Here is a 54,595-nt window from a genome sequence, read left to right as displayed (position 1 = left end):
GCCACCACCCTGTCCGGCGGCGAGGCCCAGCGGGTCAAGCTGGCCAAGGAACTGGCCCGCCGCGCCACCGGGCGGACCCTCTACATCCTCGACGAACCGACCACCGGGCTGCATTTCGAGGATGTCCGCAAGCTGCTCGAAGTGCTCCAGGCCCTGGTCGAGGCCGGCAACACCATCGTCGTGATCGAGCATAATCTGGAGGTGATCAAGACCGCCGACTGGATCGTCGATCTCGGCCCCGAAGGCGGCGACGGCGGCGGCCGCATCGTCGCCGAAGGCACCCCGGAACAGGTCGCCGAGAATCCCGAGTCCCATACCGGGCGCTATCTCGGCCCGGTCCTGGCCCGGCATCACCCGAAGAAGTAAAAAGACGCGGGCTCTGCCCGCACCCGCCAAGGGCCGCAAGGCCCTTGGATCCCTTTCCTTGCCCTTCGCGCGGCAAACATCCGCGCCCAAGCTGAAAGGCCGGTCCGCGCCCGACCACCAATGGGTTCCAAGGGCCTTGCGGCCCTTGGCGGGTGTGGGCGGAGCCCACATCACATCGCCCCGGGGCGCGCGGGCACCTCCCTGCCCTTCTCCACCTCCGCGCGTCATAAATCTACCACATGCGTAGACTTATCCTATTGACACCGACTCGGTTTGGTGTGAAATTCCCGCCATCCCCTTTGCGGAGCAAGGAGCCCGAGGCAGATGTCCGTCAAAAGCAGCAATCCGGAAACCATCGTCCTGCATGCCGGCTATCGTGCCGACCCCACCACCGGCTCCGTCGCGGTCCCGATTCATCAGACCACCTCGTACCAGTTCCACAATGCCGAGCACGCCGCCAATCTGTTCGGGCTGAAGGAGCTGGGCAACATCTACACCCGCATCATGAACCCGACCACCGACGTGCTGGAGCAGCGTCTGGCCGCGCTGGAAGGCGGCGTGGCGGCGTTGGCGGTGTCGTCGGGTCAGGCGGCCAGCACCTTCTCGATCCTCAACGTCGCCCAGGCCGGAGACAATTTCGTCACCTCGACCGATCTGTATGGCGGCACCTGGAACCTGTTCGCCAACACCTTCAAGCAGTTCGGCATCGAGGCCCGCTTCGTCGATCCGACCGACCCCGAGGCCTTCGCCCGCGCCACCGACTCGAAGACCCGGGCGTGGTATGCCGAGACCCTGCCCAACCCCAAGCTCAACGTGTTCCCGATCGCCGAGGTCGCGGCGCTGGGTGACAAGCTGGGGGTGCCGCTGATCGTTGACAACACCGCCGCCCCGGTGATCGCCAAGCCGTTCGAGCAGGGCGCCCACATCGTGGTCTATTCGACCACCAAGTATATCGGCGGCCACGGCACCACCATCGGCGGCGCGATCATCGACAGCGGCAAGTTCGATTGGGAGAAGCACGCCGACCGCTTCCCGCTGCTGAACCAGCCCGATCCGTCCTATCATGGCGCGGTGTGGACCCAGGCGGTCAAGCCGCTCGGCCCGATCGCCTACATCCTGCGCGCCCGCGTCATCCTGCTGCGCGACATCGGCGCGGCGGTGACTCCGCTGGCGGCGTTCCAGACCATCCAGGGGCTGGAGACCCTGCCGCTGCGGATCCGCGAGCACAGCCGCAACGCCACCGCCGTTGCCCAGTATCTCGCCTCGCATCCCAAGGTCAGCCGGGTGATCCATCCCAGCCTCCAGACCGGCGAGCCCCGCCGCCGCGCCGACGCGGTGCTGAAGGGCGGCTTCTATGGCGGCCTGCTCGGCTTCGAGCTGAAGGACGGTGTGCTGGCCGGCCGCAACTTCATCGACAATCTGAAGCTGTTCTATCACGTCGCCAACATCGGCGACGCCCGTTCGCTGGCGATCCATCCCGCCAGCACCACCCATTCCCAGCTTTCGGGGGATGAGCAATTGGCGACTGGTGTGACGCCGGGCTATGTGAGATTGTCGATCGGTATCGAACATATCGACGACATCCTCGCCGATCTGAAGCAGGCTTTGGAGGCCATCTGAACCCGTGTCCACCATCCTTCCTCATGTCGAATTTCCTCTGACGCGACTGCGCCGCAACCGCCGGGACGATTGGTCCCGGCGGCTCTGTTCCGAACACAAGCTGTCGGTCGATGACCTGATTCTGCCGGTGTTCGTGGTCGAGGGCAGCAACGTCCGCCAGGAAATCCCCTCGATGCCGGGCGTCGCCCGGTTCTCGATCGACCTGCTGGTCGAGGAATGCCGTCGCATCGCCGATCTCGGCATCCCGGCGATCGCCCTGTTCCCCTCGGTCGATGATTCGCTCAAGACCGAGGACGCGCGCGAAGCCTACAACCCCAACAATCTGGTCTGCCGCACCGTCCGCGCGATCAAGCAGGCGCTGCCGAATCTCGGCGTGATCTGCGACGTCGCGCTCGATCCGTTCAACAGCAACGGTCAGGACGGGCTGGTGGTCGATGGCTATGTCATCAACGACCCGACCGTCGATGCCCTGCGCAAGATGGCGGTGGTCCAGGCCCAGGCCGGCTGTGACGCCGTCGCGCCGTCCGACATGATGGACGGCCGCATCCGCGCCATCCGCGAGGCGCTGGATGAGAAGGGGCTGATCGACACCCGCATCATCTCCTACGCCGCCAAGTACGCCTCGGCCTTCTACGGTCCGTTCCGCGACGCGGTCGGCTCGGGCGGGGCGCTGAAGGGCGACAAGAAGACCTATCAGATGGACCCCGCCAACTCGAACGAGGCGCTGCGCGAAATCGCCGCCGACCTGTCCGAGGGCGCCGACATGGTGATGGTCAAGCCCGGCCAGCCCTATCTCGACATCATCCGCCGGGTCAAGGACGCCTTTGGCGTGCCGACCCTGGCCTATCAGGTGTCGGGCGAGTACGCCATGCTGAAGGCCGCCGCCCTCAATGGCTGGCTCGACTGGGACAAGGTGGTGCTGGAAAGCCTGATCGGCTTCAAGCGCGCCGGGGCCGACGCGATCCTGACCTACACCGCGCCCGACGCCGCCCGCCTGCTCGCCCGCGGCCATCACTGAGCCGTAACGGCACGCGCCGCGACACGAGGCCGCCGCTCCCCGACCGGGGGGCGGCGGCCTTTCGTTTGCACGCGATAATTTGGTATCGCTCCACCCTCGAACCCGGCCGGGGCGAACCCTCGACCCAATTTTGTTTTTAAAACGAGGCGGGAATGGCGCCCCGTCTTTTGGGCTGTGCTATTCTGAAGGGAAGAACAGGCCGACAGCGCACGCCGGGGCGAGATGACGACACGGAAACACCTGCCACCTCCCACCAAATTCGGGCCCCACGGCGCGGCCCAGCCCAAAACCACCGGCCCCACCCTGGCCTACCATCGGCCGCCGCCGACCAAATTCGGCGCGGCCCCCCTCGCCGCCCTCCAGACCAGAACGGCCGCCGCACCGCCGCCCCCGCCGCCGCACCGGTTTCATGCCCCGGCGGCGGTAGCCCCCGCTTCCGCCGTCAGGCCTGGGCTGACGGTTCCGTCGGCGACGATCCAACGGATGGCCGTGGCCGACGATACGGAGGAACGGCTGGAAGACAAGGTGGTCAGGATCCTCGGGCGGCGGGGCATCCAGGTCAGCGCGGAGGAAGCGACTTTCTATGCGTTGGAGCTGACCAGAAATTCGGAAAACACCCTCATTCCGGTGCGGGGGCGCCACCGGGCCCTCAAGCTGAACCGTCTCGGAATTCTGTCGAGCGTCGCCTGGCGGCCCCCGTCGGATGCGTCACGGATGCGGGTATCGCCGTTCTTCGGGCCGGTCACCGAATCCGCCAGTTCCATGCTGACCGAAGGGCCCCGGCCGCTGACCGGCCTGATTACCCAGCAAGAAGCGACGATCGATTCGCGAACGCTGATGGATATCCCGCCCCGGCCCGGTCTGGCGGGGGTGATGGGCGGCAGCGCCGCGCTGTTGAGCGGCATCGCGAATTCCGAATGGCTGCATCTGGTTGCTCATTCCCTGGGGGGCGGCGATGTTCCGGCCAATCTGATGGCGGGGCCGCATTCGCTCAACACCGCCATGATCCCGTTCGAGCGGCTGGTCAGAACCGCCGTGCGGAAGGGATTGGCGCTCCGATATACCGTCACCTTCTTTTCCGACACTTTCGGCACGGTGTCCTATGTCCACCATGTCGAGATCAGCATCACCTTCCCAGACCACAGAACCGGCACCTGGACCCTGGAGGTCGATCAGGCGCATCCCGATGCCTTCATCAATGGGGGTGTCCTGGCCGAAATCGAGGCGGTCGCGGCACGGTTCTCGGCCTGACCTCCCCCACTCCCTCCCCCCGCCAGCGCCTCCGTCCATGAACCCGACCACACAGGCCCACCCCGATGGCGAATACACTCCATGCGTCGGTCCAGCTTGAAAGCGGCGCCGCCCTCCCCCATCTTCCTGCGCAGTGATTTAGGGCTTTAGTTATAGGGTTATTACCTTAGATTAAAACCCCTATGGGATCAATCCGGCGCGGGAGAGGTGGGGGATGATGATCAACAACCTGAAAATTCCGGCCAAGATCGGCCTCGCCTTCGCGCTGGTGCTGGTGGTGGTGCTGCTCAACAGCCTGATCAATCTGGCCGAGATGCGAGACATGAACCGGGCCGGCCGGGCCATCGCCCAGGATTGGCTGCCGAGCGTCCGCAGCCTGTCGCGGCTGGAAACGCTGCTGGTCGAGCATCGCCTCCGCGAACTGGCCCACATCACCGCCCAGACCCCGGAGGCGATGGCCGAGCAGGACGGCAAGGTCCGCGCCCAGCGCGAACAGATCGACACCGCGATCAAGACCTACCAGCCGTTGATCTCCTCGCCGGCCGAGCGCGAGGCGTTCGAGCGTTTCCTCAAGGACTGGACCGCCTACCTCGGTGCCAGCGATCAGGTGCTGGCGCTGTCGCGCCAGGACCGCAAGGCCGAGGCCCGCACCCTCCAGCTCGGCGACGGCCTCCGCTTCTATTATGACGCGCGCAAGGCGCTGACCCAGGGCATCGCCCTCAACGACCAGGGCGCGGCCCAGGCCAGCGAACGGATCGACGGCACCTATGCCGAGGCCCGCGCGGTGACCTTTGCCGCCCTGGCGGTGATCATGCTGCTGATCGTGGTGCTGGGGCTGGGGCTGCGCCAGCAGATCGCCAAACCGATCACCGCGATGACCGCGGCGATGCGCCGGCTGGCCGAGGGCGATCACGCCACCGCGATCCCGGCGCGCGACCGTGGCGACGAGATCGGGATGATGGCCGGCGCGGTCGAGGTGTTCCGCGACAACGGCCTGCGCGCCGAGCGGCTCGCCCGCGAACAGGCGGCCGAGCAGCAGGCGCGCGAGGCGCGCGGCCGCCAGATCGAGACGCTGGCCGGGTCGTTCGACCGCTCCATCGGCGGCATGCTCAAGGAACTGGCCAACGCCGCCGGGATGATGGAAACCACCGCCCAGGCGATGACCGCCAACGCCGACCGTTCCAACCAGCAGGCCGCGACCGTCGCCGCCGCCACCGAGGAGGCCTCGGCCAGCGTCGAGACCGTCGCCAGCGCCGCCGAGGAGCTGTCCGCCTCGATCGCCGAGATCGGCCGGCAGGTCGCGCAGTCGAACGCGGTGTCGCGCACCGCCCGCGAGGAGGCCGCCCGCACCAACACCACCGTCCAGGGGCTGGCGGAAAGCTCGGCCCGGATCGGCGCGGTGATCAGCCTGATCAACGACATCGCCAGCCAGACCAACCTGTTGGCCTTGAACGCCACCATCGAGGCGGCGCGGGCCGGCGACGCCGGCAAGGGCTTCGCCGTGGTCGCCAACGAGGTCAAGGGGCTGGCCAACCAGACCGCCCGCGCCACCGAGGAGATCACCGGCCAGATCGGCGCGGTGCAGACCGCCACCCAGGCCGCCGTCGCCGCGATCGGCGCGATCGTCACCCGCATCGAGGAAATCAACGAGATCGCCGGAGCGATTTCGGCCGCGATCGAGGAGCAGGCCGCCGCCACCGCCGAGATCGCCCGCAACGTCCAGCGCGCCGCCCAGGGCACCAACGAGGTCGCCGCCAATATCGGCGGGGTGTCGCAGGCGGCGGCGGAAACCGGCGAGGCCGCCGCCCAGGTGCTGCTGTCGGCCCGGACTCTGTCGCAGGATGCGGGGACGATGAAGGGGGTGATCGAACGCTTCCTCGGCGACGTCCGCGCCGCCTGATCCGCCCCCCCTTTCCCGCCGCCGGACCCAGGGCCGGCCCACCCCGAACGGGTGGGTCGGCCCTGTCTTTACGGGTGGCGGACGATCTTGTGCTGGACTTCCCCGAAGGGGGGGCGGAAGAATGGGGGCAAGGAAAAAAAGGGTTGGCTAACCCTACCCCCCACGTCAGGAAAGCAGCGGATCATGACCCACGCCTCCCCCGATTCGCCGGACTGGCTCGACGCCGCCCGGTTGCAGGATGCCCTCGACCGTCACCGGCGCGAGGATGCCGGCCGGATCGCCGAGATCCTGGCCAAGGCCCGCGAGCTGAAGGGGCTCGACGGCGACGAGGTGGCGGCGCTGGCGGCGCTCGACCGCCCCGACCTGCTGGCCGAGCTGTTCGCCACCGCCCGCGCGGTCAAGGAGGCGATCTACGGCCGCCGGATGGTGTTCTTCGCCCCGCTCTACATCAGCAATCTGTGCGGCAACGAGTGCCTCTACTGCGCCTTCCGCGCCAGCAACAACAGCGTGATCCGCCACACCCTCAATCAGGAGGAAATCGCCCGCGAGGTCGAGATCCTGATCGAGCAGGGCCACAAGCGGGTGCTGATGGTGGCGGGCGAATCCTATCGCGGCGGGTTCGAGTACGTGCTCGATTCGATCGCCACCATCTATTCGGTCAAGCGGGCCAACGGCGCGATCCGCCGGGTCAACGCCAACCTCGCCCCGCTGACCGTCGATCAGTTCCGCGCCCTGCACGGCGCCGGGATCGGCACCTACCAATTGTTCCAGGAAACCTATCACCGCGAGACCTACGCCGCCTGTCACCCGCGCGGTCAGAAGGCCGATTTCAACTGGCGGGTCACCGCCTTCGACCGGGCGATGGAGGCCGGGATCGACGATGTCGGCATGGGGGTGCTGTTCGGGCTGGCCGACTGGCGGTTCGAGGTGCTGGCCCTGATGAGCCACATCGCCCACCTGGAGGAGCGGTTCGGGGTCGGCTGTCACACCATCAGCGTGCCGAGGCTGGAGCCGGCGATCGGCTCGGCGATGGCCACCCACCCGCCGGTGCCGGTGTCCGACGCCGATTTCAAGAAGCTGGTGGCGATCCTCCGCCTTGCCGTGCCCTATACCGGCCTGATCATGTCCACCCGCGAAAGCGCGGCGATGCGGCGCGAGACCTATGCCCTTGGCGTGTCGCAGATCTCGGCCGGCTCGCGCACCAATCCGGGCGGCTATGCCGCCGCCGAGCAGTTCGAATCCAGCCAGTTCCAGTTGGGCGACCATCGCAGCCTGGAGGAAGTGGTGCAGGACATCGCCGCGATGGGATATATCCCATCGTTCTGCACCGCCTGTTACCGGGTCGGCCGCACCGGCGGCGATTTCATGGACCTCGCCAAGACCGGCGACATCAAGGCGAAATGCGCCCCCAACGCGGTCGGCACCTTCCTCGAATACCTGCTCGACTATGCCGGGCCCGACACCCTGGCCGAGGGCGAGCGGCGGATCGCCGCCGAGATCGCGGCGATGGCGCCGGAGGAGCAGCGGGTGGCGCGACGGCTGGCCGACATGGTCCGCGCCGGCAAGCGCGACGTGTTCTGCTGACCATGCCGTCACGGCTTGAGCGCGACCTACTCGGCGCGCGGGAGGTCCCCGCCGACGCGCTGTGGGGGATCCATACCCTGCGCGCGGTCGAGAACTTCCCGCTGTCGGGCCGCCCCCCCGCCCCTGCCCTGATCCGGGCGATGGCCCAGGTCAAGGCGGCGGCGGCGGCGACCAACCACGAACTCGGCTTCCTCGACCAGCGGCGGGCCGGGGCGATCCTCGCCGCCTGCGCCGAGATGGAGGGCGGCGACCTCGACCACGCCATCGTGGTCGATGCCCTCCAGGGCGGGGCCGGCACCTCGCTCAACATGAACGTCAACGAGGTGCTGGCCAACCGCGCCGAGGAAATCCTGGGCGGAAGGCGCGGCACCTATGCCGAGATCGACCCGCACGACCACCTCAACCTGCACCAATCGACCAACGACGTGTTCCCCACCGCGCTGCGGGTGGCGGCGATCACCCTGCTGAAGCGGCTGGAGCCGGCGATCGCCGAGCTTCAGACCGCGTTCCAGCGGCGCGAGGGGGCCTGGGCCGAGGTGGTCCGGCTCGGCCGCACCCAATTGCAGGACGCGGCGCCGATGACCCTGGCCGCCGCCGCCTCGGCCTGGGCCGAGGCGCTGTCGCGCGACCGCTGGCGGGTGTTCAAATGCGAGGAACGGCTGCGCGTCGTCAATCTCGGCGGCACCGCGATCGGCACCGGCCTGACCGCGCCGCGCGATTACATCTTCCGCGTGGTCGAGCGGCTGCGCGAGCGCACCGGCCTGCCGCTGGCCCGGGCCGAGAATCTGGTCGATGCCACCCAGAACGCCGACCCGCTGGTCGAGGTGTCGGGGATCCTCAAGGCCCACGCCGTCAGCCTGTTCAAGATCTCGTCCGACCTGCGCCTGCTCGCCTCCGGCCCGGCCGGCGGCATCGGCGAACTGATCCTGCCGCCGGTCCAGGCCGGCTCCAGCCTGATGCCGGGCAAGATCAACCCGGTGATCGCCGAGGCGGTCGGCCAGACCGCGCTGGCGGTGATCGGCCAGGACGCGATGGTCACGACCGCCGCGATGGCGGGCCAGCTCGAACTCAACGCCTTCCTGCCGCTGCTGGCCGACGCCCTGCTGACCAGCCTGTCGCTGCTGACCGCCGCCGACACCCTGTTCGCCCAACGCTGCGTCGAGGGAATCGAGCCCGACCGCGCCGCCTGCGCAGCCCACCTCGCCGCCTCGTGGGCGCCGGTCACCGCCCTGGTGCCGCGCCTCGGCCACGATCGCGCCGCCGCCCTCGCCGCCGAGGCCCGCGCCAGCGGCCGCCCGGTGATCGACCTCGCCGTCGAACAGGGCCTGATCGACCGCGCCGAGGCCGAACGCCTGCTCTCCCCCGCCGCCCTCGCCGCTCTCGGCTATCGTGGTTAAAAGGGGAAAACGCGCGGGCTCTGCCCGCACCCGCCAAGGGCCGCAAGGCCCTTGGAACCCATTGATTTCGCCAACCGTTTCCCGACAATTGATGGGATCCAAGGGCCTTGCGGCCCTTGGCGGGTGTGGGCGGAGCCCACGAAAAGGATAGACCCTCATGCAAGAGACCCCGCGTGGCCTGCGTCTGCATATCGGCCTGTTCGGCCGGCGCAATGTCGGCAAATCGAGTTTGATCAACGCCCTGACCGGGCAGGCGGTGTCGATCGTCTCCGACCAGCCCGGCACCACCACCGATCCGGTCGAGAAGCCGCTGGAGCTGGCGCCGATCGGGCCGGTGCTGTTCGTCGATACCGCCGGGATCGACGATGACGGCGCGCTGGGGCAGGCCCGGGTCCGCCGCACCGAGGCGGTGCTGGAGCGGGTCGATCTCGCTTTGCTGGTGCTGGGGCCGGAGGGAGTCAGCCGGTTCGAGACCGACCTCGCCGCCACCCTGCGCGATCGCGGCACGCCGATGCTGGTGGTCCGCAACAAGGCCGATCTGGCGGCGCCGCAGGCGGCGGCCGGGCTGGGGGCCGAGGCGCTGGCGGTGTCGGCGCTGACCGGGGCCGGAATAGACGAATTGCGGCAGGCGATCACCCGGCTTGCCCCGGCGGCGCGGCTGGAGGAGCCCCGCCTCGCCGGCGATCTGGTGCCGGCCGGCGAGCTGGCGGTGCTGGTGGTGCCGATCGACCTCGGCGCGCCCAAGGGGCGGCTGATCCTGCCCCAGGTCCAGGTGATCCGCGAGATGCTCGACAGCGACGCCCTGACCCTGGTGGTCAAGGAACGCGAGCTGAGCGGGGCGCTGGAGCGGCTGAAGACCCCGCCCCGGCTGGTGATCTGCGATTCCCAGGTGGTGCTGAAGGCCTGCGCCGACACCCCGCCCACGATCCCGCTGACCACCTTCTCGATCCTGATGGCCCGCTTCAAGGCCGACCTCGACCGCCTCGCCGCCGGGGCGGCGGCGATCCCCCGCCTCAAGCCCGGCGACCGGGTGCTGATCGGCGAGACCTGCGGCCATCATCCCCTCGCCGACGATATCGGCCGGGTCAAGATCCCGCGCTGGCTCAACCAATATGTCGGCGGCGGGATCAAGATCGAGGTGGCGGCGGGCAAGGATTTCCCCGACGACCTCAGCCCCTATGCGCTGATCATCCAGTGCGGCGGCTGCACCGTCACCCGCCGCGCCATGCTGGCCCGGCTCGACCGCGCCGGCCGCCAGGGGGTGCCGATGACCAATTACGGGGTGGCGATCTCGCTGCTGCAAGGGGTGCTGCCGCGCGCGCTGGGCTGCTTCCCCTCCGCCCTGGCCGCGTTCGAACGGGCCGCCGCGTCGTGACCGCGCTGCTGTCCCACCCCGAACGGGTCCGGCTGCTCGGCCTGACCGATCCCGCCGCGATCGAGGAGCTGCGCCGCGCCTCCTTCGACCGCACCACCGCCACGGTCGGCGACACCGTCCATTACCGGGGGCTGATCGAGCTGTCGAACCGCTGCGCGCTCGACTGCCTCTATTGCGGCATCCGTCGCTCCAACCGCGAACTGGTCCGCTACGGGCTCGACCGGGCCGAGGCGATCGAGGCGGCTTTGTTCTGCGCCGAGGCCGGCTATGGCTCCTGCGTGCTCCAGGCCGGCGAGCGGCGCGACGAGGCCTTCATCGCCTTCGTCGCCGATCTGGTCGCCGAGATCCGCGACCGCTCGCGCTCGGACCGCCTGCCCGACGGGCTCGGCATCACTTTGTCGCTGGGCGAGCAGAGCCTCGCCACCTATCGGCGCTGGCGCGCGGCCGGGGCCCATCGCTACCTGCTCAGGATCGAGACCAGCAATCCGGCGCTGTTCGCGACGATCCATCCGCCCGAACAGAGCTTCGCCAGCCGGCTCCAGGCGCTCGACGACCTGCGCGCGGCCGGGTTCCAGGTCGGCACCGGGGTGATGATCGGCCTGCCCGGCCAGACGCTGGACGACCTCGCCGCCGATATCGGCTTCTATGCCGAGCGCGACATCGACATGATCGGGATGGGGCCATACCTCCATTCCGCCGGCGGCGCCTTGCCGGAACAGGCGATGATGGCGCGCGACGCGCTGCTGACCCTGGCGCTCAACATGATCGCGGTGACGCGGCTGAGCCTGCCCGACCTCAACATCGCCGCCACCACCGCGTTGCAGGCGCTGGTCGAGGACGGACGCGAACGCGGCATCCGCTTCGGCGCCAACGTCACCATGCCCAACGCCACCCCGCGCCGGGTGCGGCCGCAATATCAGTTGTATGATGGCAAGCCCTGCCTGGACGAAGGCAGCCTGGAATGCCGCGGCTGCCTCGAACGCCGCGTCACCACCGCCGGCCGGCGGGTGGGATGGGACCAATGGGGCGATTCACCGCACGCCCGGCGGCGGCGGGGGTAAGGCCGGGCTGCCGCCCCCGCCACCCTGCCTGGAGAGCACGCGCCCAACACCCCTTATCCTTTTCCCGCCAGAGCCAGGGCCTCGGCGGCAAGGGCGGTGGTCAGCGCCGACGAGCCCCAGAAATTCAGCGCGCCGAACGCCCCGATCGCCGGCCACGCCCCGTCCGCGCCCTGCCCGGCCAGCAGCCGTTCCACCAGATCCGCGCGCGCGGGTCCACCCAGTCGCCGCAGGGCGGCCAGTTGGAACGCCTGATCGAGCGCGGTGGCGCCCGGCCGCGATCGGCTCAGGCCCGCCACCGCCCGCGGATTGGCCGCCACCACCGACCGGCGGGCGGCGGGGGGCAGGCGGGCGAGGAAATAGGGAAAGGTGAAGGGGGATTCGTAATGCAGGGTCGCGGCGTCCTCCCGCCACAGCCCCCAGGCGATCCGCAGCACCCCCAGATCGGGGCGCCGGCCGCAGCGGCACAGATAATTGACCACGTTGGCCTGGACGCAGGGGTCGAATTCGTTTTGTGCCGAAGCGGGCCGCACCCACACCGGGTACCGGCCGTCCGCTCCGACCAGGCCCTCCAGCAGCGCGGCCACCGCCGCCGGGTCGAACGAAGCCGGCCGGTGGCGCAGCAGGACCGTGTGCAGCAGGGCGATGTCGTCCAGGTCGGGGTCGATGCCGTGCCGGAAGAAGCGGAACAGGCCGTCGGCCGGGCGCCAGGACAGAATGTTGCCCACGGCGCCGGCGATGACACCGGCGATGGCGGGCGTCTCGGCGTGGACCTCCAGCGCGCCGGCCACCATGCCGGTCACAAAGGGCGATTCCACCGGCTGGGGCGCGGTCATGGCCGGGCTGTAGGACCAACCCGTCGGGAACGAGCCGTCGGCGGCCTGCGCCCGCCCCAGAAAAGCGAGAGCCGCGTCAACGGCTTGCCGCAGGGCGCCGGTCATCGCGGGACCGTGAATCGTTCGCAGTGATCGACCATCGATTTCAGCTTGGCGCAGCAGGCCAGCCGCAGCGGCTCGGGCTGGTCCAGGCACAGCCGGGCCAGGGCGTCGAAGGCGGCCAACAGCTTGTCCGCATCCTCGCGGTGCAGCCCCTCCCCTCCCCGCGCGCGCCCATCCAGCAGGAACCAGTTGACCTGGCCGGTCCGCCGGTCCGCGTCGAGGTCGGCGGCGTCGTTGAGGATCTGTCCCAGCACCGAGGCGGTGCGGTAGACCTGCTCGACCCGCCGGCGGGTGTCGTCCTCGACCAGCCCGGCCAGGGATTGCAGCAGGATGGTGTTGTGGGCGGTGGTCTTCAGGTCGATCAGGCGCAGATAGCCCTCTTCCGACAGGGCGGCGCCCGATTCCATCTCGATCAGGGCGCCACGGCAGGCATCGGTGCAATGGGCGGTCAGCCGCGCCAGTTCGGCCACCGCGACGGTCTCGCCGAACGAGGCGGCGAAATCGGTGACGCCGCGCAGAATCAGCACGATGGCCGCCAGGGTGGTCTGGCTGCGCGCCCGCCGCTCGCCGCCGCTCGACAGACGGCCATACATGGTCGGAGCCAGCCCCTTGTAGTCGGCATGGCCGTCGATGGCGTCGTCCAGCATCCGGCCCGACTGGTAGATCAGGTGGCAGCAGACCACCCGCCGGGCGAACCGGTCGGGCGGCAGCGACAGGGCGGTCCCCAGCACGGCCAGATCCTCGACACTCCACAGCAGCCAGCCCAGGTAATCGCCGACCGCCGCCAACATCGTCCCGATCGCCTCGCCGCCACCGATGCCGTCGGCGGTCAGGGAGCGGGTGAGATCCTCCAGCACCGCGGCCAGCCGGTGCCGCATCGCCTCGCGCTGTTCGTGCAGCCGCTCGCCCGAGCCGCCCAGGAAGGTCTCGGCGCGGGCGCAGACACCCCGCACGGCGGCACGCTCCAGCAGGGCGCTTTTCAACATGGTCATCGCCGCCGCCTTATCGCCCGCCGCCGGCCGCCGCCAGGGCGGGGGAACCCGGCAGCAGCGACGACAGCACCGCGGCCGCCAGGGCCACCGGATCGTTCAGCTCGGCCAGCCGCGCCGGCCAGGGATTGTCCCCCGCCGTGCCCAGCCAGCCCGACACCAGCGCCGCCAGCGGCTCGATCGCCTCGGCCCGTCCGTCGGTCAGCCTGAGGTAGGGCTGCAAATGCTCGGGCAGCAACTCGGGCGGAACCCCGCCCGGCCGTTGCAGGCAGAGCATATGGGCGCCCGCCCCCACCGCCTCGACCATCTGCTGGAAGCCGTTCTTGCCGACGACGACGCGCGCGCGGTTGAGTTCGGCGACGTAGGCCGTCTCGCCCGGGCTGACCACCACCCGCATCCCGGCCGGCGCCCCGCCCGCGAGTTCCATCCCGAAACTGCCGGTCATCAGCACGGTCTCGGGCGGGGGGGACGGCAGGCGACGGTGCAGATCGTGGGCGAAACGGGCGACCTCGGGGTCGTAGCCGAACAGCAGCAAGGTCCCGGCCGGTGCCGGCAAACGGCGGCCCAGGCCGGGAACCAGCGGCGGGGCGACGAAGATGTCGTCCTCGATCCAGCCGAAACCACCCAGTTCGGGCAGGCCGACCAGCAGCCACGTCCCCACGCCCGGCCACATCCGGCGGAAATAGCGCGCGCTCAACCTTGAGTGGTAATTGTCGATGCAGGCGGTCCGCAGCCCCAACTGGAGCGATTCGCGAAAGGCGGTCCGCATCGAGCCGCTGATCGGGCATTCGCCCAGCACCACCAGGGCCGGGGCGGTCCGTTCCAGCCAGGCGTTGACCGGGCGGGGCCTGCTGTCGGCGATGTCGGGGGTGTGCCAGTCATAGCGGGCCCGGGCCTCGGCCACCATGCCGTCGTGGGGCAGGTCGCCGAAATGCAGCATCTGGATGCGGTGGCCCTCGGCATGCAGCCGATCGGCCAGACGCAGGCAGCGCTTGAGGACACCGATCATGCTGACCGGGCGCGCCGTGGCATAGGTAACGAAGACGATCGGCTGGCTCACGACGGGCGCGCCCTCCTCACTCGACGGGATGGGGCAGGCTGCCGAACAGCCGGCAGATCCGCCCGAAATAGCTTTCGCCGACGGCCTGCACCAGCCATTGGCGCCGCTCGGGTTCCTGTCCGGGCCAGGACAGCGCCCGCGCCGCCTGCGGCCAGCACAGGCCGCCGTCCAGCCGCTGGGAAATGCGGCGAACCTTGCCGGAAATGCCGTTCCACGCCGCCTGTCCGGCCTCGATCACGCGGGCCCCGCCGTCGTCGTCACCGTCCCGCGCCGCGATCAGGGCGCGGCGGAAGCGCCCGCAGGCGGCCAGACCACGCCGCAGGCCGGCGGGCACGCCGTGACGCTTCATTTCGGCATGGTCGAGCAACAGGGTGAACAGGTCCGAGACGTCGTCGAGGCCGGCGCGCATCTCGACCCACAGACTGCCCTCCTCGCTCCACCAGAACGGCTCGTTGCGGTCGTAGCACAGCGACAGGCACGGCGTGCCCACCAGGGCGGCCAGATGCGAACTGAAGGTGTCGATCCCGATCACCAGATCGCTGCCGCGCATGGCGTCGAGCACGCCGTGAAAGGCGGCGTCCTTGTCGCGCTCGGCCAGGGCGAGCAGCCGCACCGAGACGGAGCGGGGCGCCCGGCCGCGCATGGCCTGGGCCACCAGACCGGCATAATGCAGCGACTCGGCGGTCATGCCGGCATGGACGACGATCTCGACCGGGCCGATGGCGGCGCGATGCGACAGGGGGGGCAGCACCAAATGGGCCCAGTCACCCTCGCCCAGGATGATGTTCTTCGAGGTCAGCGGATTGACCAGAATGGTCAACGGGCGGTCCCCGTCCTTGGGCGCGGGCGGCAGGGCCAGCGCGGGGCGCGACGGGCCGGGGGCGCCGCCGAGCAGGCGGGCGGCCAGGGTCGCCAGGCTGCTCCGGTTGTTGGGCCGCAGCGGGTCGAGGGCGACCCCGGTCTGGATCGGCGCATCCGGACCCGCCATGAACCAGAGCTGGCCTCGGCCGATGGCGACCTCGAGCACGCCGCAGCGATGGTTGCCGCCGGTATAGCCCAGATGCATGTCGAGGCCGGTGAAATTGACGAACACGATCAGGCCGCGCCGGCCACCGCTCACCACGCCATCGACGCGGGCAATGGCGTTCAGCGGATTGCCGTTGGTCTCGACCGCCTCGGCCACCCACGGGATCAGCCGCCACAGCGCGGGATGGGCGCTGTAGACCTCGAAGCGGGCATGCGGGAAGGCCTGGGCGAGATGGGTGGCGAAATCGACCGAGGCGATCTCGTCGCCGAATCCCAGGGCGGGGCCGAACACCAACAGCACGGTTTCGTAATCCTCGCCCAGCAGCCGCGTCGGCCCCCAGGGGATCCGGGTGGCGGATTGGTGCCAGAAGCGTTGATAGCCGGTCTGGTCGCAGCGGTGGACGAGATAGGCGAAGAACGCCTTGTCGCGGGTTTCGTCCGCCAGGTCGAGATCGCCCAGGATGGCGTCCAACGCGGCGCCCCAGGCGGGTGAGGCGCCGGCCCGCAGCGACGTGACCACGCCACGCAGGACGCGCAGATCCGCGACGCGGTCGCGCAGATAGGTCAGGTTGCCAAGGCTGATCGGGCGAAAGGCGATCGCGGCGGCATGCTCGCGGACCAGATGGACCGCGCGCAGCACATCCCGGGGGGGACGGACCTCGAGCCCGTGGCGGCCATCGGACACCAATTGGCCGATACTGAGGCGCGAACCCGACGAGTCGGCGGCAAGAGGCACTGCGATCGGCTCCTTTTCCATCCGGGCGGTCGCGGCATGGTACCGGCCGCCCTTTGAAATGATCCGTTCGGCGGCCGGCCGGCCCGCGCGGCGCCTGAGCGTCACCGTCTCGGCCTGAACTGACCCGACGGGTCAGTTCATTGGCCGGGCGGTATGGGACGGTGGCGCCCCGCCGCCGGGCGGCGGCGGGACGGGGGACGGCCTACTTGAACAGGGACAGGATCACATTGGTCGGCACCAGCAGCGGCGCGTAGATCACGGAATAGCCGGGCAGCGCCTGGGGTTGGGCCTGGGGTTGCGCCTGGGGCTGCTCCGCGGCGGCCGGCTGCGATTCGGGAACGGCCACGTTTTCGGCCAGCGCCTCGAGGGGGAGGCCGCCGCCGCCCGAGAAATACGGGGCCGCGGTCCGGAAGTAGCTGGCCGCCTCGAAATAGGGCGCGGCCAGATTCGCCGCCGCGAAATAGCCCCCTCCGGGGGCACCGGCCAGATCCGACGCGGCGAAATAGCCTCCCCCCGCGGCGCCGGCCAGGATGCTGGGCGGCAATTCGGCCGGAGCGGCGCGCTGCGGTTCGGGCGCCGTCACGCCGAGATAATCCACCCCCCAGGCGTCGTTCCTGCGGACGAAGCCGACATGCAGGGTGAACTCGAAGCTGTGCTCCTCCCAGCTTTCGCCCGACGAGTAGATCAGCTGGGCGCGGGCGTTCAACTGGGCCTTGTCGGCCTCGTAGACCGTATCCTTGATTTCAAGGATGGTGACCTCGATGTCGCGGGCGCCCCCCAGGCCGGCCTCAAGGCTGGCGATGGCGTTGGCGAGGGGCACCGGGCGGGTGGCCACCCAGACGGGAAGATCGGGCAGCAAGGCCTTGAGGCCAGGCCAGTTCTTGGCCTCGATCGCCCCCTTGACCTGGGCGACGACGTCAAGAATGCGGTCGGTGTCGTTCTGAGTCGGTCCGTTCTTTTTTGCCATCGTGTTCACCATCTGGCTGGGCGTTGAGGTGGCGGAAGGAAACGGTCAGGGGACGGCGACGCCGATCAGGGCATAGCCGTTGTACTGCCCCCACACCCGCAACGTGACGTCTCCCGGGCGCTGCCTGACCCAGCGGCGCACGGCGTCACGAACGGTTGGAATCGACTTGAAATCATGGGTGATCATCAGGCGCGCCCCCCCCGGCCTCAGGCAGCGCGCGCCGTATTCCAGATCCCAATAGGCGCCGGGAAAGGTATGGTCGCCGTCAACCACCACCAGATCGGCCGACCGGGGCACCGCCAGCTGTTCCAGCACCCCCTCCGGCGCGTTCACCAGGTCGATGCGCCCGGCATCCCACGCCCGCACCGAATAGCCACGGTGAAAACGGATGCGATGGTGATGGCCGGACTGACGGGCGACCTGGCGGGCGATTTCGACCGGGCGCGTCACCGCACCGTCGCCATAGGCCTGGGGCTCGGGATCGATCGTGTCGATGGTGCCGTCGATGCCGCCATCCTCGAGCCCCAGCGCCATCGCGATGGCGGAATGGCCGCAACAGGTGCCGGTCTGGATGATGGAATGCGGGGCCCGGAACCGGGTGGCGAGGTAGAGAAAGGTGAGAAAATAGGATTGGTCGTTCCAGTCGATGCCGAAATCCCGGTTGTAGGCGCGGTAGATGGCTTCGATGCGCTCCCCCACGGCGGGTCGCTGTCGCTCGATCTCCTGGTCGATGTGGCGGCACAGCGCGTCGATTTCCTCAAAGCCCATCTGGCCTCCTCGGTCTCGCACCGGATTTTACCTTTTTGGTTGTGTTGTTTTTCGCAATTAACCTCAGAGTGTCTAGATACCAACTACCACAACCAGGCATTCACGCAACCATTTTAGATGCCCTTACGGTGGCAATAATACTTTTTTGGTTGTGACGATACAGCTTAGGGTGGTGATGGGCGAAATATCCGGTTCCCGGACGGGCGAGGTGTCGCCGACCGCTTGCGGCCGCCCCGCGCGCCAACGGCGCGACACGGATCGAATCAGCCCCCGAGGCCCGTTGCCCCGTATATCAAGAATACCAAGGGGGTCCGGGGCATCGCCCCGGCCGGGCCCGCGGGCGGGAGCCCGCGCAACCTATGGTGTCGCGCGCGGGTGGGAGCCCGCCGTTACTCGACGGTGACGCTGTTGGCGAGGTTGCGGGGCTGATCGACGCCGGTGCCCTTGGCGACAGCGACGTGATCGGCCTGCGACGGGACCGAAATGGCATAGACCCGCGGCGCCGCCACCACGTCCTCTACGTTCAAGGCGGTCTTGCCGTCCAGCCCGTCGCTCAGGGGACAGGATCCGCCCGCTTGTCACACGCTTATCGATAATGATAATCACAATCACATCCGGTCGCCATCGCGGCCAAAAAGACATTCAGAACACTAGCTTTATAGACTAAAATAACTATCATGCCGCCATGCGCCCCGCTCGCCGTCTGATCGCCCGGCTGATCCTCGCCCTGATCCTGGTCCAGGTCGCGGCCGGGCTCGCCCTGCCCGGGCAATCGGCGGCGGCGCGCGGCCAGCCGGCCGGGGTGTGCTCCTCCCGTCCGACGGGAACCGACGCCGATCATCGCCCGGCCGCGCCGGAAAGCACGGCCGGGCCGCATTGCCTGTTCTGCCTGCCGCTGTTCCAGGGCCATCTGCTGCTGCCGGCGGCCCAGACCGCGCCGGACCGCGCCGAGGTCGGCAGCGATCTCCGCCTGCCGGTGGCGCGTTTCCGGTTTCCCCCTGATCCGACCCGGTGCTGGGCACCACCGCGCGCGCCGCCGCTCCCGCTACGCCCGCCCCGAACCTGACCGCTTCCGCCGCCGCACGAGGATCATCCGGCCGGGAGCCGGTCGCGTCGTGCCCGCGCCGCCGCCGCCGGGCGTAACCCGCCGGAGTCCGCCTCCGGTCGTTGCGAGAGAGTATCCCGATGAACCGCCACCGTTCCGCTTCCCCGGGGCGGGCGCTGCGCCGCTCCTGCGCCGCCTGCGCCCTGCTGGCCGCGCCCGCCCCGGGGCTGGCCCAGACCGCCACCGCCCTGCCGCCGATCCCGGTCGAGACCGCGCCGGTCGAAACCGAGACTCCGTCCACCGCCACCACCGAAACGGTCCCGGCCGAGGCGGTGCGGGCCAAGGCCGCCACCACCGACGACACCGCCCGTCTGCTCGGCGACCTGCCGGGGGTCAGCCTTTACACCGGCGGCGGCCTGTCGAGCCTGCCGGTGATCCGCGGTCTGGGCGACGACCGGATCAAGACCCTGGTCGACGGGGTGCCGATCGGGTCGAGTTGCCCCAACCACATGAATCCGGCGCTGTCCTATCTCGCCCCCAGCGCGGTCGGCCGGGCCGAGCTGATCGCCGGGATCACCCCGGTCAGCGCCGGCGGCGACAGCATCGCCGGCACGATCCGGGTCGATCCCAAGGCGCCGGTGTTCGCCGCCACCGGCGAAGGGATCCATCTCGGGGGGCAGGTCTCGACCGTCTTCCGCAGCAACGCCAGCGCCCTCACCAATGCCGGCGAGGCCAGCGTCGCCACCGAGGATGTCAGCCTGGGGGTCAGCCTGAACCGCGCCGAGGCCGGCAATTACCAGGACGGCAACGGCAGGGTGATCCAGGCCAGCAAATACAAGAGCTATGGCGGCGACGCCACCCTGGCCTTTCGCGGCGACGGCGATCAACTGGTGCTGCGGGCCGGCGGGACCTACACCCCCTATGAGGGGTTCCCCAATCAGGCGATGGACCTGACCTACAACCGGAGCACTCATGCCAGCGCCCGCTATCAGGGCGATTTCGCCTGGGGCAGTCTTGACGGCCAGGTCTACGGGCTCGACATCCGCCACAAGATGAATTTCCTGTTCGGCCGCAGCAACGCGGCGGTCGGGGCGGGCATGCCGATGCTGAGCCAGGCCCGGCAGTTCGGCTACGCGGTCAAGGCCGAGATCCCGCTCGGCCTCGACGACACCCTGCGGGTCGGCAACGAGTTCGACCGCTTCACCCTCGACGAATGGTGGCCGGCGACGATGACGATGACCAGCGCGATGGGGCCCGGCACCTTCCAGAACATCGCCGGTGGCGAACGCAACCGGATCGGCACCTACGGCGAATGGGAGCGGGCCTGGACCCCGCGCTGGACCACCCTGTTCGGCCTGCGCAATGACACGGTGGTGACGGATAGCGGCCCGGTGCAGGGCTACAATTGGGCCAGCGGCACCAGCTACCATTACCGCGAGGACGCCGCCGCCTTCAACGCCCGGGACCGCACCCGGGTCGATCTCAATCTCGACCTGACCGCGCTGGCCCGCTATCAGCTTTCCGACACCGCCACCGGCGAGGCCGGCTACGCCCGCAAGACCCGCTCGCCCAATCTCTACGAGCGTTATGCCTGGTCCACCGGGTCGATGGCCTCGTCGATGATCGGCTGGTTCGGCGACTATAACGGCTATGTCGGCAACGTCGATCTCAAGCCGGAGGTCGCCAACACCCTCAGCGCCACCGCCGACTGGCACGACCCGGGCGCCAAGGTCTGGCAGGTCAAGCTGACCCCCTATTACACCTATATCGAGGATTATATCGGCGCCGACCGGATCACCAGCCTCAACGGCCACGCCGTCACCGGCACCGTGCTGCGCTTCGCCAACCACGACGCCCAGATGTTCGGCGTCGATCTGTCCGGCCGCACCCTGCTGGCCCGCGACACCGGCCTCGGCGATTTCGGTCTCGGCGGCAAGATCGGCTGGGTGCGCGGCTGGCAGGTCAATGACGGCCGCAATCTCTACCACCTGATGCCGGTCAACGGCCAGCTCACCCTCGACCAGCGCCTCGGCGGCTGGAGCAGCGCGCTGGAGATCCGGGCGGTCGCCGGCAAGACCCAGCTCGACACCACCCGCAACGAGCCGACGACGCCGGGTTACGCCCTGGTCAACCTCCGCGCCGCCTATGATTGGGAGGCGGTCACCCTCAGCTTCGGGATCGAAAACCTGTTCAACAAGCAATATTACGAGCCGCTGGGCGGCGTCGATTACAAGGACGCCCGCTATGCCGGCCAGACGATGACGACACCGTATCCCGCGCTGGCCGGGATGGGGCGTTCGTTCGATGCCGGGGTGACGATCAAATTCTGACCGGTCGCGCCCCCCGCCCGCCGGACGGAGCAGGCAGCGCCGTATCGCGGCGCGGCCTGCTCCGGCTCGGGATTCCCGCCTCGCTCGGGCTGCATGCGGCGGTGGCGGCCGGCCTCGGCCTGCTGGCCGGCCCGGCGGTCCGGCCCGATCCGCCGGCGCTGGTGGCGGAGTTGATGATCCGGTCCGCCCCCGACCCGGCCCCAGCCCCGTCGCCACCGTCGCCCCCCTCACCCGCCCCCCCGGCCTCACCCGTCCCCCCACCCAGGCCGGCGCCGGCCGCGATCCGGCCGCCGCCGCGCGCGACGACGCCCCCGCCCCGTCCGGTCGCGCTCCCGGCTCCGGCCGCCCCGGCCGCGATCGACGCCGCCCCGCCGGTGGAGACACCCTCGCCCCCTCCGGCTCCGGCGACCGCCGCCGCCGAGTCCGACGCCGCAGCCCAGGCCTATGCCCGTCTGGTGTGGGAACGGGTGCTGGCCCACCGCCCGGCCACCCGGCGACTGGTCGGCACCACCCTGGTGGCGTTCCGGCTTGATTCCGCCGGAGAGCTGGTATCGTCCGAGATCGCCCGTTCGAGCGGCAGCGGTCTGCATGACCGCGCCGCCCTGGCCGCGCTGCGCGCCGCCGCGCCGTTCCCGCCGCCGCCGGCGACGATCGCCCCCGACCGCCTGAACTTCACCCTGCCCTTCGCCTTCCACTGAGGCGGAAAGCGGGGCGCCATGGTGTATCATCGGCGTGAATCACGCCTCCCCCCACCCGCCAGGAAGCCGCAATGATCGATCTCTATTACTGGCCCACCCCCAACGGCCACAAGATCACCCTGTTGCTTGAAGAAGCCGGGCTCGAATACCGGATCGTCCCGGTCGATATCACCAAAGGCGACCAGTTCAAGCCAGAGTTCCTGGCCTTTTCGCCCAACAACCGGATGCCGGCGATCATCGACCCGGCCCCCGCCGATGGCGGCGCGGCGGTGACGGTGTTCGAATCCGGCGCGATCCTGCTTTATCTCGCCGAGAAAACCGGGCGCTTCCTCCCCAGCGACCTGCGCGGCCGCAAGACGGTGATGGAATGGCTGTTCTGGCAGGTCGGCGGCCTCGGCCCGATGGCCGGGCAGAACCACCATTTCAACCTCTACGCCCCGGAACGGATCCCCTACGCGATCGAGCGTTATGTCAACGAGACCCGGCGGCTTTACGGTGTGCTCGACCGCCGGCTGGCGGGGCGCCCCTTCATCGCCGGCGACGACTACACCATCGCCGACATGGCCTGTTATCCCTGGATCGTGCCGTGGCAACGCCAGCAGCAGACTTTGGAGGATTACCCCGACCTCAAACGCTGGTTCGAGGCGATCGCCGCCCGCCCGGCGACCCAACGCGCCTATGCCCGGGGCGACGCCCGGCAAAACTGAGCCGGTTTTCGGGTGATGTGTGCGCTCCGCCCACGCCCGCCAAGGGCCGCAAGGCCCTTGGAACCCTTTCCTTGCCCTTTGCGCGGCAGGCGCCCGCGCCCAAGCTGACAGGCCGCTCCGCGCCCGACCACACCAATGGGTTCCAAGGGCCTTGCGGCCCTTGGCGGGTGCGGGCAGAGCCCGCGTAACGGCGTCGGGGTTACTCGACGGTAACGCTCTTGGCGAGGTTGCGGGGCTGATCGACGTCGGTGCCCTTGGCGACGGCGACGTGGTAGGCCAGCAACTGGACCGGAATGGCGTAGACCAGCGGCGCCACCAGCGGCTCGGCGTCGGGCAGTTCGATCCGCGCCGCCACCTTGGCCGACAGCCGGGCCAAACCGGCGCGGTCGGACAGGAAGATCACCTTGCCGCCGCGCGCCACCACTTCCTCGACGTTCGAGGCGGTCTTGTCGTACAGCGCGTCGCTCGGGCAGATCACGATCACCGGCACCGATTCGTCGATCAGGGCGATCGGGCCGTGCTTCAGTTCACCCGCCGCATAGCCTTCGGCGTGGATGTAGCTGATTTCCTTCAGCTTCAGCGCGCCTTCCAGCGCGATCGGGTAATTGCTGCCGCGCCCGAGATAGAGCACGTCGCGGGCCTCGGCCACCAGCGGCGCCACGGCGCGGATCGAATCCTCGCGGCGCAGCACGTCGGCGACCCGGGCCGGGACCTCGGCCAGGGCATGGCAGACTTCGGCCTCGGCGGCGCGGTCGAGCGCACCCCGGGCCCGGCCCAGCGCCACCGCGAGGCAGGCCAGCACCGTCAGCTGGGTGGTGAAGGCCTTGGTCGAGGCGACGCCGATCTCCGGCCCGGCCAGGGTCAGCAGCACCCCTTCCGCCTCGCGGGCGATGGTGCTTTCCGGCACGTTGACCAGGGCCAGGGTATGCTGGCCCTCGGCCTGGCAATGGCGCAAGGCGGCCAGGGTGTCGGCGGTCTCGCCCGATTGCGAGATGAACACCGCCAGCCCGCCCGGCTCCAGCGGCGGGGCGCGGTAGCGGAATTCCGAGGCGATATCGACCTCGACCGGAACGCGGGCCATCCGCTCGATCCAGTATTTGGCGGTCATCGCGGCGTAATAGGAGGTGCCGCAGCCGATGATCCGCACCCGGGCGATGGTGGCGAGGTCGAACGGCAGCTGCGGCAGGGTCAGGGTCCGCTCGGCCGGATTCAGCATCGTCTTCAGGGTGTTGCCGATCACTTCCGGCTGCTCGAAGATTTCCTTCAGCATGAAGTGGCGGTGCTGGCCCTTGCCGATCAGGGCGCCGGACAGGTGGGTTTCCCGCACCGCCCGCTCGACCAAATGGCCGGCGCGGTCGCGGATCTCGACGCTGTTCGCGGTGATCACCGCGCGGTCGCCGTCGTCGAGATAGGAGATCCGCCGGGTCAAGGGCGCCAGCGCCAGCGCGTCGGAGCCGAGATACATTTCCCCGTCGCCATGGCCGATCGCCAGCGGCGAGCCCTGGCGGGCGGCGATCATCATCTCGGGATGGCCGGCGAAGACGATGCCGAGGGCGAAGGCGCCCTGCAACCGGGTCAAGGCGCGGTCGGTGGCGGCGACCGGGTCGAGCCCCTGGGCCAGCAGATGATCAATCAACTGGGCCACCGCCTCGGTGTCGGTGTCGCTCTGGAACTTCTGCCCGGCGGCGGTCAGCTCCTGCTTCAGTTCCTGGAAGTTCTCGATGATGCCGTTATGCACCACCGCCACCCGGGCGGTGGCGTGGGGATGGGCGTTGCGCTCGCTCGGCACGCCGTGGGTGGCCCAGCGGGTATGGCCGATCCCGGTGCTGCCGCCGAGCGGATGGGTTTCCAGCAAGGCGGCGAGATGGAGCAGCTTGCCCTCGGCGCGGCGGGTCTCGATCCGGCCCTCGACCAGGGTGGCGATCCCGGCCGAATCATAGCCGCGATATTCGAGCCGGCGCAGCCCTTCGAGCAGCAGCGGCGCCGCGTCGCGCCGGCCGACGATTCCGACGATTCCACACATGATGCGCTGTCCTTATTCCTTGCCGCCGCGTTGCCGGGCGCGGAAGCGGTCGGCCCAGCCCGGCAGCGCGATCTGCGCGCCGCGCGCCACCGCCAGGGCGCCGGCCGGCACTTCCTTGGTGATCACCGAACCGGCGCCGACCACCGCGCCGTCGCCGATCTTGACCGGGGCGACCAGCGCGCTGTTCGAGCCGATGAAGGCCCCGGCGCCGATGTCGGTGAACGACTTGTTGAAGCCGTCGTAATTGCAGGTGATGGTGCCGGCGCCGACATTGGCCCCGGCCCCGACCCGGGCGTCGCCGATATAGGTCAGGTGGTTGACCTTGGCCTTCGGCTCGACCACCGCGGCCTTGACCTCGACGAAATTGCCGATATGGGCGGATTCGCCGATCCGCGCCCCCGGCCGCAGCCGGGCATAGGGCCCGAGCAGCGCGCCATCGGCGACGGTGCAGCCCTCGAAATGACAGAAGCCGCGAATCTCGACCCGGTCGCCGATGCTGACCCCGGGGCCGAACACCACCTGCGGCCAGACGGTGACGTCCTGGCCCAGCCGGGTGTCCCACGAGAACCACACCGTGGCCGGATCGATCAGGGTGACGCCGTTGTCCATCGCCGCGTTGCGCAGCCGGGCCTGCACCACCGCCTCGGCGGCGGCCAGCTCGCGGCGGGAATTGACCCCGAGCAGCTCGACCGGCTCGCCCTCGACATAGGAGCAGTTCCAGCCATGCTCGCGGGCGTGGTAGACCACGTCGGTCAGGTAATATTCGCCCTTGCTGTTGCTGGCCGGGTCGATCTGGTCGATCAGGGTCCAGATCCGCGCCGCGTCGAACGCCATCACCCCGGAATTGCACAGCGGGTTCTCGCGCTGGGACGGGGTGGCGTCGCGATATTCGACGATCGCCTTCAGCCCCTCGGCCCCGACCACCAGCCGGCCATATTCGTTGGCGTGCTCGGGCTTGAAGCCCAGCACCACCACCGCCGGATCGTCGGCATTGGCGCGTTCGTCGAGCAGCCGGCGCAGGGTGTCGGCCGAAATCAGCGGGGTGTCGGCATACAGCACCAGCACGTCGCCGTCGAAGCCGTCGAGCGCGGCGCGGGCCTGGGCCACGGCATGGCCGGTGCCGAGCCGTTCGGTCTGCACCACCGTCGGCACCGGGGCGACGGCGGCGGCGACCGAATCCATCCCGGGGCCGACCACCACCACCACCCGGTCGGGCGACAGCGTCGCCACCGTGGCCATCAGGTGCTGGACCATCGGACGGCCGGCGAGGGGGTGGAGGACCTTGGGGAGAGCGGATTTCATCCGGGTGCCCATGCCGGCGGCAAGGACAATGACGGCAAGCGAACGGGAAGCCATGATGGTGGCGCCGACCCAATCTGTTGCGGCAAGCTGGCGCACCGTGCCACAAACCTCGGCCCAGGGCCAAATCAATCTTTGTTGCGGAAGGTTTCGATGTCCCCGCTCCCCTCCCCCCGCCATTTTCCCGCCGCCCCGCGCGCGGTGCTGTTCGACCTCGACGGCACCCTGATCGATTCGCTGCCCGACCTGACCGACGCGGTCAACCGGATGCTGGCGGCGTGGCACCGCCCGCCGCTGCCGGCCCCGGCGGTGATGCGGATGGTCGGCGACGGCGCCATCACCCTGGTCGAGCGCGCCTTCGCCGCCACCGGCGGCGCGGTGGCGGCGTCGTGGGACGATCTGCTGGCCGCCTTCCTGGCCGATTACGAGCCGCGCGCGGCCGAGACCACCCGCCCCTGGCCGGGGGTGACTTATGCCCTGGCCCGGCTGCGCGGCGCCGGGCTGCCGCTGGCGATCTGCACCAACAAGCCGGCCGGGGCCACCCGCGAGGTGCTCGACAAGCTCAATCTCGCCGGCTGGTTCGATCTGGTGGTCAGTTCCGACGACGCCCCGGCGCTGAAGCCCGATCCGGCCCATGTCCGGGTCTGCCTCGACCGGCTGGGGGTCGGCGCCGAGGCGGCGGTGATGGTGGGGGATTCCGAGAACGATTTCGCCGCCGCCCACGCCGCCGGGGTGGCGACGGTGGCGGTGTCGTTCGGCTATGCCCGCGCCCCGCTGGCCAGCCTGGAGCCCGACCGGGTGATCGACCATTTCCACGCCTTGCCGGCGGTGCTGGGGATCGACCCGGTCCCGCCCGAACTGGCCGGGCTGGCCCCCGCCTTCGCCACCGAGATGGCGCGCGACCGCCAGCATCTCGCCGCCCTGTGCGCCGCCGCCGGGGAGGATGCCGGCGCGGCGCTGGCCGAGCAGCTGCACGCCACCCGGGGCAAATGCGCGATGTTCGGTCAGGCCGCCCTGGCCGAGGCGCTGCACCGGCTGGAGCAGGAGCGCGGACAGGCCGGGAGGGAACGCTTCGCCGCCACGCTCGACGCGCTGCTGGCCGGGGCGGCGGTTCATCCCGCCCTGACGCTAACCAAGAGTTGAGGGTTTCCGCGCTATTTTACCGCCGGCCACCCGCCTCCGCGCCCCGCCGTCACGGGACGGCGGGGGGGCAAGCCGGTTTGCAAGCGGCGGCGTTTCTTTTATAGTTCAAATGGATATTCCGCCGTGATGAGGGGACGGGTGCCTTGAGCCAGCGTAACGCAGCCGAAACATTCGATATTCTGCTGGTCGAGGACAATCCCGGCGACGCCCGTCTGGCGCAGGAGGCGCTGAAGGAAGGACGGATGACCAGCCGCCTCAAGGTGGTGGTCGATGGGGTCGAGGCGATGAGCTATCTGCGCCGCGAGGGCGGCTATGCCGACGTGCCCCGCCCCAATCTGGTGCTGCTCGATCTCAACCTGCCGCGCAAGGACGGCCGCCAGGTCCTGGCCGAAATGAAGGCCGACCCCGAGCTGCGGCGGATCCCGGTGGTGGTGCTGACCACCTCGCAGGCCGGGCAGGACATCCTGCGCAGCTACGATCTGCACGCCAATTGCTACATCACCAAGCCGGTGGACCTCGACCGTTTCATCTCGGTGATCCGCTCGATCGAGGAATATTGGTGCTCGGTGGTGACGCTGCCGCCACGCTGACCGGCCCGGCCGCGATGGCGCCGCCCCCGCCCGCTCCCGACCCGCTCGCGGTCCTGGTCGTCGAGGACAATCCCGGCGACGCCCGGCTGGTCCAGATCTATCTCGAGGGCGACAGCGCCGCCGCCTTCACCGTCACCATCGCCGAGCGGCTGGCGGTGGCGCTGGAGCGGCTGGCCGGTCAGGTCTTCGATGTCGTCCTGCTCGATCTGTCGCTGCCGGATTCGTTCGGGCTCGACGGGCTGGCCCGGCTGCGCGCCGCCGCCCCGCTGCTGCCGGTGGTGGTGCTGACCGGCACCGCCGACGAGGGGCTGGCGCTCGACGCGCTGCGCCAGGGCGCCCAGGATTATCTGGTCAAGGGCCAGGGCGACGGCGATCTGGTCCGCCGCGCCATCCGCTACGCCATCGGCCGCTCGCGCGCCGACGCCGCCCTGCGCGACAGCGAGGCCCGCTTCCGCGCCCTGTTCGAGAATGCCGGCGCCGGCATGATCCTGATCGATGCCGAGGGGCGCTACCTGCACGGCAACCCGGCCTTTCGCGCCATGGTCGGCTATGACGAGGCCGCGTTGCAGCGGATGACCCTGCGCGACATCGCCGCCCCCGGCGACGGCGCCGAGCTGTGCGACCTCTATCAGCGCCTGATCCTGGGCGAGCTGCACAGCCTCGATCTGACCAAACGCTACCTCAACCGCGACGGCGCCGAACGCTGGGGCCGGCTGACCGTCACCCCGGTGCAGGACCGCGCCCGCCCCCACCACGCCGTCGCGGTGGTCGAGGACATCACCGACACCAAGCGGCTGGAGGACCACATGCGCCTCGCCGCCACCGTGTTCGAGAACACCGGCGACGGCCTGTTCATCACCGATGCCGCCCGCCGCATCATCCTGGTCAACCCCGCCTTCACCACCCTGACCGGCTACCCGGCCGAGGAGGTGCTGGGCCAGAGCCCGCGCCTGCTGTCCTCGGGCCGCCACGGCGCCGATTTCTACGAGCGGATGAACGACAGCCTGATCCGCAGCGGCCGCTGGCAGGGCGAGATCTGGAACCGCCGCAAGAACGGCGAGATGTTCGCCGAATGGCTCAACATCGCCGAGGTGCGCGACGAGCGCGGCCAGTTGCAGCATTACGTCGCGGTGTTTTCCGACATCACCTCGCGCAAGCAGGACGAGGAACGGCTCAATTACCAGGCCAACCACGACCCGCTGACCCGGCTGCCCAACCGCACCCTGTTCCAGGAGCGGCTGTCGCGCGCCCTCACCCGCGCCCACCGCAACCACTCGATGGTCACCCTGCTGTTCATCGACCTCGATCTGTTCAAGGAGGTCAATGACAGCCTCGGCCACCTGGCCGGCGATTGTCTGCTGCAACAGGTGGCGGAGCGGCTGACCGCCTGCGTCCGCCAGGGCGACACCGTCGCCCGGCTGGCCGGCGACGAATTCACCGTGATCCTCGAGGACATCGCCGAGGCCCGCGACAGCGCCCTGGTCGCCCACAAGATCCTCGCCTTGCTGGCCGAGCCGTTCGACCTCCAGGGCCAGCAGGCCCGCATCAGCGCCTCGATCGGCGTCGCCCTCTATCCGATCGACACCGCCGAGGCGGATTCGCTGGTGCGGCTGGCCGACGCGGCGATGTACCAGGCCAAGCGGCGCGGCCGCAACGCCTGCTGCTTCCATTCCGAATCCGTCTATGCCCAGGCGTTCGAGCGGCTCGGGCTCGAAAACGCCCTGCGCCGGGCGATCGAGCGGGAAAGCTTCCATCTGGTCTATCAGCCGGTGTTCGCCCGCGACGGCGGCGCGCTGACCGCGCTTGAGGCGCTGCTGCGCTGGGACCATCCCGAACTGGGCGAACTGCCGCCCGAGCGTTTCCTCGCCCTGGCCGAGGAAACCGGGCTGATCCTGCCGATCGGCCGGCTCGCTTTGCGGCTGGCCTGCCGCCAGGGACGGGACTGGCTCGACCAGGGCATCGCCCCGCCCCGGCTGTGCGTCAACCTGTCGCCGCGCCAGCTCCAGGCCGCCGACCTCGCCGAGGAGGTCGCCGCCGCCCTGGCCGAATCCGGCCTGCCCCCGGCCCGGCTCCAGCTCGATCTGCCCGAATCCTGCCTGACCGAACCCGACGGCGACACCGACCTGCGCTTCGGCCGGCTGAAGGCGCTGGGGATCGACCTCGCCATCGACGATTTCGGCTCCGGCCACGCCTCGTTCAGCCTGCTGCGCCGGCTGCCGGTCACCTCGCTGAAGATCAGCCAGAGCTTCGTCCGCGACCTCGCCCACGGCGCCGAGAACCCCGACGTGATCACCGCGATCGTCGCCGTCGCCCACGGCCTGCACATGCAGGTGGTGGTGCCCGGGGTCGAAACCGCCGAACAATTCACCCGCCTCGCCCGCTATCGCTGCGACCAGCTCCAGGGCTTCCTGTTCGCCCATCCCCTGACGGCGGCGGAGGCGACCGAGCGTCTGCGCGCGCCGCTGCCGCCCCCCGCCCTCGACGGCCAGGAGCCCGATGACGGCGAGGTCACCGCCCTGCCCGACCGAATCGGCTGAACCCCCGGCCGGCGAAAAAAAATCAACGGGGACGAATTTTTGCCGTTGCGTCCCCCCCGGGATTTGGGTAGAAGAACGGCCTCCGCGACGGACACCCCGCAGCGGAGCGGCCCGGGACCCCGATCCCGACGCCGGATGAAGAGATGGGCGATTAGCTCAGCGGGAGAGCACACCCTTCACACGGGTGGGGTCGTAGGTTCAATCCCTACATCGCCCACCATCTCTTTCAAGGGGATGGCTGGTTTTTAGGATGTTCCCCCTGGTTCAAATGAACCGGTGACGGATCCTACAAATCGAGCGCCGACGCAGCCTTCCTCAGATAATCCGGCGAATACCTCGCATAGACCCTCTCCGTGATCCTGCTGTCCGAGTGCCCTAGGTACTGGGCGATTTCGGACATCGGAGTTCCCGCCTCCGCCATCCACACGGCGGCCGTGTGGCGAAGATCGTGTGGGGTGAAATCGGACAGGCCGGCACGCCGGCACGCCGCCGCGAACGACTTCTTCACATTCTTGACCGGCTGGCCGTCATATTCAACGACGTGATCGCTTTGCGCCTGCGCCTTGGCCGCGCGCAGGACCGGGTAGAGGGTCTGGTTGATCGGCACGATCGCCCGCCCCTTCCCGCCTTCTTTCCGTCCCAGCCAGATCGTCCTGCGGTCGAAATCGACCTGAGGCCACGTCAGAGCTAGAAGCGCTTCCTTCCGGCCGCCCGTGGCAATCGCGAGATGCAGGAACACAACAAGGTGCGGCTGACCGGCCGCCGCATCGAGCAGCATGGAAAACTGAACCCTGGTCAGCCATCGATCGCGGGGCGGCGGGGCTGATGGAAGCTCGATCACGAACCCCGTCTTCCCCGCCCACCTGAAGGCGGCGGACAGCATGGATATCTCTTTCCGGACCGTGGCTGGCGCCTTCCCGCGCGCAGCGACGTAATCTCGGCACCATGCGCGGTCAATCTGGTCCACCCTCAGCGCCGCACAATAGGGCTTGAGGATGCGCCACATGATCTTCATGTAGTCCTTGGTGATGGCCTTCGTGTCATCGAGGTAGGCCTCGACGACATCACCAACGATATCCCCTATGGGTTCCGCGAGCGCTCGCTCAAGATCAACTGCCGCCCGCTCGGCAGCAGGACGGTTCTCCTCTGTGGCGGCAAGGTTTCCAAGGGAGAGGCGCCTTCGCTTCCCGTCGACGACTGAGGCTGCGCACCACTTCCCCCGATATTCGATGATTCGCATTCGTATTCCTCCAGAGCCTCTGTGGGGATTCTCACCAGCCGCCCGATCCGGACGGCCCGGAGGAGCCCCGCTCGGACAAGGTTATAGACGTGCTGGTCGCTGCATCCCCAGCGCGCTGCAATGTCGGCAGCCTTCAGGAGTTGTTCTGCCATCATCCCCTCCCCACCCTCGTCGCCACCAGGGCGAGGGAAATCTCATTGACCAGCCCGGTGACGCTGTGGTGATCCGGCCGACCCTCCAGCACCAAGATGGCGCGCTCGACCGCGGCGTCGATGTCGATCGGGCCGATCAGGGGGGTGCCGTCCGCGTCGAGCAAGGTGGCGGAGATGCCGTCGGTGGTGAGCTGGCGGGCGGTCGACATCACGCACCCTCGTTGACGATGGCGAAATACACGTCCCGGCACCCCCGGACATCGGCCAACGCATCATGGGCGCCGACCAGATCGCGGCCGGTGAAATGCCGATATGCCTCTTCCAGCTTCGGAGGCTTGGGCTTGTTGAAGCCGGCGGCAATCATCTTGGGCGTCGGCGGCAGGTTCAGGATCGGCGTGGACGCCTCCATGGTGCAGAACCGCCGCTCGGGCAGTGCCTGCTCCAGATCGTTGCGCTGAAACAGAGTCGCCATCAGGGCCAGGTCGAACTCGATGTTGTGCGCCACCAGAAGGTCAGCCTTCGCGGCCATCGCCCGGAACGCCAAGGCGGCGAGCTTCGGGTGGATGCCGAACTGGCGCGCCACCTCGTCCGTGATCCCATGCACCTTGGCCGCGCCCGCAGGGATCGGGACCCCCGGATTGATGATCAGGTTGAGGCAAGCCCGCTCGGCCCCGTCGTCATCGGTCAGGAGCCCCGCAAGCTGGACAACGTGGGGCTGGTGCTTGGCGTCGGACGGCGCGCGCTTATCGGGAAGGCCGGTGGTCTCGGTGTCGAAGAAGAGAATGGACATGGTCAGTACTCCCTCCCAACGCGCGCCCGCTGCTCTTCCAGCACCCCGGCGCCCAGTTCGCGGCAGACCTCGATATCAAGCCGCTCCCACGCGGCCTCCAGGTCCGCCTCGGTGGTGGTGGCCTCCAGTTCCGCCAGTCCGGCCCGGGCGGCGGCAGACAACGCGGGGCCGGACGCGTCGGCGATCGCCACCAGTTCCGCCATGTGCGGATAGATCGCCTTCTTCACGGCGTTCGGCGCGGCCGCGTAGTGGGCGTCAAGGGCGGCGCGCCCCTGGGCGGCAACACCCTTGGCGATAGCCAGGGGGTCGTCTTCCGGCGCCGGCGCGGGCGGCAGGTCAACGTCCGCATCAATCACATCGGCCGCTCCCCGCGTGATTCCGCGCAGGCTGTCCTCGATCAAGCGGGCCCGGCCCTGGGCTTTCGGCGCCGCCGCAGCCTCCGCCGGATAGAACTCGTCGACCACGTCGTCGATATCGTCGCCGGGCAGCGGTGCGTTCGGGGCCGGCAGCGACAGCAGACGGCGGGCCTCGGTTTCGATCTCGGCGATGCTGACGTGCGTCTTGGCCCGGAACAGGGCGATTTCATGTGCGCTCGACAGCAGGTCGGAAAGCTTGCCTCGGAACTCAAGACCGACCACCTGGATGGTGAGTTGCGACCCGTCCGGCGCCGTCGCCTGTTTCGGGGTCACGGTCAGCACCAGGGGAATATTCGCCAGGATGCCGCCGGTCTGGGACCGCAGGAACGCCATCGTGGACATGATGCCGACGATGCTGTTGTAGCTGGTGGTGCGGAATTTCCACACGCCACCGATCCCGCCAACGTCAAGGTCGAGCAGTACCGACAGCGCCCCGTTCATTTTGCACTTGGCCCCCTGGCGCGCCGGATCGGCAAACTCACAGGGGCAGGCCCGTTCGCAAGATGTCCCCGCTTTCGGATCCAGTTTGGTGGCCGTCTCGCCGTCCCCCGAGCACACCAGAGTTCGGCCGGAGAACATGGCGTAGCGCGTCGGGAAGTTCAGCGCCGGATCGTCGTAGAGCAGGCGGACCGGGATCGCCTTCGGGGCATCGCCGATCTGCTGGTGAATCGCCTCGTCGCGCTTGAAGTTTCCGTCCTGGCCGCGCTCAAGGCCGGTGACCAGAAAGTGGTCGAGCTTTTTCGGGGGCTGGAACTCCTTTCCGGTCCCGCTCGTTCGCACGGCCCCCTTCATCCCGATCTTGATCTTGCCCCGCTCGGGCAGGCTCGGAATCAGGTTCTTGATCATCAGCCGACGCTGCGGCACGACATCGTTACTCAGCGGCGCGTTCATAGCTCATGTCCTTCTGTTCGGGCGCGTCGAAGAAGCCGAGGGCCTCTAGACCCTCAAGCGTCTTGAGCGCATAGGCGGGGAGCCCGACGGTGCTGATACCGCCGTCGTAGCCGGGCCAATGGCCGGTCTCCAGGCAGCGGGCGAACAGGCGGATGGCGCGACGAGCCAGCCGCTCGCCCCACATCATCGCCTCGTCGTCGAGGGTGCAGATCGAGCACAGGTAAGGCGGGGCCTTCTCCTGCACGATGAAGAAGAAGCTGTCCGGCCGGGTGCCGGTGACCGCCTCGATCCCGTCCAGGGTGTGGGCGGCCTGGATGTGGTAGCCATAGTCCTGGACCGCGCGGCGAAAATCGTCGGGGTGGGCGCTGGTTGTGGTCTTGAAATCGGGGACATGGACCGGCACCGTCGGAAGCCAGTCCGGGCGGCAGCGCAGCCAGACCCCGGTCTCGGCGTCCTGCCAGAACAGCGACTGCTCGGCGCGGCCGTTGGACAGCGCGAGGCGGACCAGATCCGACCGCATCGCGGCATCGCGCATCGCCTTGACCGCCTCGAACTCCTTGGCGCGGATCAAGGTCTTCCCCTCACCCTCGGCCTGGGCGGCGAAGGCCTTGCCGGCGTTGCTGCGCAGGTCGAGTTCGGCCGGCATGACGGCGATGCGCTGCTCGAACTCAGCGCCCTGAAGGAGCCACATGTGGGCGGCGCGGCCGACCGAAAGGGCCTTGGTGGTTTCTTCCTTCCAACCTGGGTTGAGGCGGCGGTTATCCCACCAGAACGCGGCCGGGCACTCGCCGATGATCCGCTTCATGCCGCTGGCGGACAGACTGGGAGTGGGGGCCGGATCGGCGTGGTACACGTCGTCGGGCATGTCGTAGATGCCGGACCCGCCGGCAGAGATCGCGGCGCGGGCGGCGTCGAGGGTGGTGAGCTGGGTCATCGAACACTCCACGGCCGAAAGCTGCTGCCCTGGGGCTGCCGGCGGCGCCGTCGGCAGCCCCAGGGCAGCAGCTTGCGGAAGATGGTCGGCATCATGGGCGGGGCTCCTCGTTGCTGGCCTCGATCGTCTCGGCAAGGGTGTTCAGGTGCCTGATCAGGTGGCCAACCTCGCCCCGAGCGATCATGCGGCCGACGGGCTCCCAGCAGCGGCCAACCTCGTGACCGCTGGCGACCAAGCCGATGGCCTGTTCGATTTCCCGATACACCTCACGCAGATAGTCTTGCGTGTCCCTGACGATTCGCAGGCTTGCCGCGCGGCTCCTGTCTGTGATCAAGACGCGCGGTGGCGGGACGGGCTCGGGCTCGGGCTCAATCTCGGCCTTGATCGGGACGGCGCGCCCGGGCCAACCGCCGGCCGGTGCCGACGTGCAGGTCTTGCAGCCGTGGCGGCCGATGGTGTAGGCCGCCCGGTCAAGGCACTCATCGCAGATCGCAACGGCGGTCGCGCCCACCACCAGCCATCGGACATCGGCGAGCGGCGATTCGCAGAATGAGCAGGCCTGGGACTGCTGGGCTGGCACCGGTGGCTCGGCGGCGTCCTGATCTTTGGCGGCCTTGGTCGTCTTGCGTCGGGGCTGGCGGGGGATCGCGGTCATGGCCGATCCCCCGCGTTGGCAAGCTCCAGCAGCACCGCGACCACGGCCGGATAGGCGGATACCTCGGGCGGGAGAGCCGTCCGGCGCTCTCCATCGGCGCACAGGACGCGGTAGGACAGGACGGTGCGGCCGTCCCCGGCAGTCGAGCGGCCGGTGACGATGGCCGGGCCGGCATACTCGTCGGCGATGGTCACGGTGACGGGGGTGTCGAGCGGGATCGGGATCATGATCACTCCGCAGCAAGCCGCCCCTCGATCGCGTCGAGCGCGCCGAGCAGGGTGGCGAGGTGGCGTTGGGAACAGGCCAAGTCGGCCTCGGCGTTGGTGGTATCGCCCCCGCGCGCGCCGACCTGGGCGAGGATCCGGCGATCCCGCTCGACGTGCCGGGTCCAGGTCGCAATCCTGCTGCCCAGGTCGTCCGCGCGGCTCGGCGCCGGCAACAGGGCGGGGTCGATCGGGCCGTCGAAGCGGCGCTCCAGGTCGCAGATGGTCGGGCGGCGGGGCATCGGGGCTACTCCGCAGCGACCGCGAGCGCGGCGGGCTCGGTCAGGTCGAGCAGGATCCGCCCGAGCCGGCGGGCCTGATCGGCGGACAGGCTGATGCAGGTCTTGCCCGCATAGCCCGGCTGATAGAGGTCCACCCCGTCGCGGCCGATCGGGCCGCCGTCGCGCTGGTTGCCGTTGGCGACGGACACCGCGTCGTCGATGGTGATGGCGGTGCCGGGAGTGGCGAGGATGGTCTGGGCGGCGTTCATGACGGTCACACCTCCGATTCGAGGCTGATGGCGATGCCGACGAGCGTCAGGGCGGCGCTCAAGCCAGCGGCGAGGTAGGCGAGCAGCGAGGCCATGTCAGCGGCCCTCCTTCGCGGCGGCGAGGGCGGCGCGGGCTTTGTCGTAGCCGGCGTGCGCGGGGTGTCCGGGGTAGTAGGACGCGGGCATGCGCTCTCTGAGGCCGAGCAGCGCCCATTCCAGATTTTCGACCAGCTTGGCCTGGGTGGCGCGCAGCCGCTCGATCTCTTCCTGCTGGCCGATGACCTCCGCTTCCAGCGTGGTGATGCGATCGCCGTAGCAGGTGAGCGCGGTTTCATTCTCGGCCTGGGCGGCGGCAAGGTCGGCCCGGGCCTTGTCGAGCTTTTCGTTGAGCGTTTCGACCTCGAAGCAAGCCTCGTCGCTCTCGGCCCGCAGCCGCTCGATCTCGGCGGCCATCTCCGGGGCGGCGGCGATCAGGGCCGCGTTGGCTTCGATTTCGGCTCTGCCCCGCCAACCGCTCCACCCCACCCTGCAAACAGGGTTCGGGTGCCCGCCGGCAACGGAATTGACCAAATTGTTCGGAAAATCGGCGACCCACGGCCCCGGCGTGTGCCCGGCGGTCGGATCGGCAACGGTCTCAACATGGCCCGTGCCGTCGTGCGGCGGCGCGGTCAGGGTGGCGGGGTGTTCGGTGCTGTCCATGATGACGTGACCTCCGAGGGTCCGGGGCCGCCGCTGGGGTGCAGGGAGCGGACGGCGGCCCCGGTGGCCTGCCGTTGAGATCGGCAGGCCGGTTGCAGGGCTTACGCGGCGTCGAGGCCTTCGTCGTCCTCGTCGCCCTCGGGCTCGTTGGCGTCGTCGGCGGTCAGGTCTTCGCCGTCTTCCTTGGGCTCGGACGGGCTCGGGCTCGGCGCGGGGGCCGGGGTCTCGGGGTCGGTCGGGTCGATGTCGGGCATGCGGTCCTCCTCCGGGACGGCGCCGCAGGTGGCGCCGAGCGGTTGCCGTCGGCGGGGCCGGCGGATCAGCGATGGCTGATGGGAGGGAGTTTCGCACTATGGTGCGATATTGGCAACCTGTTTCGCACTATGGTGCGATTTTCAGCGCCGCACGATCGTGCGACCATAACCGCAGCCATTTGACGAGGCGGCGATGTTCAAGGTAATAAATATTAGAAATATATCAAAAGAAACGCTCTTTAATTCATTAATATACGTCGTAATAATTACAATAGGCGCGACATCGCTTAGCCTTTATCTTTTGCTGGACGCGAAAATTTCGCGCATTTCCAATGAAAACGCTTTTTTAAAGATACGCGTTTCCGAACTTGGCGACGAGATTGGCCGCATTGAAAGAATATATGGAGACAAAAATTCACTTGAACACGAAACCGCCTTACAAAAAATCGACACATTAAGCAGAAGGATTGAGGACGTTTACCTTGATTGCTCTGGAAGTTATTCAAGGATAAAAAATGTTGAGGGCGATATATCAACAATTAATTCTGAATTATCGCTCATTAGACTTCAAATGCTCACAAGATAATATACGGAGCCACCAATGGCGCAGCCAAAAGCGCTTGTTCTAGCGTCCCTCGTGCTTTCCGCCTGTGCTTGGCACGAATCGCGCCCGCTCGGCACCGTTGACCCAGCCGACAAGGTGGCGCTCCTGCCGACCGGGACGTTCGGCCTGCTCGGCGCGCTGAAGGACGAGCTGTCCCGCCGGGGCTGGACCATCATCGTGTCGCAGGGTGACGACCGGGTAACCGGCAGGGTGTTGCCCGATGCCGATGTCACGATCAGCCGGGAGCGCAAGCCGCGCTACACCTTCAAGGTCGAACAGCGCACCTGGAACCCGTGCCTGATCGGGGCGAACGCACTCCGCTACGAGGTGTCGGTGATCGACAACGCCAGCGGCCAGGAGGTGTTCTTGATGAAGGGGCGCGGCGACTGCTGGTTTGGTCGCAACGATGGAGGCATGCCGGCGGCCGTTGATCGGCTGGAGGCGGCGGTGGGAAGGCGCCCGGGGTAAGGGGGGGCTTGTCAGGCCCAATCCTCCGCACCCCGCCCGCTCCGGCCGGCGGGGTTTTTCGCACCCGCAGGCGAATAAGCAAATCTACCTACAGCCTGCAAAAAAGCATAGGCATATATGCCTTTGCGCCGGTTGCCGATCCCACGAGACAAGGTACGCTAAAAGCTGCTCGCGGAAAACGCGCGGGTACACTTGATAGAGTTACCCCTCCATCAGGTGGTGCAAAGACGGTGGCACGTCGATGCAGCAACGATTACTCGCTACCCGCGCGGCTGAGCCCAGCCCGCCGGATATGGCACTGTGGAGGGGTAGAATGCAAGAACAGGCGCGGAAGCAATTTGCAGAGGACGTATCTGCTGTTTATTCAGCGTTTACAGTAGAATTGCACAAACCGTCGTTGCGAAATCTTTTAGCTGAGAGGCCGGCTACTTTTCGCGCGAATATGCGCCGCCTGCTCCAAAAGGCGCGCTCTGGCCTCCTCACCGAGATCTCGGTGCTCGAACTGCTCGATCAGACTGATAATCGCCGCCAGCGTCCGATCCGATCGCTGATCCCCAGGCGCACCACCGCGAAGAAGATCGTCAACGGTCACATCTGGCCCAGCACCACGGGCTAAGGCCTCCATCTGGTCCACGCCGGGCATTTTCCCGTCCAGGTACGAGCGTAGGGTTTGCTCCGGGATGCCGGATGCGCGCGCCCATTCGGTCTGCTGGAGGCCGCGCGCCTCCATAAACCGCAGCAGCCGGTCAGCAATGCTGCCCGGGACTGCCTCCCTAATTTTTCTCGGCCTTCCCATGGCGGGAATCTTTCTCAATGACACCCCCAAGGGCAATCGCACTGTGGTGCGATACTGATTGAGTTTCGCACTATCGTGCGATACCATCCTTGGATCATGACCATTGCACAGACCCTTCTGCGCATTCGCGCGTTCGCAGCGCAGCCCGGTTGGACCAAGACCAGGCTGGCGCGGGAAGCCGGGCTCCATGACACCCGCCTGCGGCACATGGACGACGACGGCTGGAACCCGACCCGCCGAACGATCGAGGCGCTCGAATCCGTCATCCCGCCCGACTGGCAGCCCGGCCCGGGCGCCGACACCCCCACACCCTCGGAGGCTGCGTGATGCCCAAGCGATCGCATCAACCCTGCCCCCTGGCGGTCTGGGCTGCGCTCCCCGATGCACCGCCGATCTGCTCCGATCCCTTTATCGACATCCCGATACGGGCGGCGGTGCAGGTGATGACGATTCTGGCGCGGGCCGGGGTGATTTCTCCACAGACGGCCGTCAGCACCCTGGAGCCCGGCGCATGACCCACCACGACAACGTCCTCGACTTGCATGCCCACCCCCGCTGGCTTGTGCTGCACCAAGTGTCGGTGAGATGCACACGCAAATCGACGACGAATGATGACAGCGATTTACAGATGGCTGTGGCCGCCTGCATCCGCCGGTTCGCGGTTGCGGCGGGCGGCATCGACGCGGCGGCGGATCTGGTGGGGGTCGAGCCCCGCACCTTTCGCGGGTGGCAGGTCGCCGGGGCCAACCTCCCCCGAGCCGAGCATCTGTTGCGCGCGGGAAAATGCTACCCGCCGCTGGCGGACCTGCTGGCCCGCGAGATGGGCCTCCGCGTCGATGGCCTGACCGCCCAGGAGCTTGCCGCCCTCCGTGCCCTGCTGCCGGCCGCCCGCGTGGTCGAGCGGCTGGTCGAGACGGATCAGGCCCAGGCCGACCTGTTTGCCGGATAGGAGGCTGCCGTGCCTCGACCAACCCCTCTTTGGAAACTCCCTCCCGATCAGCGGCGCGCCGAGAAAGAGCGCCGCCGCCAAGCCCGAAAGGATGCCGCCGTGTCCCAATCCCCCGCCCCCGCTCCCTCCCCCGACGACGAGATCTATGGCCTCGCCCGCGCCATCATCGACACCCACGTCGCCGCCATCGACGAGGCTCGTCAGGCCAAGGATGATGGCACCACCGGCCACGCCAGCGCCTGGAAGGCCGCGAAAAAAGTTGGCCTCCCGGTAGATCCGCTGAAGCTGTGCCTCAAGCTGAAGCGGATGTCGGAGAGCAAGCGGCGCGACTTCCTGCGCGGCTTCGACGCTTTGCGGATCTCGTATTTCGGCTGGGACAACCAGCTCGACATGTTCGAGGCCTCCCGGTCGACGGTCGAAGCCGAGGCGGCCGAGGCTGAGCCGGAAAGCGCGGTCGAGGCGGTCGAGGATGCCCCGGAGCCGGTCGCCGCGCCGGCGATCGATCAGGATGGGATCAAGGCCAAGATCGACCGGGCGATGGAAGCGGCCAAGGACGCCGTCGCCCTGGCTCCCGAAACCGACCCCGAAGCCGATCATGCCGGCACCGCGTTCAACCAGGGGCGCATGGCGGCCTTGGCCGGGCAAACCGGGGAGCAGAACCCTTACAAGCGCGCCAGCTTGCGCGGCAGGGTCTGGGCTCAGGGCCACGCGAAGGGGGTGGCCGAGCGCGCCGCCAAGCAGTTCGAGGGCGATGCGGCTGCGTCGAATGTCGTTGCGCTGCCGGTCGAGCCCACCGCCTTGGGCGACGCCCGCCCGGCCTTTCCGCACTGAGGCCACGCCGCGATGCCCGACACCCCCACGCCTGAAGTGCGGCTCGTCATCCACGGCGAGCCGGCCTCAAAAGCCAATTCCCGCCGCATCGTGCCGAGAGGGAAGCGGTTCGCCTCGATCAAGTCGGACAAGGCATTGGGTTGGCTGGAGCGGGCGGAGGGGGAAATCCCCCGCCCGGATCGCCTGCCCTTCCCCGGCGGGGAGGTGGTCGCCTTCATCGCGATCTACTACGCCACCCACCGCCCGGATCTGGATGAATCCCTGGTGCTCGACTTCCTGCAAGGGCGCGTCTACGCCAACGACCGGCAGGTTCGCGAACGCCACACCTACCATTTCATCGACCGCGACAACCCCCGCGTCGAGGTCGTGGTGCGGCCGAGGGCGGCGGCATGAGCGCCCCTGCCCTCCGCCCCTACCAGAGCAAGGCCGTTGCCGAGGTGCTCGCCCACCTCCAGCGCGGCGCCGAGGGCGTGCTGCTCGAAAGCCCGGTCGGCAGCGGCAAGACCACGATGGGGATGGAGATCGTTGACCGCGTGATCGGCGCCGGCCAGCGGGTGGCGTGGTTCACCCACCGGCAGGAGCTGCGCGATCAGGCGGCGGCGCGGGCCGACCTCTACGACCTCGCCTATGGGATCATCGCCCCGGGCGAGGAGGTGACCTCGGCCCGGCTGCACGTCGCCAGCATCGACACCGTGACGGCGCGGATGGATGCGCTCCGGCCCTGGCTGGCCTCGCTCGATCTGGCGGTGTTCGACGAGGCGCACCACGTCGCCGCCGCCGGCTGGACCCGGATCGCCGACGCTATGCCCCGGGCGCGCAAGCTCGGGCTGACCGCCACCCCCTATCGGCTCGACGGCAAGGGGCTCGGCGAGGGCGGGCATTTCACGGCGACGGTGCGCACCCTCTCGATTGCCGAGTTGACCGAGGCCGGCTACCTCGCCCCGGCCCAGGTCTATGCGCCGCCCTCGTCGCTCGACCTGTCCAAGGTCGCCAAGCGCGGCGGCGACTTCGCCCTGGGCGAGATGGCCCGCGCGGTCGAGGCGGCCGGGCTGGCGGTGCTTGGCCGTCGCTGGTATGCCACCCATTGCCCCGGCGAGCCGGCCGTCGTCTTTTGCCCCACGGTCGAGCTGGCCGAGGCCAGCGCCGCCGCCTATCGCGAGGCCGGCTGGCTGGCCACCTCGGTCGATGGCTCGATGTCCGCCCGGGAGCGCGCCGCGGCGATCGGTGGGCTTGCAGACGGGTCGGTGCAGGTGCTGACCTCCTGCGCCCTGATCGGCGAGGGGCTCGATATCCCCGCCATCGCCTGCGCCACCCTTGAGCGCCCCACCGCCTCGACCTCGCTCTACGTCCAGATGATCGGGCGCGCCCTGCGGCCCCACCCCGACAAGAGCCACGCCACCATCCTTGATCTGGTCGGCAACTGCTCGCGCCATGGCATGTACGACGCTCGCCGGGCCTGGGACCTCAAGGGCGGGCTGCGCGGGCTGGAGAAGGCTGTAGCCGCCGTCTGGCGCTGCCGCAAATGCCACCGCGTCCAGGGGCGACCCGACGAGAACACGGTGATGCGCTGCGACTGCGGCAACACCCAGACGGTCAAGGGCTGGCAACCGCCTGCGATCGAGGCCCATCCGCCGATCGCCGGCATCCCCGCCGACTACCTGCTCAGCATGAAGTGGAAGGACGCGGTCAAGGCCTGCAAGACGCACGCCGATCTGGTGATGTTCTTCCGGCTCTACGGGCAGATCCACCCAGGGAAGTGCCAGAACCCCGAGGCCATGGCCCGGATGCACATGGACCAGCGCAACGCCTGGAAGCGGCGCGAATTTCGGGCTGGAGGGTGGAAATGACCCCCGAGGAAGGAGGGCCGCTGAATGGCCTGGCTCTATGCGCCGGGGGCGGCGGGCTCGAACTCGCCTTGCACATCGCCTGCCCCGGGTATCGCACTGTGGGTTACGTCGAGCGGGAAGCCTTTGCTGCGGCCTCCCTCGTGGCCCGGATGGAAGCGGCGGAGCTGGATCAGGCTCCTGTCTGGGACGACCTTGCCACCTTCGACGGCCGACGCTGGCGTGGATGCGTGGATATCGTCTCTGCGGGCTATCCGTGCCAGCCGTTCAGCCTCGCCGGCCGGCGACGCGGCGCCGATGACCCCCGCCACCTCTGGCCCCACGTCGCCCGCATCGTCGCCGAATGCGAGCCCGGCGCCGTCTGGCTCGAAAACGTCGCCCACCATCTTCGTCTGGGGTTCCGAGAGGTCCACGAAGAGCTGGAGCGCATGGGTTATCGCGTTGCAGCGGGATTGTTCACGGCGGCTGAAGTCGGCGCGAGCCATGAACGCAAGCGGCTGTTCGTCCTGGCCCACCGCGCGGGCGGCGGACGGCAACGGGTCGAGCTATCAGCGGGATCGGGGGCAGAAGGGAGCGGAGCGGCCGACCCTGCTGGGGGCGGCGATCACATGGCCGACGCCATCGGCCTCGGATGGGGAGCGAGCGGGAACGATCACCGCCGGCATGTCGGGCCAATCCTTGGCGCAGGCGGTGAACACCCCGGCGATCTGGCCGACACCGCGGGCGGGCGACGGCGACAAATGGAGCGCCAGGAAGCAGCGAGACGACAGTCTGACGCAACAGGCGATGGCATGGCCGACGCCGGCAGCCCGGGACTGGCGGGCGCCGAACAGCGCGGCCAGCCACGACCGGCGCAACGAGGGAAGCGGACGCGGCCAGCAACTGCCCAATTTCGTGGAGCACCGTTTCTCTTCGCTCCCGGCCCCGGGGACGAGCGATGGCCCGACATCATCGCCGAACGGCCAGACCTCGCGCCGGCGGTTGAACCCGCAGTTCGCGGAATGGCTCATGCAGTGGCCCATCGGGTGGACCGCCTGCGACTCGTCGGCAACGGCGTTTGCCCGCTGGAAGCAGCGTTCGCGTTCCGCACTCTCCGCGCTGCTCTCGCGGCCGGCGATCGAGGCGGACGGGCAATTGCGGCTGTTCGGGGAGGCTGCTGAATGACCCCCGACCCCACCCACGAAGCCGACCTGCTCGACAAATTGGCCGCTGTCCACGACATCCGGGCCGCCAGCGCCACCGACGCCGAGACCCGCGCCGATCACGAGAGCGCGGCCAGGGCCTGCCGACGCCGGGCTGAGGACTGGCGGGCCGGGCGCATCAAATGGCCGACCGTCGCAGTCGAGAGGGGGCGGCGATGAGCAGCGCCACAGGCCATTACCGCATGCACCGCGGCTGGATGGACAATCCGGCCCTCGGCGGCGCCCGCGAGTCGTTCTGCCGACGGGCGGCATGGTGTTGGCTGATCGAGAATGCCGCCTGGAAGCCCCGGCGCGAAAGCATCGCCGGGCGCACGGTCGAGCTTCAGCGCGGGCAGGTCACCGCCTCGCTGCGGTTCATGGCGAAGGCATGGGGCTGGTCCGAGCCGGCAGTTCGACGATTCATCGAGCGTCTCAAAACCGACGCAATGATCGACGCAGCAACCGACGCAGGGCAGATGGTCATAACCATCTGTAATTACGACAAATATCAAGCTGAAGCCGGCAACACCGACGCAGCAACCGACGCACCTTCCGACGCAGAAGCGACGCAGGAGCGACGCAAAGAAGAAAGAAAGAAAGAAGGGAATCTAGGTGGTGGTGGGGACGCGCGCTCGCGCGAGGACGCCGATCCGGTCACCGAACCGGACGCCTCGACGGGCATCGACCCGTTCCAGCCGGATGCACGCACCGTCGTCAGCCGGTTCCACCACCTGCGCCGCACCCTCTGGCCCACCGAGGCCAAGTTTCCGGCGCCGGACCTGACCCTGCTGACCCAGGCAGCGGAGTACCTCCAGGGCGCACCGCTCGCCCTGGTGCTCGACGTGATCGAGCACGGCATGCGCACCGCCGCAGCCGATGGCCGACCCGCCACCCAATCGCTGAAGGCGTTTTGCCTGTCGATACCAAACGCCGCCGTCTCCCACCGAAAATCGCTTGGAGGAGCCCATGGCACCGACCAACCTCGCCCCCGCTCTGCGCGCCGCCGCCCCTACGACCCTGACGAGAGCCGACGCCGGACGCTTGAGGCGTTCCCTGACCTCGTGGACGGGCCTCTCTGAGGCGCTCCCTGACGGCGTGGCCGAGCTGCTGCCGGCGGCTCGGGCCGACATCGAGGCCCGTCTGGCCCCGGTGGATCCGGCGGTCATGGCCGGCCTGATGCAGCGGATGTGGGATGCCGGCGTGCCCCAGCCCGAGCCCATCACCCTGGCCGAGTGGCGGCGGCTGCTGTCGCCCTACCCCGCCGCCGTGCTGGCGTCGGCCTTCGACCAAGTGGTTCGAACCCACCGGTGGCCGGACCCGCCCAAGATCGCCGACGTGGTGCGGTGGGTCGGCGAGGCGATGACCCGGCTGACGGACTGGCGCCACACCATCGCCCAGGCCGAGCTGCGGGCCAAGCTGGAGGCCAAGGGGCGGGCCGACGATGACGCCCGCCGCGCCAGGGTGGCTCGCTGGCAGGCGGGGCTCTCTCCGGAGGACCGGGACGCCCTCGCCCAGGTCAGAGCCCGTCTCGCGGCCGGGGAGAGTGCCGCGGCGATCGTCGCCGGGAGCATGCGGACGTGACACCGATTGACGACCATGGAGGACCGAATTGAGCAAGCGCAACCGAGGTGGACGCCGCCGGCAGCAGGGGGAGCGGTACCCGAGCGGCGACCTGCGCCCCCGGGAGACGATCCCCCCCGAGGCCCTCAAGCGGCGGGCGGAACTGGCCGGCTGCTCGCCGGAGATCGCCGCCAAGCGACCGGAGGCGGGCTACGCCCTCGGGCAGTTGCTGATGCGGGGCGTCATCGACCAGCGCCAGCACGACGCGGGCATCGCTTTCGGCCGTGACTGGACCCGGTGGGCGCTGATGGCCGGCCTGCCGGCGCACCAGCCCCGACAGCCCACCGGGCAGCCCCGCCACGAGCCGACCGCCAAGGACTGGCTGGAGGTCCGCGACCGATACCTCGCCGCCTGCGCCGCCGTGCGAGACCGGCGCCCCGCCGGGCTGGTGTGGGCAGCGGTCGAGATGGTGGTTGCCGATGAGGTCGCGCAGCCGATCCTCGACGGGCTGACCGGCCCGGCCGGCGTCCGTGCCTTGCGTGATGGGCTCGACGCCTTGGCCGAGCATTACCGCATCCCCCGGCGTGAGGTGGCTTGACCCTTTCGACGGCATGACGTAATTTGGGAAATGTCAATTAGTTGAATTGCGCCCGGAGCCGAAAGGTTGCCGGGCGTTTTTCATTTTCAGACCCGGACATCGCCATGACCGCCAAACGCTCGACCGACTGGGAGGCGATCGAGCGCGAGTTCAGGGCCGGCCAGCTGTCGGTGCGCGAGATCGCCCGGCAGCACGGGGTGACCGACACCGCCGTTCGCAAGCGGGCCAAGGTCGAGCAATGGGACCGCGACCTGTCCGGTCAGGTCCGCGAGGTGGTTCGCAGCCGGCTGGTTCGCACCGAGGTTCGCAGCGCCAACGCGCGCGAGGCGGTCGATGCCGCCGCCGCTCGGGGCGTCGATGTCGTCCTCCGTCACCGCCGCCGGCTGTCCCGTCTGGGCGATCTGGCCGACCGGCTGGCCGAGCGGGCCGAGACGCTGCTGAGTGCGGACGATCCTTTGCCGCTCGATGCCCTGGCCGACGCCGCGCAGACCGTCGAAAGCGTCGGCCGTGCCGTCGATCGCCTCATCAAGGGCGAGCGCCAGGCCTTCGGGCTCGACGATGCCGGCGGCGGCGAGGGTGACGACGCCCTGGCCGAGCGCCTCGCCCGGGCCAAGCGGAGACTGACCCCCGATGCGTGACGCCGTGATCGACCTCGCCGCCCGCTGCCAGTTCGACCCGCTGCGGTGGTCGCTGGCTGCCTGGGATTGGGGCCAGGGCGCGTTGGCCGAGGTCGAGGGGCCGCGCGACTGGCAGCGCGACATCCTCGGCGCGATCCGCGACCACCTCGCCGACCCGGCCACCCGGTTCCAGCCCTGCCAGATCGCGGTCTCTTCCGGCCACGGCATCGGCAAGTCGGCGCTGATGGGGATGCTGTCGAACTGGGCGCTGTCCTGCCATGTCGGGGCCCGCATCCTCACCACCGCCAACACCGAGGCCCAGCTGCGCACCAAGACGGCGCCCGAGGTCGGCCGCTGGTTCGGGATGTCGCTGACCGCGTCCTGGTTCAACACCCAGGCCACCGCGATCAAGGCGCGCGACCCGGCCCAGGCCGAGGGCTGGCGCCAGGATTTCGTCTCCTGGTCGGCCACCAACACCGAGGCCTTCGCCGGGCTGCACAATCAGGGGCGGCTGGTGATGCTGCTGTTCGACGAGGCCTCCAACATCGACGACAAGGTGTGGGAGGTGGCCGAAGGCGCCCTGACCGACGCCGACACCATCCTGATCTGGGTGGTGTTCGGCAATCCCACCCGCAATTCCGGCCGCTTCCGTGAATGTTTCCGCCGCTATCGCCATCGCTGGCTGACCCGCCAGATCGACAGCCGCACCGTCCCCGGCACCAACCTCGCCAAGATCGAGCAATGGAGGCTCGATCACGGCGAGGACAGCGACTTCTTCAAGGTCCGGGTCCGGGGCGAGTTCCCCAGCCAGTCCGCCCGGCAGTTCATCAGCGGCGATGATGCCGACGCGGCGCGGGGGCGGCACCTGCGGCCCGAGCAGTATTCCTTCGCCCCGGTGGTGCTGGGGGTCGATCCGGCCTGGACCGGGGATGACGAGTTCGTCATCGCCCTGCGCCAGGGGCTCTACGCCAAGACCCTGCTGACCCTGGCCCGCAATGACGACGACGTGGCGATGGCCGGGGTGATCGCCCGCCTCGCCGCCGAGCACCACGCCGACGCGGTGTTCGTCGATGCCGGCTTCGGGACCGGCATCGTCTCGGCCGGCCGGGCACTCGGGCATAGCTGGCGCCTGGTGTGGTTCTCCGGCCAGAGCCCCGACCCCGGTTGCCTCAACATGCGCGCCTTCATGTGGCGCGAGATGCGCGACTGGCTGAAGCAGGGCGGCGCGATCGATCAGGCCGACGCCACGCTCTACCAGGATCTGGTTGGCCCCGAGACCGTGGCCCGGCTCGACGGCAAGATCCAGTTGGAAGCCAAGGAGGCGATGAAGCAACGCGGCCTGCCCTCCCCCAACCGCGCCGACGCGCTGGCGCTGACCTTCGCCGCCCCGGTCGCCCGGCACAGTGCCGCCGCCGGGGTGCCGACGTTCGCGGCCGACCAACAGCAGGAGTACTGACATGGGGCTTTTTGGCGGTGGCGGTGGCGGCAGCGCCCCGGCGGTGGCGACGACGGTCGCGACCAAGGCGGCGAGCTATGCTGACGACGCGGTGCAGGACGCCTACGAATCGACCCGCAGGCGCAACGCGGCGGCCGGCACCGGTGCCACCATCCTCACCGGCGGCTTGGGCGACAGCGGCAAGGTCGGCACCGCCACCTCCAGCAAGACGTTGCTGGGGCAATGACCATGGACGCCGCCGCGATCCGCCGCCAGTGCCTGGGCCGGCTCAGCCAGCTTGAGACCGAGCGCGAGTCGTGGGTCGCCCATTGGCGCGACGTGTCCGACATGATCCTGCCCCGGCGCGGCCGCTTCCTGGTGTCCGACCGCAACAAGGGCGGCCGGCGCAACCGCAAGATCATCGACAACACCGGCACCCTGGCGCTGCGCACCATGGCCGCCGGGCTGATGAGCGGGATCACCAGCCCGGCGCGGCCGTGGTTCATGCTGGCGGCCCAGTCTCCCGCCCTAGCCCGCGATGACGGCGTCCAGCGCTGGCTGGCCGATGTCACCGCCCTGCTGCGCGAGATCTTCAGCGCCTCCAACGCCTATGACGCGCTGGCGGCGGTCTATGAGGAGCTGGCGGCGTTCGGAACCGCCGCGATGGTGGTGCTGCCCGACTTCGACGACGTGATCACCTGCGAGACCCTCACCGTCGGGCAGTATTACATCGCCGCCGGCAAGACAGGTCAGGTGGACACCCTGTACCGGGTCTACAGCCTCAGCGTCGCCCAGGTGGTCGATGAGTTCGCCCCGGCCGACCCCGCCGGCAAGCGGGACTGGAGCGCCATCTCGCCCACCACCCGGACCCTGTTCGACAACAACCGGCTCGACGCCTGGGTCGAAGTGGTGCAGGCGATCGAGCCCAACCGCGACCACCGCCCTGGTCCGGGGCCGGCTTGGCGCAAGCCGTGGCGCTCGGTCTGGATCGAGAAAGGGGCACCTGACGACAAGCTGCTGCGGATCTCTGGCTTCGACGAGTTCCCGGCGATGTGCCCGCGCTGGAACCTGACCGCGCCCGACATCTACGGCACCAGCCCGGCGATGGACGCGCTGGGCGATGTCGAGCAGCTCCAGGCCCAGGAGAAGGACAAGTCGCTCGCCATCCAGAAGATGGTCAAGCCGCCGCTCAATGTGCCGGCCAACCTGCGCGGCAATTCGGTGGTCAACCCGCTGCCCAACGGCACCACTTTCTACGATCTGGCCGGCGGGCCGACGCCGCCGGTGGCGACGCCGCTGTATCAGGTCCAGCCCCGGCTGGGCGAGATGCAGGAGGACATGGACCGGGTCCGCCGCCGGATCCGCGACGCCTTCTACGTCGATCTGTGGCTGATGATCAGCCAGATGGACCGCGCCGGCGTCACCGCCACCGAGATCGACGCCCGCCGCGAGGAAAAGCTGCTGATGCTGGGGCCGGTGCTGGAACGGCTGCATCACGAGTTCCTCGACCCGCTGATCGACCGCGTTTTCGCCATCGCCAGCCGGGCCGGCCTGCTGCCGCCGCCGCCGCCGGCCCTGGCCGGGCAGCGGCTGCGGGTGCGTTACGTCTCGATGCTGGCCCAGGCCCAGCGCGCGGTGGCCGCTGGGGCGATCGAGCGTCTGTGCGGTTTCGTCGGCAATTTGGCCGGCGCCGACCCTGCGATCCTCGACACGATCGACTTCGACCACGCCATCGACTCCTACGCTGACGCGATCGGCGCCGACCCCCGCCTGCTCAAGCCGGCGGACGTGGTGGCGGCGATCAGGCAGGCCCGGGCCAAGCAGCAGCAGGCCGCCCAGGCGATGGCCGCCGTTCAGCAGGGGGCTGCAAGCGCCCAGTTGCTCAGCCAGACCGACACCAGCCGGCCGGGCAACGCCCTGACCGACATCCTCGGCAACGTCACCGGCGCCCTGCCATGAGCCGCCGCCGACCCGACCCGACCTTCGCGGCCGACGACGTCCCGCCGGCCAAGACTGATCTGACCCCGGAGGAGGCCGACCTTGCCGCCGTGCTGGCCACCCCCGCCGGTCGCCGGGTGCTGCGCCGGATCGTCGCCCAGGCCGACCCGCTGCGGCCGGCCGGCGTCGGCGACCCCATCGCCGCCGCCTACATCGCCGGGGGCCGCGACCTCGCCCTGATTCTCGCGGGCTGGGTCCGCGCCGCCGCTCCCGAGCATCTCCCCGTCATTTTGTTGGAGGCCTGACCCCATGCTGTTCCGCCGTCCCACCCCCGTCCGCGCCGCCGAGGGCGGTGGCGGCGGATCTCCCGCCACGCCCGCTCCGGCTGCCCCGGAGGCTCTCGCGGCTCCGGCCGATGCCGCGCCGGCCGCTCCCGGCACCCTGCTGGGGGGCGCTCCGGCGGCTCAGCCCTCCCCCACCCCGCCGGCCGATGGGCAGCCCCAGGGCGAGGGCAAACCCGGCGACAAGCCGGCCGAGGGCAAGGAGGGCGACAAGCCCGAGCCCAAGCCGCTGACCGCCGAGGATTTCGCCAGCGGCATCAAGATGCCCGACGATCTCCCGATCACCAACCCCGAGGGGCTGGCCGCCTTCCGCAGCCTCGCCGCCGAGGCCGGGCTGTCGGTTGATCAGGCCCAGAGGCTGGTTGATTTCCAGGCCGGCCAGATCCGCGCCCAGCAGCAGGCCGCCCAGGCCACCATCGCCGACTGGAGCAAGCAGGCCGCCGCCGACAAGGAATTCGGTGGGGAGGCGTTCGCGGCCAATGCCGGCATCGCCCGGCAGGCGTTGCAGGCCTTCGCCACCCCGGCGCTGGTCGAGCTGTTCAATCAGACCGGCATCGGCAACCACCCCGAGATGATCCGCGCCTTCTACCGCGTCGGCAAGGCGATGGCGGAAGACGGCCGTGTCGCCGCCAGCGGCGCGCCCAAGGGCGACCGCCTCGCCGCCCTCTACCCCACCATGGTTTCCAAGGAGTAACCGATGGCCACCCTCGTCTCCACCAACCCGACCCTGGCCGACCTTGCCAAGGCGCTCGATCCCGACGGCTCGATCGCCCAGGTGGTCGAGATCCTCAATCAGGTCAACGAAGTTCTCGACGACATGACCTTCATCGAGGGCAACCTGCCGACCGGGCACCGCACCACCGTCCGCGCCGGCCTGCCCCAGCCGACCTGGCGCAAGCTGTATGGCGGCGTCCAGCCCGGCAAGTCGAGCCGCGTCAGCGTCACCGATTCCTGCGGCATGCTGGAGGCCTATGCCGAGGTCGACAAGGCGCTGGCCGATCTCAACGGCAACACCGCCGCCTTCCGCCTGTCCGAGGACAAGGCCCACATCGAGGGGATGAGCCAGGAAGTGGCCCAGACCCTGTTCTACGGCAACGAGGGCACCGAGCCCGAAGCCTTCACCGGCCTCGCCCCGCGCTACAACAGCCTGTCGGCCGAAAATGCCGACAACATCATCAATGCCGGCGGCACCGGGTCGGACAACACCTCGATCTGGCTGGTGGTGTGGGGGCCGGACACCTGCCACGGCATCTATCCCAAGGGCTCGCAGGCCGGGCTCAAGCACAAGGATCTGGGCGAGGTCACCATCGAGAACGCCGACGGCGCGAACGGGCGGATGCAGGCCTACCGCACCCATTACCGCTGGGATGTCGGCCTGACCTTGCGCGACTGGCGCTACGTCGCCCGCATCGCCAACATCGACGTGTCCGACCTCGGCACCCTCGCCAACACCAAGAACCTGCTGACCTGGATGATCCAGGCCAGCGAGCGGATCCCGGTGCTCGGGCGCGGGCGGGCCTGCTGGTACATGAACCGGACCCTGCGCGAGAAGCTGCGGCTCGGCATCATCGAGAAGGTCGCCGGCAACCTGACCGAGGAAACCGTCGCCGGCAAGCGGGTGATGGCCTTCGATGGCATCCCGGTCCGCCGCACCGACGCCATCCTCAACACCGAAACCGTCGTGTCGTAAGGAGCGCCCCGCGATGATCCTCGATGAACGCACCGAATTCTGCGACGCCACCACCCTCAACACCGGGGCGGCCGGCACCTACCTGCTCGGCGACGTAATCGACCTCGGCAAGACCGGGCTCGACATGGGCCAGGGCAACGACCTCTATCTGGTGATCCAGGTGGACACCGCCGCGACCTCGGGCGGCTCGGCCACCGCGACCTTCAAGCTGGCCTCCGACGCCCAGCCGGCCATCGCCACCGACGGCAGCGCCAGCGTCCACATCGTCACCGACACCATCGCGGTGGCGTCGCTGACCGCCGGCAAGACGGTCTATGCCGGCGTGCTGCCGCGCGGCACCTACGAGCGGTATCTCGGCCTACTTCAGGTCACCGGCACCGCTGCTTTCACCGCCGGCAAGGTCAACGCTTTCCTGACCCACGACCCGGCCGGCTGGAAAGCCTACGCCGACGCGAGCTGAGGAGCCTGACCCATGCCGCAATATCGCCTGACCGCCGACGCCTTTGTCGGCGGTCACCGCCGCCGCAAGGGCGAGGTCATCGAGTGGAGCGGGCCGGTCGGCACCGCCATGCAGCCGATCGACCCGCCCGAGCCCGTCCCGCCCTCCGCCAAGGCCGGCGGCAAGGGCAAGGCCACCCCCGATCAGGACGCCTGACCATGAAAACCTATCAGTGCCACAAGCGCGTCAAGGCCGCGCAGATCGCCAGCATCTCCGACGTGATCCACAGCGAGACCGAGGGTTACCGGGTCGTCACGACGACCGAGGGCGAGGAAATCCACGTCAAGGCCGACATCCTCGCCCACTGGCAGGGTCCGGTCGAAGGGAATGCCATCGTCGAATACGAGGACGGCTACCGCGCCCTGTCTCCCTGGCCGGCGTTCGAGGGAGGATACACCGAACTGCGCCCCATGACCGGGGTGCAGTTCCGCAAAAAGCCTGTCGTGATCCAGGCCATCAAGTTCGATGGCACCAACGTCATCGACGTGCACCAGTTCATCGCCGGGTCGGCGCCAGAGCGAAACTGTCGAAAGGCTGAAGACGCCTGGGACGATTTCTGCGAACTGGCCCGCCGCGATGGGTACCCCATTCAGACGCTCGAAGGCGAGATGCGGGCGAGTGTCGGCGACTGGATCATTCGGGGAGTCAAGGGCGAATACTATCCCTGCAAGCCCGACATCTTCGAGACGACCTACGAGGCAGCGACCGCCGACGCCGTCGCCCCAGATCGCCCCGACAACCTGCCGTTCGGCGATGCCCTGCTGGCGCTCAAGGCCGGCGAGCGTGTCGCCCGCGCCGGGTGGGACGGCAAGGGGATGTGGTTGTGCCTGTGTGATTTCTCGCAGGACACCATTACGTTCCCCGAATTCGGCATCGATCACCCCCACCGCAAGCTGCCCTGGATCGGCATGAAGGCTTCCGACAACGGCTTCGTTCCGTGGCTGGCGTCGCAGACCGACATGCTCGCCACCGACTGGCAGATCGTAGGCGCCTGACCATGGCCGTCTCGCCCGTCTCCCTCTGCAACCTCGCCCTGGTGCGACTGGGCGGGACGACCATCGCGGCGCTCAACGAGGGCTCGAAGGAAAGCATCCTCTGCGACCTGCTGTTCGAGTCCTCGCGCGACGCCACGCTGCGCGACCATCCCTGGAACTTCGCCACCCTGCGCCGCACCCTGGCCAGCACGGGCAACCCGGTCGAGCCGTGGGCCCATGCCTATGCCTATCCGGTCAACTGCCTGTTCGCCCGCGAGATCGTCAATCCGCGCGGACGGCAGGCCCCGCCGGTGCCGTTCGAGGTGGCCGGTGACGGATCGGGCGGCCGGGTGATCTACACCGATCTGGCCCCGGCGGTGCTGCTCTACACCGCCCGGGTCACCGACCTCGCCGCCTGCGATCCGCTGTTCCTCGAGGCATTCTCCTGGAAGCTGGCCGCCGAGCTGGCAATGCCGCTCGCCAACAACAAGGCCCTGATGGACATGGCCCAGGGGCAATACGCCCGCCTGCTGACCGTGGCCCGGGCCTGCGACGGCAACGAAGGCAGGACCGAGCCGCCGGAGATGGCCTCCTGGCTGCTCACCCGCACCGGCAACGAAAGGGCCTGCTGATGACCCAACGCCTGTTCCAGCCCTCGTTCGCCGGGGGCGAGCTGTCGCCCGCGCTGTATGCCCGGGTCGATCTCGGCAAGTACGCGGTCGGCCTGCGCAAGTGCCGCAATTTCATCGTTCACCGCACCGGCGGCGTCTCCAACCGCGCCGGGTTCGAATTCCTCGGCCCGGTCGCCGACGAGAGCGTCACCCCCACCCTGATCCCGTTCCGCTTCAACAACACCTCCCAGGTCTGTCTGCTGGAGTTCGGCGAGAAGACGATGCGGATCTGGTACCGGGGCGGGCTGGTCGAGGATGCCGCCGGCAAGGTGGTGACGGTCGCCAGCCCCTATACCGCCGCCGAGGCCGCCGAACTGTCCCACGCCCAGTCGGGCGACGTGATCTATCTCGCCCATCCCGCCCATCCGCCGCGCAAGCTGGCGCGCAGTT

At 69.1% G+C, this 54,595-nt stretch carries 61 protein-coding genes, 1 tRNA gene and 3 pseudogenes (1 of these 65 cut by a window edge); 44 read left to right on the top strand and 21 right to left on the bottom strand.

Going from position 1 to position 54,595, the window contains the following annotated elements:
- From uvrA to hydE, 9 genes are all read left to right on the top strand, one after another.
- Window positions 1–366: the 3' portion of an excinuclease ABC subunit UvrA gene (gene uvrA, locus ACFSNB_RS03325; protein WP_377314486.1), read on the top strand. The gene continues 2,478 nt to the left of window position 1, outside the view; only the last 366 of its 2,844 coding nucleotides appear in the window; its start codon lies beyond the left edge, outside the window; its stop codon occupies window positions 364–366.
- 324 nt (window positions 367–690) lie between these two features.
- Window positions 691–1,986 carry an O-acetylhomoserine aminocarboxypropyltransferase/cysteine synthase family protein gene (locus ACFSNB_RS03320; RefSeq protein ID WP_377314485.1) on the top strand — a complete coding sequence of 432 codons (1,296 nt, stop codon included), beginning with the start codon at window positions 691–693 and terminating at the stop codon, window positions 1,984–1,986.
- Window positions 1,987–1,990: 4 nt separating this feature from the next.
- Window positions 1,991–3,004, top strand: a complete 1,014-nt coding sequence (hemB, locus tag ACFSNB_RS03315; protein WP_377314484.1) for a porphobilinogen synthase — start codon at window positions 1,991–1,993, stop codon at window positions 3,002–3,004.
- 483 nt (window positions 3,005–3,487) lie between these two features.
- Window positions 3,488–4,255: a hypothetical protein gene (locus ACFSNB_RS03310; RefSeq protein ID WP_377314483.1), complete on the top strand. Its 768-nt coding sequence runs from the start codon at window positions 3,488–3,490 to the stop codon at window positions 4,253–4,255.
- A gap of 214 nt (window positions 4,256–4,469) precedes the next feature.
- A complete protein-coding gene (locus ACFSNB_RS03305; protein WP_377314481.1) occupies window positions 4,470–6,155 on the top strand; it encodes a methyl-accepting chemotaxis protein in 1,686 nt (561 codons plus the stop codon).
- A gap of 183 nt (window positions 6,156–6,338) precedes the next feature.
- Window positions 6,339–7,739: a [FeFe] hydrogenase H-cluster radical SAM maturase HydG gene (gene hydG / locus ACFSNB_RS03300; protein WP_377314480.1), complete on the top strand. Its 1,401-nt coding sequence runs from the start codon at window positions 6,339–6,341 to the stop codon at window positions 7,737–7,739.
- A gap of 2 nt (window positions 7,740–7,741) precedes the next feature.
- Complete coding sequence (locus tag ACFSNB_RS03295) at window positions 7,742–9,136, top strand: aspartate ammonia-lyase (RefSeq protein WP_377314478.1); 1,395 nt, start codon at window positions 7,742–7,744, stop codon at window positions 9,134–9,136.
- Window positions 9,137–9,293: 157 nt separating this feature from the next.
- Entirely contained in the window at window positions 9,294–10,511 is a 1,218-nt protein-coding gene (gene hydF / locus ACFSNB_RS03290) for a [FeFe] hydrogenase H-cluster maturation GTPase HydF (protein WP_377314477.1), read from the top strand.
- A complete protein-coding gene (gene hydE, locus ACFSNB_RS03285) occupies window positions 10,508–11,572 on the top strand; it encodes a [FeFe] hydrogenase H-cluster radical SAM maturase HydE (protein WP_377314475.1) in 1,065 nt (354 codons plus the stop codon). The genes hydF and hydE overlap by 4 nt, the downstream gene beginning before the upstream one ends.
- Before the next feature lie 53 nt (window positions 11,573–11,625).
- Here hydE and ACFSNB_RS03280 read toward each other — a convergent pair whose 3' ends face one another.
- From ACFSNB_RS03280 to ACFSNB_RS03250, 7 genes are all read right to left on the bottom strand, one after another.
- The gene (locus tag ACFSNB_RS03280; protein WP_377314473.1) at window positions 11,626–12,387 is read right to left on the bottom strand and encodes a hypothetical protein; all 762 of its coding nucleotides are present in this window, start codon (window positions 12,385–12,387) and stop codon (window positions 11,626–11,628) included.
- Between the two features lie 119 nt (window positions 12,388–12,506).
- Complete coding sequence (locus ACFSNB_RS03275; protein WP_377314471.1) at window positions 12,507–13,499, bottom strand: class 1 isoprenoid biosynthesis enzyme; 993 nt, start codon at window positions 13,497–13,499, stop codon at window positions 12,507–12,509.
- A gap of 10 nt (window positions 13,500–13,509) precedes the next feature.
- Window positions 13,510–14,556 carry a hypothetical protein gene (locus ACFSNB_RS03270; RefSeq protein WP_377314469.1) on the bottom strand — a complete coding sequence of 349 codons (1,047 nt, stop codon included), beginning with the start codon at window positions 14,554–14,556 and terminating at the stop codon, window positions 13,510–13,512.
- A gap of 16 nt (window positions 14,557–14,572) precedes the next feature.
- Window positions 14,573–16,318 carry a glycosyltransferase family protein gene (locus ACFSNB_RS03265; RefSeq protein ID WP_377314467.1) on the bottom strand — a complete coding sequence of 582 codons (1,746 nt, stop codon included), beginning with the start codon at window positions 16,316–16,318 and terminating at the stop codon, window positions 14,573–14,575.
- A gap of 202 nt (window positions 16,319–16,520) precedes the next feature.
- The gene (locus tag ACFSNB_RS03260; protein WP_377314465.1) at window positions 16,521–17,285 is read right to left on the bottom strand and encodes a hypothetical protein; all 765 of its coding nucleotides are present in this window, start codon (window positions 17,283–17,285) and stop codon (window positions 16,521–16,523) included.
- A gap of 45 nt (window positions 17,286–17,330) precedes the next feature.
- On the bottom strand, window positions 17,331–18,053 hold the full coding sequence (locus ACFSNB_RS03255) for an O-methyltransferase (RefSeq protein WP_377314463.1): 723 nt from the start codon (window positions 18,051–18,053) through the stop codon (window positions 17,331–17,333).
- Window positions 18,054–18,442: 389 nt separating this feature from the next.
- Window positions 18,443–18,580 carry a hypothetical protein gene (locus tag ACFSNB_RS03250; RefSeq protein WP_377314642.1) on the bottom strand — a complete coding sequence of 46 codons (138 nt, stop codon included), beginning with the start codon at window positions 18,578–18,580 and terminating at the stop codon, window positions 18,443–18,445.
- Window positions 18,581–18,738: 158 nt separating this feature from the next.
- On the opposite strand from ACFSNB_RS03250, the gene ACFSNB_RS03245 reads away from it, so the two are divergent.
- From ACFSNB_RS03245 to ACFSNB_RS03230, 4 genes are all read left to right on the top strand, one after another.
- A complete protein-coding gene (locus ACFSNB_RS03245; protein ID WP_377314461.1) occupies window positions 18,739–19,119 on the top strand; it encodes a DUF2946 family protein in 381 nt (126 codons plus the stop codon).
- A gap of 119 nt (window positions 19,120–19,238) precedes the next feature.
- Window positions 19,239–21,428, top strand: coding sequence for a TonB-dependent receptor (locus ACFSNB_RS03240; protein WP_377314460.1), 2,190 nt, complete (start codon window positions 19,239–19,241; stop codon window positions 21,426–21,428).
- A gap of 374 nt (window positions 21,429–21,802) precedes the next feature.
- Window positions 21,803–22,126, top strand: a complete 324-nt coding sequence (locus ACFSNB_RS03235; protein WP_377314459.1) for a TonB family protein — start codon at window positions 21,803–21,805, stop codon at window positions 22,124–22,126.
- A 71-nt stretch (window positions 22,127–22,197) separates the two neighbouring features.
- Window positions 22,198–22,833: a glutathione binding-like protein gene (locus tag ACFSNB_RS03230; protein WP_377314457.1), complete on the top strand. Its 636-nt coding sequence runs from the start codon at window positions 22,198–22,200 to the stop codon at window positions 22,831–22,833.
- A 199-nt stretch (window positions 22,834–23,032) separates the two neighbouring features.
- On the opposite strand, the gene glmS is transcribed toward ACFSNB_RS03230, so the two are convergent.
- Together glmS and glmU are read right to left on the bottom strand one after the other, a co-directional pair.
- A complete protein-coding gene (glmS, locus tag ACFSNB_RS03225; protein WP_377314455.1) occupies window positions 23,033–24,856 on the bottom strand; it encodes a glutamine--fructose-6-phosphate transaminase (isomerizing) in 1,824 nt (607 codons plus the stop codon).
- A 12-nt stretch (window positions 24,857–24,868) separates the two neighbouring features.
- Window positions 24,869–26,212 carry a bifunctional UDP-N-acetylglucosamine diphosphorylase/glucosamine-1-phosphate N-acetyltransferase GlmU gene (gene glmU, locus ACFSNB_RS03220; RefSeq protein ID WP_377314454.1) on the bottom strand — a complete coding sequence of 448 codons (1,344 nt, stop codon included), beginning with the start codon at window positions 26,210–26,212 and terminating at the stop codon, window positions 24,869–24,871.
- A 96-nt stretch (window positions 26,213–26,308) separates the two neighbouring features.
- Here glmU and gph point away from each other — a divergent pair, with 96 nt between their 5' ends.
- The 4 genes from gph (at window position 26,309) to ACFSNB_RS03200 (ending at window position 30,645) form a co-directional block, all read left to right on the top strand.
- Window positions 26,309–27,298 (top strand): phosphoglycolate phosphatase, encoded by a 990-nt coding sequence (gene gph, locus ACFSNB_RS03215; RefSeq protein ID WP_377314452.1) that lies wholly within the window; start codon window positions 26,309–26,311, stop codon window positions 27,296–27,298.
- Between the two features lie 143 nt (window positions 27,299–27,441).
- Window positions 27,442–27,888 carry a response regulator gene (locus ACFSNB_RS03210; RefSeq protein ID WP_377314450.1) on the top strand — a complete coding sequence of 149 codons (447 nt, stop codon included), beginning with the start codon at window positions 27,442–27,444 and terminating at the stop codon, window positions 27,886–27,888.
- Entirely contained in the window at window positions 27,858–30,425 is a 2,568-nt protein-coding gene (locus ACFSNB_RS03205; RefSeq protein ID WP_377314448.1) for an EAL domain-containing protein, read from the top strand. Before ACFSNB_RS03210 ends, ACFSNB_RS03205 begins: the two co-directional genes overlap by 31 nt.
- A gap of 145 nt (window positions 30,426–30,570) precedes the next feature.
- Window positions 30,571–30,645 (top strand) — tRNA-Val (locus ACFSNB_RS03200).
- A 66-nt stretch (window positions 30,646–30,711) separates the two neighbouring features.
- Here ACFSNB_RS03200 and ACFSNB_RS03195 read toward each other — a convergent pair.
- The 12 genes and pseudogenes from ACFSNB_RS03195 to ACFSNB_RS03140 form a co-directional block, all read right to left on the bottom strand.
- Complete coding sequence (locus ACFSNB_RS03195; protein WP_377314446.1) at window positions 30,712–31,665, bottom strand: tyrosine-type recombinase/integrase; 954 nt, start codon at window positions 31,663–31,665, stop codon at window positions 30,712–30,714.
- Window positions 31,666–31,679: 14 nt separating this feature from the next.
- A pseudogene (locus ACFSNB_RS03190) lies at window positions 31,680–31,817 on the bottom strand (helix-turn-helix domain-containing protein); the annotation flags it as partial.
- Complete coding sequence (locus ACFSNB_RS03185; protein WP_377314445.1) at window positions 31,817–32,026, bottom strand: hypothetical protein; 210 nt, start codon at window positions 32,024–32,026, stop codon at window positions 31,817–31,819. The pseudogene ACFSNB_RS03190 and the gene ACFSNB_RS03185, both read right to left, overlap by 1 nt.
- Window positions 32,026–32,607: a 3'-5' exonuclease gene (locus ACFSNB_RS03180; protein WP_377314443.1), complete on the bottom strand. Its 582-nt coding sequence runs from the start codon at window positions 32,605–32,607 to the stop codon at window positions 32,026–32,028. The genes ACFSNB_RS03185 and ACFSNB_RS03180 overlap by 1 nt, the downstream gene beginning before the upstream one ends.
- Window positions 32,608–32,609: 2 nt before the next feature.
- Complete coding sequence (locus ACFSNB_RS03175; protein ID WP_377314441.1) at window positions 32,610–33,914, bottom strand: recombination directionality factor; 1,305 nt, start codon at window positions 33,912–33,914, stop codon at window positions 32,610–32,612.
- On the bottom strand, window positions 33,895–34,848 hold the full coding sequence (locus tag ACFSNB_RS03170) for a PD-(D/E)XK nuclease-like domain-containing protein (RefSeq protein WP_377314439.1): 954 nt from the start codon (window positions 34,846–34,848) through the stop codon (window positions 33,895–33,897). Before ACFSNB_RS03170 ends, ACFSNB_RS03175 begins: the two co-directional genes overlap by 20 nt.
- Window positions 34,849–34,939: 91 nt before the next feature.
- Window positions 34,940–35,503 (bottom strand): ClpX C4-type zinc finger protein, encoded by a 564-nt coding sequence (locus ACFSNB_RS03165; protein WP_377314438.1) that lies wholly within the window; start codon window positions 35,501–35,503, stop codon window positions 34,940–34,942.
- The gene (locus ACFSNB_RS03160) at window positions 35,500–35,730 is read right to left on the bottom strand and encodes a tudor domain-containing protein (RefSeq protein ID WP_377314436.1); all 231 of its coding nucleotides are present in this window, start codon (window positions 35,728–35,730) and stop codon (window positions 35,500–35,502) included. Before ACFSNB_RS03160 ends, ACFSNB_RS03165 begins: the two co-directional genes overlap by 4 nt.
- Window positions 35,731–35,732: 2 nt before the next feature.
- Window positions 35,733–36,008 (bottom strand): hypothetical protein, encoded by a 276-nt coding sequence (locus tag ACFSNB_RS03155; protein WP_377314434.1) that lies wholly within the window; start codon window positions 36,006–36,008, stop codon window positions 35,733–35,735.
- A gap of 5 nt (window positions 36,009–36,013) precedes the next feature.
- The gene (locus tag ACFSNB_RS03150; RefSeq protein WP_377314433.1) at window positions 36,014–36,256 is read right to left on the bottom strand and encodes a hypothetical protein; all 243 of its coding nucleotides are present in this window, start codon (window positions 36,254–36,256) and stop codon (window positions 36,014–36,016) included.
- A gap of 96 nt (window positions 36,257–36,352) precedes the next feature.
- On the bottom strand, window positions 36,353–36,955 hold the full coding sequence (locus ACFSNB_RS03145; RefSeq protein WP_377314431.1) for a hypothetical protein: 603 nt from the start codon (window positions 36,953–36,955) through the stop codon (window positions 36,353–36,355).
- Between the two features lie 101 nt (window positions 36,956–37,056).
- On the bottom strand, window positions 37,057–37,209 hold the full coding sequence (locus ACFSNB_RS03140) for a hypothetical protein (protein WP_377314430.1): 153 nt from the start codon (window positions 37,207–37,209) through the stop codon (window positions 37,057–37,059).
- Between the two features lie 193 nt (window positions 37,210–37,402).
- Between ACFSNB_RS03140 and ACFSNB_RS03135 the strand changes: the two genes are divergently transcribed.
- The 27 genes and pseudogenes from ACFSNB_RS03135 to ACFSNB_RS03005 all read left to right on the top strand — a co-directional run.
- Window positions 37,403–37,795 carry a hypothetical protein gene (locus ACFSNB_RS03135; protein ID WP_377314428.1) on the top strand — a complete coding sequence of 131 codons (393 nt, stop codon included), beginning with the start codon at window positions 37,403–37,405 and terminating at the stop codon, window positions 37,793–37,795.
- 15 nt (window positions 37,796–37,810) lie between these two features.
- A complete protein-coding gene (locus tag ACFSNB_RS03130; RefSeq protein WP_377314427.1) occupies window positions 37,811–38,281 on the top strand; it encodes a hypothetical protein in 471 nt (156 codons plus the stop codon).
- A gap of 313 nt (window positions 38,282–38,594) precedes the next feature.
- Entirely contained in the window at window positions 38,595–38,897 is a 303-nt protein-coding gene (locus ACFSNB_RS03125; RefSeq protein ID WP_377314425.1) for a hypothetical protein, read from the top strand.
- A gap of 276 nt (window positions 38,898–39,173) precedes the next feature.
- The gene (locus tag ACFSNB_RS03120; RefSeq protein WP_377314423.1) at window positions 39,174–39,404 is read left to right on the top strand and encodes a helix-turn-helix domain-containing protein; all 231 of its coding nucleotides are present in this window, start codon (window positions 39,174–39,176) and stop codon (window positions 39,402–39,404) included.
- Window positions 39,404–39,592, top strand: a complete 189-nt coding sequence (locus ACFSNB_RS03115; protein ID WP_377314421.1) for a hypothetical protein — start codon at window positions 39,404–39,406, stop codon at window positions 39,590–39,592. Before ACFSNB_RS03120 ends, ACFSNB_RS03115 begins: the two co-directional genes overlap by 1 nt.
- Window positions 39,593–39,705: 113 nt before the next feature.
- Window positions 39,706–40,026, top strand: coding sequence for a hypothetical protein (locus tag ACFSNB_RS03110; protein WP_377314419.1), 321 nt, complete (start codon window positions 39,706–39,708; stop codon window positions 40,024–40,026).
- A 99-nt stretch (window positions 40,027–40,125) separates the two neighbouring features.
- Window positions 40,126–40,857 carry a ribosome modulation factor gene (locus ACFSNB_RS03105; RefSeq protein WP_377314417.1) on the top strand — a complete coding sequence of 244 codons (732 nt, stop codon included), beginning with the start codon at window positions 40,126–40,128 and terminating at the stop codon, window positions 40,855–40,857.
- A gap of 12 nt (window positions 40,858–40,869) precedes the next feature.
- Window positions 40,870–41,250: a RusA family crossover junction endodeoxyribonuclease gene (locus ACFSNB_RS03100; RefSeq protein ID WP_377314415.1), complete on the top strand. Its 381-nt coding sequence runs from the start codon at window positions 40,870–40,872 to the stop codon at window positions 41,248–41,250.
- Window positions 41,247–42,704: a DEAD/DEAH box helicase gene (locus tag ACFSNB_RS03095; RefSeq protein ID WP_377314413.1), complete on the top strand. Its 1,458-nt coding sequence runs from the start codon at window positions 41,247–41,249 to the stop codon at window positions 42,702–42,704. Before ACFSNB_RS03100 ends, ACFSNB_RS03095 begins: the two co-directional genes overlap by 4 nt.
- Window positions 42,701–43,165: pseudogene (locus tag ACFSNB_RS03090) on the top strand (DNA cytosine methyltransferase); the annotation flags it as partial. The gene ACFSNB_RS03095 and the pseudogene ACFSNB_RS03090, both read left to right, overlap by 4 nt.
- Window positions 43,166–43,364: 199 nt before the next feature.
- Window positions 43,365–43,865, top strand: coding sequence for a hypothetical protein (locus tag ACFSNB_RS03085; protein ID WP_377314641.1), 501 nt, complete (start codon window positions 43,365–43,367; stop codon window positions 43,863–43,865).
- Window positions 43,862–44,062, top strand: coding sequence for a hypothetical protein (locus ACFSNB_RS03080; protein ID WP_377314411.1), 201 nt, complete (start codon window positions 43,862–43,864; stop codon window positions 44,060–44,062). Before ACFSNB_RS03085 ends, ACFSNB_RS03080 begins: the two co-directional genes overlap by 4 nt.
- Complete coding sequence (locus tag ACFSNB_RS03075; RefSeq protein WP_377314409.1) at window positions 44,059–44,961, top strand: hypothetical protein; 903 nt, start codon at window positions 44,059–44,061, stop codon at window positions 44,959–44,961. The genes ACFSNB_RS03080 and ACFSNB_RS03075 overlap by 4 nt, the downstream gene beginning before the upstream one ends.
- Window positions 44,962–44,977: 16 nt before the next feature.
- Window positions 44,978–45,463 (top strand): hypothetical protein, encoded by a 486-nt coding sequence (locus tag ACFSNB_RS03070; RefSeq protein ID WP_377314407.1) that lies wholly within the window; start codon window positions 44,978–44,980, stop codon window positions 45,461–45,463.
- A gap of 28 nt (window positions 45,464–45,491) precedes the next feature.
- On the top strand, window positions 45,492–46,040 hold the full coding sequence (locus ACFSNB_RS03065) for a hypothetical protein (RefSeq protein WP_377314405.1): 549 nt from the start codon (window positions 45,492–45,494) through the stop codon (window positions 46,038–46,040).
- 104 nt (window positions 46,041–46,144) lie between these two features.
- Window positions 46,145–46,678 carry a hypothetical protein gene (locus ACFSNB_RS03060; RefSeq protein WP_377314403.1) on the top strand — a complete coding sequence of 178 codons (534 nt, stop codon included), beginning with the start codon at window positions 46,145–46,147 and terminating at the stop codon, window positions 46,676–46,678.
- A complete protein-coding gene (locus tag ACFSNB_RS03055) occupies window positions 46,671–48,113 on the top strand; it encodes an MDR/zinc-dependent alcohol dehydrogenase-like family protein (protein WP_377314401.1) in 1,443 nt (480 codons plus the stop codon). Before ACFSNB_RS03060 ends, ACFSNB_RS03055 begins: the two co-directional genes overlap by 8 nt.
- Before the next feature lies 1 nt (window position 48,114).
- Window positions 48,115–48,339: a hypothetical protein gene (locus ACFSNB_RS03050; RefSeq protein WP_377314399.1), complete on the top strand. Its 225-nt coding sequence runs from the start codon at window positions 48,115–48,117 to the stop codon at window positions 48,337–48,339.
- Complete coding sequence (locus tag ACFSNB_RS03045; protein ID WP_377314397.1) at window positions 48,336–50,051, top strand: portal protein; 1,716 nt, start codon at window positions 48,336–48,338, stop codon at window positions 50,049–50,051. Before ACFSNB_RS03050 ends, ACFSNB_RS03045 begins: the two co-directional genes overlap by 4 nt.
- Window positions 50,048–50,335: a Bbp19 family protein gene (locus ACFSNB_RS03040; protein WP_377314395.1), complete on the top strand. Its 288-nt coding sequence runs from the start codon at window positions 50,048–50,050 to the stop codon at window positions 50,333–50,335. The genes ACFSNB_RS03045 and ACFSNB_RS03040 overlap by 4 nt, the downstream gene beginning before the upstream one ends.
- Window positions 50,336–50,339: 4 nt before the next feature.
- Window positions 50,340–51,065, top strand: coding sequence for a hypothetical protein (locus tag ACFSNB_RS03035; RefSeq protein WP_377314393.1), 726 nt, complete (start codon window positions 50,340–50,342; stop codon window positions 51,063–51,065).
- 3 nt (window positions 51,066–51,068) lie between these two features.
- Entirely contained in the window at window positions 51,069–52,061 is a 993-nt protein-coding gene (locus ACFSNB_RS03030; RefSeq protein WP_377314391.1) for a major capsid protein, read from the top strand.
- Window positions 52,062–52,074: 13 nt separating this feature from the next.
- Window positions 52,075–52,521 carry a Bbp16 family capsid cement protein gene (locus tag ACFSNB_RS03025; protein WP_377314389.1) on the top strand — a complete coding sequence of 149 codons (447 nt, stop codon included), beginning with the start codon at window positions 52,075–52,077 and terminating at the stop codon, window positions 52,519–52,521.
- Between the two features lie 12 nt (window positions 52,522–52,533).
- Entirely contained in the window at window positions 52,534–52,716 is a 183-nt protein-coding gene (locus ACFSNB_RS03020) for a hypothetical protein (protein WP_377314387.1), read from the top strand.
- Between the two features lie 2 nt (window positions 52,717–52,718).
- The gene (locus ACFSNB_RS03015) at window positions 52,719–53,555 is read left to right on the top strand and encodes a DUF2829 domain-containing protein (protein WP_377314385.1); all 837 of its coding nucleotides are present in this window, start codon (window positions 52,719–52,721) and stop codon (window positions 53,553–53,555) included.
- A gap of 2 nt (window positions 53,556–53,557) precedes the next feature.
- On the top strand, window positions 53,558–54,166 hold the full coding sequence (locus tag ACFSNB_RS03010; RefSeq protein ID WP_377314383.1) for a phage connector family protein: 609 nt from the start codon (window positions 53,558–53,560) through the stop codon (window positions 54,164–54,166).
- A pseudogene (locus ACFSNB_RS03005) lies at window positions 54,166–54,595 on the top strand (hypothetical protein); the annotation flags it as partial. The gene ACFSNB_RS03010 and the pseudogene ACFSNB_RS03005, both read left to right, overlap by 1 nt.

Origin of the sequence: Phaeospirillum tilakii (assembly GCF_042683125.1) — a bacterium.
Taxonomy (GTDB): domain Bacteria; phylum Pseudomonadota; class Alphaproteobacteria; order Rhodospirillales; family Magnetospirillaceae; genus Phaeospirillum; species Phaeospirillum tilakii.
This window is presented reverse-complemented; position numbering and strand designations above follow the sequence as displayed.

Bases quoted from the DNA above. Each gene is read 5' to 3' on its own strand.
- ACFSNB_RS03320 (WP_377314485.1), top strand. From the start codon at position 691: ATGTCCGTCAAAAGCAGCAATCCGGAAACCATCGTCCTGCATGCCGGC.
- ACFSNB_RS03310 (WP_377314483.1), top strand. From the start codon at position 3,488: ATGGCCGTGGCCGACGATACGGAGGAACGGCTGGAAGACAAGGTGGTC.
- ACFSNB_RS03305 (WP_377314481.1), top strand. From the start codon at position 4,470: ATGATGATCAACAACCTGAAAATTCCGGCCAAGATCGGCCTCGCCTTC.
- hydG (WP_377314480.1), top strand. From the start codon at position 6,339: ATGACCCACGCCTCCCCCGATTCGCCGGACTGGCTCGACGCCGCCCGG.
- ACFSNB_RS03295 (WP_377314478.1), top strand. From the start codon at position 7,742: ATGCCGTCACGGCTTGAGCGCGACCTACTCGGCGCGCGGGAGGTCCCC.
- hydF (WP_377314477.1), top strand. From the start codon at position 9,294: ATGCAAGAGACCCCGCGTGGCCTGCGTCTGCATATCGGCCTGTTCGGC.
- ACFSNB_RS03275 (WP_377314471.1), bottom strand. From the start codon at position 13,499: ATGACCATGTTGAAAAGCGCCCTGCTGGAGCGTGCCGCCGTGCGGGGT.
- ACFSNB_RS03260 (WP_377314465.1), bottom strand. From the start codon at position 17,285: ATGGCAAAAAAGAACGGACCGACTCAGAACGACACCGACCGCATTCTT.
- ACFSNB_RS03255 (WP_377314463.1), bottom strand. From the start codon at position 18,053: ATGGGCTTTGAGGAAATCGACGCGCTGTGCCGCCACATCGACCAGGAG.
- ACFSNB_RS03245 (WP_377314461.1), top strand. From the start codon at position 18,739: ATGCGCCCCGCTCGCCGTCTGATCGCCCGGCTGATCCTCGCCCTGATC.
- ACFSNB_RS03240 (WP_377314460.1), top strand. From the start codon at position 19,239: ATGAACCGCCACCGTTCCGCTTCCCCGGGGCGGGCGCTGCGCCGCTCC.
- ACFSNB_RS03230 (WP_377314457.1), top strand. From the start codon at position 22,198: ATGATCGATCTCTATTACTGGCCCACCCCCAACGGCCACAAGATCACC.
- glmS (WP_377314455.1), bottom strand. From the start codon at position 24,856: ATGTGTGGAATCGTCGGAATCGTCGGCCGGCGCGACGCGGCGCCGCTG.
- glmU (WP_377314454.1), bottom strand. From the start codon at position 26,212: ATGGCTTCCCGTTCGCTTGCCGTCATTGTCCTTGCCGCCGGCATGGGC.
- gph (WP_377314452.1), top strand. From the start codon at position 26,309: ATGTCCCCGCTCCCCTCCCCCCGCCATTTTCCCGCCGCCCCGCGCGCG.
- ACFSNB_RS03195 (WP_377314446.1), bottom strand. From the start codon at position 31,665: ATGCGAATCATCGAATATCGGGGGAAGTGGTGCGCAGCCTCAGTCGTC.
- ACFSNB_RS03185 (WP_377314445.1), bottom strand. From the start codon at position 32,026: ATGTCGACCGCCCGCCAGCTCACCACCGACGGCATCTCCGCCACCTTG.
- ACFSNB_RS03180 (WP_377314443.1), bottom strand. From the start codon at position 32,607: ATGTCCATTCTCTTCTTCGACACCGAGACCACCGGCCTTCCCGATAAG.
- ACFSNB_RS03175 (WP_377314441.1), bottom strand. From the start codon at position 33,914: ATGAACGCGCCGCTGAGTAACGATGTCGTGCCGCAGCGTCGGCTGATG.
- ACFSNB_RS03170 (WP_377314439.1), bottom strand. From the start codon at position 34,848: ATGACCCAGCTCACCACCCTCGACGCCGCCCGCGCCGCGATCTCTGCC.
- ACFSNB_RS03165 (WP_377314438.1), bottom strand. From the start codon at position 35,503: ATGACCGCGATCCCCCGCCAGCCCCGACGCAAGACGACCAAGGCCGCC.
- ACFSNB_RS03160 (WP_377314436.1), bottom strand. From the start codon at position 35,730: ATGATCCCGATCCCGCTCGACACCCCCGTCACCGTGACCATCGCCGAC.
- ACFSNB_RS03155 (WP_377314434.1), bottom strand. From the start codon at position 36,008: ATGCCCCGCCGCCCGACCATCTGCGACCTGGAGCGCCGCTTCGACGGC.
- ACFSNB_RS03150 (WP_377314433.1), bottom strand. From the start codon at position 36,256: ATGAACGCCGCCCAGACCATCCTCGCCACTCCCGGCACCGCCATCACC.
- ACFSNB_RS03145 (WP_377314431.1), bottom strand. From the start codon at position 36,955: ATGGACAGCACCGAACACCCCGCCACCCTGACCGCGCCGCCGCACGAC.
- ACFSNB_RS03140 (WP_377314430.1), bottom strand. From the start codon at position 37,209: ATGCCCGACATCGACCCGACCGACCCCGAGACCCCGGCCCCCGCGCCG.
- ACFSNB_RS03135 (WP_377314428.1), top strand. From the start codon at position 37,403: ATGTTCAAGGTAATAAATATTAGAAATATATCAAAAGAAACGCTCTTT.
- ACFSNB_RS03130 (WP_377314427.1), top strand. From the start codon at position 37,811: ATGGCGCAGCCAAAAGCGCTTGTTCTAGCGTCCCTCGTGCTTTCCGCC.
- ACFSNB_RS03125 (WP_377314425.1), top strand. From the start codon at position 38,595: ATGCAAGAACAGGCGCGGAAGCAATTTGCAGAGGACGTATCTGCTGTT.
- ACFSNB_RS03120 (WP_377314423.1), top strand. From the start codon at position 39,174: ATGACCATTGCACAGACCCTTCTGCGCATTCGCGCGTTCGCAGCGCAG.
- ACFSNB_RS03115 (WP_377314421.1), top strand. From the start codon at position 39,404: ATGCCCAAGCGATCGCATCAACCCTGCCCCCTGGCGGTCTGGGCTGCG.
- ACFSNB_RS03110 (WP_377314419.1), top strand. From the start codon at position 39,706: ATGGCTGTGGCCGCCTGCATCCGCCGGTTCGCGGTTGCGGCGGGCGGC.
- ACFSNB_RS03100 (WP_377314415.1), top strand. From the start codon at position 40,870: ATGCCCGACACCCCCACGCCTGAAGTGCGGCTCGTCATCCACGGCGAG.
- ACFSNB_RS03095 (WP_377314413.1), top strand. From the start codon at position 41,247: ATGAGCGCCCCTGCCCTCCGCCCCTACCAGAGCAAGGCCGTTGCCGAG.
- ACFSNB_RS03085 (WP_377314641.1), top strand. From the start codon at position 43,365: ATGTCGGGCCAATCCTTGGCGCAGGCGGTGAACACCCCGGCGATCTGG.
- ACFSNB_RS03080 (WP_377314411.1), top strand. From the start codon at position 43,862: ATGACCCCCGACCCCACCCACGAAGCCGACCTGCTCGACAAATTGGCC.
- ACFSNB_RS03075 (WP_377314409.1), top strand. From the start codon at position 44,059: ATGAGCAGCGCCACAGGCCATTACCGCATGCACCGCGGCTGGATGGAC.
- ACFSNB_RS03060 (WP_377314403.1), top strand. From the start codon at position 46,145: ATGACCGCCAAACGCTCGACCGACTGGGAGGCGATCGAGCGCGAGTTC.
- ACFSNB_RS03055 (WP_377314401.1), top strand. From the start codon at position 46,671: ATGCGTGACGCCGTGATCGACCTCGCCGCCCGCTGCCAGTTCGACCCG.
- ACFSNB_RS03050 (WP_377314399.1), top strand. From the start codon at position 48,115: ATGGGGCTTTTTGGCGGTGGCGGTGGCGGCAGCGCCCCGGCGGTGGCG.
- ACFSNB_RS03045 (WP_377314397.1), top strand. From the start codon at position 48,336: ATGACCATGGACGCCGCCGCGATCCGCCGCCAGTGCCTGGGCCGGCTC.
- ACFSNB_RS03040 (WP_377314395.1), top strand. From the start codon at position 50,048: ATGAGCCGCCGCCGACCCGACCCGACCTTCGCGGCCGACGACGTCCCG.
- ACFSNB_RS03035 (WP_377314393.1), top strand. From the start codon at position 50,340: ATGCTGTTCCGCCGTCCCACCCCCGTCCGCGCCGCCGAGGGCGGTGGC.
- ACFSNB_RS03030 (WP_377314391.1), top strand. From the start codon at position 51,069: ATGGCCACCCTCGTCTCCACCAACCCGACCCTGGCCGACCTTGCCAAG.
- ACFSNB_RS03025 (WP_377314389.1), top strand. From the start codon at position 52,075: ATGATCCTCGATGAACGCACCGAATTCTGCGACGCCACCACCCTCAAC.
- ACFSNB_RS03020 (WP_377314387.1), top strand. From the start codon at position 52,534: ATGCCGCAATATCGCCTGACCGCCGACGCCTTTGTCGGCGGTCACCGC.
- ACFSNB_RS03015 (WP_377314385.1), top strand. From the start codon at position 52,719: ATGAAAACCTATCAGTGCCACAAGCGCGTCAAGGCCGCGCAGATCGCC.
- ACFSNB_RS03010 (WP_377314383.1), top strand. From the start codon at position 53,558: ATGGCCGTCTCGCCCGTCTCCCTCTGCAACCTCGCCCTGGTGCGACTG.